The organism is Streptomyces sp. NPDC023527, assembly GCF_055560115.1.
The window spans coordinates 1-57671 of the sequence record NZ_JBVHJJ010000005.1 but is presented as its reverse complement, the minus strand read 5'-3'; the positions used below and the strand labels follow the sequence as shown (position 1 = coordinate 57671).

The following is a 57671-nucleotide window of genomic DNA, read 5'->3' as shown; positions in this document are numbered from 1 at the left end:
GAGCCCGCCCGTCCCGCCGGGCCGGGTGACGACGGCGGCGGCGACGGACCGGTCGTGCGCCGACCCGAAGCGACGGAAACCGGCGGCGGTGCCGCAGCCGGTGGCGCGTGTGGAGTCGGCTCGGCCGATCCGGTACCGCCTGTTGGGGCGACGTGTGTGCCGGTGCCGGTGCCGAACGGTGAACCGGAATCCGAGCCGACGCCCGGACCGAGCGCCGCCACGGCGGCCGGCCCGGAACCGGACACCGTTTCCGGGGGCCTTGCCGGGGCCGGTTCCCCGAACCCGCGAACAGCCTCCGGTACGGCCGTCCCGACCATGCCCGGCCCGTACGGGGGTGACTTCGCCGAGCCCGGTGCTGTGGCCGTCACCGGACCGGCGACCGCGGCCGCCTCCGATCCCACGGCCCCCGCGACGGCGCCCCCCGCCTCGGCCCCGACCAAGGCCGGCCCGCACGGGGGTGACTTCGCCGAGCCCGGTGCTGTGGCCGTCACCGGGCCGGCGACCGCGGCCGCCGTTGCAGGCGCAGCCGCCCCCTCCTCCGATCCCGCGCCCCCCGCCGCACCCGGGACCGCCCCGCACAACCCGATGGCCGCCCCCGACCCCTGGCTCGAACCGGAACCAGAGCCGGCACCGGCACCGGACCCCGAGCCCGGTCACGGACCCGGGTCCGTACCCGGTACCGGCGCCCGGCCCGCCACCGGCGTATCCGCCGCCTCCCGTACGCATTCGGAACGGACCCCCGAACACCCATGAGACTCTTCGTCAGCCTCGGCTCACCCGATGCGCCGGGTGCGGTGGCCGCATCCGGTTCCGTCCGGGAAGTCGTCCTGGACGCCCCCGGCGCCACCACCGTCGGGGCGCTCGCCGCACGGCTCGGCGGTACCGCCGCCGCCGACGGCACCGAGCCGCCCGTCCTCTACCTCGGCGACCGGCCCCTTGCCGCCGACAGCCCGCTGTCCGCCGCCGGGATCCGCGACGGTGTCCGCCTCGGGCTCGGCGGCCCCGCCGCTCCCGAATCCGCCGCCTACGGTGCGCGGCGCGGCGAACTCCCGCCGCCCTCCCGCACCCCCGACGGCGAACGCCTGCCGCGCGCCCCGCGCGTGGAGCTGCAGCTCGTCGGCGGGCGTGGCGCCGGGCGCGTATGGCCGCTGGCACCGGGCACGCACGGCATCGGGCCGCAGCCCGGCGGCTCCGTGGCCCTGGACGGGCGGGACGTGCCTGCGGCAGGGGTGCGGGTCACCGTGCGGCCCGACGGCACGGTGCTCCTCCACACCGGTGCGCAGGGCGCGCACGCCGTGCTCTCCCTGCCCGAGCCGCCGCCCGACCGGCCGCGTGCCGACGCCGCGCCGCTGCCTCCGGAACCGCCGGGCGAACTCCCCGACCCGGACGCCGACACCGCCGAGCCGCTCCCGCCGGGATGGCGCGAGTGGCCGCTCGGCGGCGAGCTCGTCCTGGGGGAGTTCCTGCTCCGCGTGGCCGAGCCGACCGAGGCCGACGCCGCCCTCACGGTCTCCGCGGACGGTGCCCACCTGGACTTCAACCGGCCGCCCCGCATCATCCCGCCGCTACTGCCGGAACGTTTCGTCCTGCCCGCGCCGCCCACCCCGCCCACCCACCGGCCGATCCCGCTGCTGATGATGCTGTCGCCGCTGGTCCTCGGCGTCGGCATGGTCTTCTTCCTCAAGTCGTACTACTTCCTGGTGTTCGCGCTGTTCAGCCCGGTGCTCGCGGTCGCCAACCATCTGAGCGGCAAGCGGAACGGCTGGCGCGACTACGTGGACGCCGCCGCCAGCTACCGGGCCCGCCGCGCCTCGCTGGAGGACGACGTCAAGGCCAAGGTCGACCGCGAGCGCGCCCTGCGGACCGAGGGCGGACCCGACCCCGCCACCGCGGGGCTCTGGGCCGTCGGCCCCGGTGCCCGGCTCTGGGAGCGGCAGCGCGCCCACCCCGACCATCTCCACCTGCGCGTCGGCACCGTCCGTCAGCCCTCCCTGCTCACCATCGACGACTCCGCCCGCGAGGACAACCACCGCTCCGTCAACTGGGACATCCCCGACATGCCGATGGGCGTGGACCTGGTCGGCGACGGCGTCCTCGGCATCGCCGGGGAGCGCGGCGCCGCCGCCGCGCTCGCCCGCTGGACCGTCGCCCAGGCGGCGATCCTGCACAGCCCGCGCGACGTCCGGATCACCGTCCTCACCGACGCCGCGGGCGCGGCCGGCTGGGAGTGGGTCCGCTGGCTGCCGCACGCCCGCCCCGGCCGGGGCGGCGTAGCGGCCGCGGCCCCCGGCGGCCCGGCGGTCACCCTCGGCAACGACCCCGAGACGGTCGCCAACCGGGTCACCGAACTCGTCTCGACCGTCCGGTCCCGAATCCGGGCCCGGACCTCCGCCATGAGCGGGGCCCTGCTCGCCGAACCCGACCTCCTCGTGGTCCTCGACGGGGCCCGGCAGCTCCGCGACGTCCCCGGCATGATCCAGGTCCTGAAGGAGGGGCCCGCCGTCCGGGTGTTCCTGATCTGCGTCGACCGCGAGGAGCGGATGCTCCCCGAGGAGTGCGTCACCGTCTGCTCCGTCGGCGCCCGCGAACTCACCCTGCGGCGCACCGGGAAGACCGATGTCACCACGGCCCGCCCGGACCTGGTCGACGTCGAGTGGTGCGAGCGGATCGCCCGTGCCCTCGCCCCCGTGCGCGACGTCACCCCCGACGGCTCCGACGGCCTCCCCGGCAAGGTCGGCCTGCTCCGGCTGCTCGACCTCGAACCGCCGCACGGCGGCGAACTGGTCCGCAGGTGGGAACAGCGGCCCGCGTCCACCGGCATGCCGCTCGGCTCCGGCTACTCCGGTCCCGTCACCTTCGACCTCGTCAAGGACGGTCCGCACGCCCTGGTCGCCGGAACCACCGGCGCGGGCAAGTCCGAACTGCTCCAGACCCTGGTGGCCGGGCTCGCCGCCGCCAACCGGCCCGACGAGATGACCTTCGTCCTGGTCGACTACAAGGGCGGCAGCGCCTTCAAGGACTGCGTACGGCTGCCGCACACCCTCGGCATGGTCACCGACCTCGACAGTCACCTGGTCGAACGCGCCCTCACCTCGCTCGGCGCCGAACTGACCCGGCGCGAACACGTCCTCGCCGCGGTCGGCGCCAAGGACCACCCCGAGTACCGCGCCATGCGGCGGCGGGACCCGTCCCTGGCGCCGCTGCCCCGGCTGCTGCTCATCATCGACGAGTTCGCCACCCTCGCCCGCGATGTGCAGGAGTTCATCCCCGGGCTGGTCTCCATCGCCCAGCGGGGCCGCTCCCTCGGCATCCATCTGGTCCTCGCGACCCAGCGGCCCGCCGGAGTGGTCACCGCCGACATCCGGGCCAACACCAACCTCCGCATCGCCCTGCGCGTCACCGACGCCGCGGACAGCCACGACGTCCTGGAGGTCAACGACGCCGTCACCATCTCCGCCGACACCCCTGGGCGGGCGCTGGCCCGGATCGGGCACCGCTCGGTCCTGCCCTTCCAGACCGCCTTCGCGGGCGCACCGCGCGGCACCGAGCCCGCGGAGGGGACCGCGGGAACCCTCGTGGAGCGGCCGGAGCGTCCCGTCGCCGCCGCCGAGATCTGGACGACGGACGTGACCTGGGCACAGCTCGGCCGCACGGCGCCCGAGCCGGGGCCGGACCACGCGGGCGAGGACGACGACGCCGACCTCCTGGACGATCCCTCGGCCCCGACCGACCTCACCGCGCTCGTGGAAGCCGTCGAGGAGGCGGCCACCACCCTCGGCATTCCGCGGCAGCCCAGCCCCTGGCTGCCGGCGCTGCCGCACCGGCTCACCCTGGACGACCTGCCCGAACGGCCCGACCGGCCGGACGGGCAGCTCGCCTCCGTCCCCTGGGCGCTCGCCGACCTGCCGAGCGCCCAGCGCCAGGAACCCCTGGAACTGGACCTCGACACCTTCGGCCACCTCTACGTCCTGGGGACCCCGCGCTCCGGCCGTTCCCAGGTGCTGCGCACCATCGCCGGTGCGCTCGCCCGCCGCCACTCCACGGCGGACGTGCACCTGTACGGCATCGACGCGGCGGGCGGCGCGCTCGCCGCCCTGAACCCGCTGCCGCACTGCGGGGCCGTCGTGCCGCGCGCCGACCTGGAGCGCCTCAGCCGGCTGCTCACCCGGCTCACCGCCGAAATGGTCCACCGTCAGGAACTGCTGACCACCCACGGCGCCGCCGGCCTCGCCGAACTGCGCTCCCTGCTCCGGCCGGCCGAACGCCCGGCGCACATCGTGGTCCTCATCGACGGCTGGGACTCACTGGTCGCCCTCTTCGGTGACCACGACGGCGGCCGCCTCGTCCAGGAGGTCACCGCCCTCGTCCGCGAGGGCGCGCCCCTGGGCATCCATGTCATCGCCACCTCGGAACGCGCCCTGCTCTCCGGCAAGGTCGCCTCGCTCAACGACGAAAGGCTGCTGCTGCGGCTGAGCGACCGCACCGAGTACACCCTCGCGGGCGTGCCTGCCAAGAAGATCCCGGACGCCGTGCCGCCGGGCCGCGGCTGGCGCACGGGCAGCGGCACCGAGATCCAGGTCGCCCTGCTGGGCCGGCCCGCCGAGGGCGGCCCGGCCACCGGCCGCGACCAGGCGGAGGCCCTCCGGGCCATCGGCGTCAGGGCGGCACAGCGCGACCGTGGCGTACCGGCCGAGCGGCGCCCCGCCAAGGTGCTCACGCTGCCCCGGGAGATCTCCTTCACCGACGCGTACGACAAGGTGCCCGACGCACGGCGGCGGCCGCTGTGGGGCCTGCTGGGCATCAGCGGCGACGACCTCGCACCGGTGGGCGTGGACTTCGCGGGCGACGCCCCGTCCTTCCTGATCAGCGGCCCGCCCGGAACGGGCCGTTCCACCGCGCTGGCCTCCCTCGCGGTCTCCCTGCTGGCCGGGGGCACCCGGGTGGTCGTGCTCACTCCGCGGGAATCACCGCTGCGCGGGCTGCGCAGGCATCCGCAGGTGACCGTGGTGGAGCACCCCGATCCGCTCGACGAGGAGGTGCAGGCCGCGCTCGACGCGGGGACCGGCCCGGCCGTGGTGCTGGTCGACGACGCGGACCTGCTCGCCCAGTTGCCCGCCGCCGACCAGGTCCTGCGCTCCATCGCGGCCACCGGCCGGGACCGGGGCGTCGGGCTGGTGGCCGCCGCCACCCCGGAGACGCTCACCTCCGCCGGCATCGGCTGGCTGGGGCAGGCCCGCAGGCTCCGCAAGGGGATGCTGCTGGCCCCGCAGTCCCCGAGCGAGGGCGACCTGCTGGGCATCCGCCTCCCGTACGACCTGCTGCGTTCGCGTCCCGTACCGGGGCGTGGGCTGACGGTGGATCCGGTGACCGGGTCGTTGGTGTCGATCCTGGTGCCGAACACCGTGCTCCACGGGGAGGACTGACGGTCCGCCACCGGCCGGCCCGTACCCCGTGACCGCGAGGCGCCCCCGGCCGATGGGCCGGGGGCGCCTCGCGGTGCGGTGGGGGTGCGGATCAGCCGCTGGAACCCTTGGCGATCGAGGCGTCCATCTCCTGCACGGCCGTCTTGATCTTCTCGAACTGGTCGGCGAAGGTCGTGATGCCCCGCATCGCCTGGGTCAGCGACGTCGTCAGCTTCTCGTACGACGCCTTCATCGCCGGGCTGCTCTGCTGCATGAACAGACCGTTGTCCAGCAGGCCCTCGACGGACGTCTTGGTGGACGTCAGCATCGGGACGATGTCGTGGACGGCCTGGTTCATCACCTTGTGAACGCGCATGATCTCGTCGTAATCGATATTGATGTTTCCGGCCATGCCTTTTCCTCGCTTTGTATCCGAGTGATGTGTCGCATCCGAGTGATGCGCCGCGTCAGCCGCCGATGTCGCGGCTGGTGTGTGCCGGCCGCCGCGGCCGGACGGGGGATCACGACTCGCGTCGCCAGCCCGTGTCCTTGCCCGCGCTGCCGCTGACCCACTTCTCCTTGCCCCCGCCCGGGGTCTCGACCGTCTTGGTGCCGCTGCCGTCCGCCTTGACCTCGACGGTCGTGGTCGTTTCGTGGCCCTGGTCGTCGACGGTCGAGTCGATGGTGCCCGTGACGGTCCGCACCTTGCCGTCCTTGTCGGGCCCGGTGGTCGTGTAGGTGGTGTGGGAGGTCCGCTGTCCGGTCTGGGTGTTGTAGACCGAGCTGGTGTTGCCGGAGGTGGTGGTCTGCTTGTCGTCCTGCCCCGTGGTGGTGCTGGAGAAGGACGTGGTCGTGGTCTTGGTGTCCTTCGACGAATCCGTCGTGGTGCTGGTGCCGGTGGAGACCGTGACATTGCCCTGCACATCGGTCGACCTCGACTCGTACGAGCCGTCGGGACGGTAGGTCGTCGTCTCCGTGCTGGTCAGACCGCTCTTCGTGGTGATGGTCGTGGTGACCGACGCCGGCTTGCCGTCCGGACCGTAGGTGTACGTGGTGGTCGTGGAGTTGCCGTTGGGGTCGGTGCTGGTCCAGCTGCTCGGGCGTGCCCCGGGGTCCTTCGGGGCGTTCGGGTCGTTCGGGTCGACCTTCCCCTCGGCCACGAGCTTCTGCCACTCGTCGTACAGCGCCTTCTGGCCGTTCCACTGGTCCGCGGCGATGGCGGCGGCCTGCCGGCTCGCGGCGCCCGCGAGCCGGAAGTCCCAGTCCGCCCACTCCTTCGCGACCTTCTCGTACAGCTTCCCGAGCTTCTCCAGCTTCTCCTCGGACCGTTTGAAGGCCCCGCTCCACCGGGTGTAGTAGCCGCGCACGGCCAGCCGGGCCACCGCCGAACCGAGCTGGTCCACCGACTGCTGGGGGGCGTTCTTGCGCGCCTCGCCGACCTGCTCCTTCAGGGAGCGGGCCTTCTTCGCCACCTCGTGGAGCAGCTCGTAGTCCACCGCTATGTCGGGCACAGTCGCTTCCTCGCCGTCGTACGGATCCGCCGCTCGGACCTGTCACACCGACAGATGCTCATCGGCCACGATGCGTTCACTGGTACCGGAAATGTCTTCCGTCCGGGATGTGACGTTCTCCACAGAGTGAACCGATGGGTTCGCGATCCCATCGGACAGGTTGACCGCACGCTGTCCCGGTGGTGGGTGCAGCGCGGTGAACAGCAGGTGGAGGGGTCCGAGTTGGCTACGCGTCCCGGCGACTGGAACGCCCTGGGGCTGGGCGGGGACCCGACCCCCGGCGACCCCGCCGTCATTCTTCAGCTCGCCGACACGATGCGCAGGCTCGCCGACACCGCCGGCACGGTCCACGACGGCCTGCGCGAGTTGCAGACGACCTCGGGCGAGGGGCAGCGCTTCATCGGCAAGACGGCCGACGCGCTGCGCCGGAAGGTGGACGAGCACCTGAACGGCTTCGCCGGTGCGGTGCAGGAGTCCTTCCTCATGGCCGAGTCGGCGATGCGGGCCTACGCAACCGCCGTCACCAGCGCCCAGGGAGAGGCTGATCAGGCGCTGAACGCCGCCCAGGGGCTGGCCCAGGACGACCCGCAGCGACAGGCCCTCGCCGGTCGCGCCACGGCCGCGCAGAGCGAACTGACCGCCGCGGCCGGCCGCCTCAAGACCGGGCTCTCGGAGGCGGGCGACCGGATGAAGCAGCCGTCGAGCGACTGCGAGATGTTCTGGGAGGTCTTCGAGGTCCTCACGATCATCGTCTCCATCCTCGCCATCTTCACCGGCGGCCTCCTCGGCATCCTCGCCTGGGCGATGAACGCCGTGAACCTCATCAAGGTCGCCGTCGACTTCAGCCAGGGCAAGGCCAGCGGTCTGCAACTGGGACTGGCCTTCCTCGGCGTGCTCTTCCCGTCCACCAAGGGCATCGCCGGCACCCTCAAGGCCGTCGGCAAGGGCATCAAGGCAGGGGGTGCCGGCTTCATGGACGAGGTGGGCCGCATCGCCCTCCTCTCCGGTACGAGCCGCTTCCTGGTGGTGCCCTTCCTCCTCGCGTCCAAGACCGGCGCCGGTCTGCGCGCCTTCGGGCCCGCGCTCTGGAGCGGGATGAAGTTCCTCGGCCGTGCGCCCCTCGCCGACTGGGCCAGGATCACCGGCGGCGTGAACGGGGCCTGGGCCAAGGTCGGCGCCTACGGCATGGTCACCCTGAACCGGTTCGGCCGGCTCACGGTGGCGGCCCTGGTGCCCCTGAACTTCGCCGAGATCGGTGTCGTCGGCTTCCGGGGCGCGGCGGCCCTGGCCTTCGCCGACCGGGTCCTCGGCATCCCGCAGCATTCACTCCGTCAGATGATGGCCAGGGCGGGCGACCTGGAATACCTCATGAAGGCCGGCGGCCCGACGGGCAAGGCGGGCTGGGGCGGCGGAGCCCCGGGCCGGGCGGGATCGCACCTCGCGCCGGGCCTCTTCGGACCGGTCCGCTTCGGCCCCTCCTTCGGCTCCGTGTCGAGCGACCTCTTCCACCTCTCCCTGACCAAGACCCCGGTCCTGAACTTCACCGACCTCGGCTTCGCCAAGCTGGGCGACCTGCTGCTGCCGAGCCCCGGCACCGCCATGCACGGCGGTACGGGCGCCGCCCACGGGCCGCACGGCACCCCCGGCCTGGTCACCCCGCCGCTGCCGGACCACCTGGCGCTCACCCCCAGCGGCCTCGCCGTGCCGAAGTCGGCCGCCGGTGACGCGGGCCTCGGCCACCTGACCCTGCTCGACACCTCCCTGGGCCAGGTGCGGCTCGACAACAATCTGCTGCTCCCCGCCGACACCGCCCTCGGGGTGCTGGACGGGGCCCGCAACCCCGCCGGGCTCTCCGTCATCAGGGACGCGCCCGGCCTGGGGCACGGCGTGGAGGCGCCCGGGGGACTGGCGCCGGCCGCTGGTGCCTTCGATGACAGCACCGCCCTGGCGCGGGGCGCCGTCGGCCACGCCGAGGACCTGGCCGACCTGAAGTTCCCCGAGCTGATGGCCCTTCAGGAGGGCGATGTCTCGGTGCGCGCCATCAGCGCGGACGGGATCTCGTTCCGCATCGGCGCCGACACCGATGTGACGGTCAACGCCGAGACGCTGTCGTCGTTCGCGTTCTCGCCCCACGGGCCCGCCCCGCACGCGGCGGCGCCGCACACGGGCGGCCTCCCCGGGACGGCGGGACTGCCGGGCGGCGCGGCACTGAACGCGGCGACGCCGCCCACCGGCCTGCCGGGTGCGGCGGTCCCGCACACGGCCCCGCTCACCCCGCACGCCGCCCCCCACACTCCCGGTACGACGGTATCGGCGACCCCCCTCCCGACCCGCGACGTCGTCCCGCCGCCCTCCGCCACCCCGCTCAACGCAACGGCACCGCAGGCCCCCCACCCGATCCGGGGCGCCGACGCGCCGGCGCCCCCGGTGAACAGCCGCGAGCAGGCCCTCGCCCTCCTCAGGGGCGACGAACCCCGCCCCCGGGCCGGCGCGGGCCTGAGCGCGTCCACGCCCACGGGCGGTGTCTCCTCCCGCTCCGCACTGGACACGGCCGGATTCACCCCCGGCCGCGCGGACGCCGACCAGGCCCTGGACCTGGTGGCCCGCCCCGGCCGCTCCGCCGACGCCCCCGCGACGTCCCGGCTCGCGCAGCCCGCCACGCCTCCGCCCGTACGACCCGACGGCACCGGCGGCGGCCGCCCCGACACTCCCTCGGGCGGTGCGGGAGACGTCCGTACGCCCCGGTCCGCCGACGCGTCGCCCTTCGGCCCGGCCGCGCCCGTGCCGACCGGGATCGAGGGCCACGCCGGGGCCACCGTCAGGAACCAGCTCCGGCTCTCCATCGGCCACGTCATCACCGGCGGCGCCCCCGACCGCGTGCTCGCCGACCTCCGGATGGAACGCTATGTGGCGTACGAGAACGCCCTCGCCGACCTGAACGCCGCACAGCGCCATGCCGGCGGGGGAGCGCCGAGGACCCCCGGCGCCGGACCCTCCGGCGGGCCCTCCCGGGCGGAGCTGGCGGCGAAGGACCGACTGGACACCGCCCTCGCCGAGGTCAAGGACGCCCGCAAGGCGCTCCGGGAGGTCGGCGTCGACCCGGACGGGACGCTGAACGAGGTGCGTTCGCTGAACGTCCGCCACGTCCTGGAGAACGGCGGGGTGCCCGGAGGCGCGGGGAAGCCCGATCTCTCCCGGGTGCTCGCCGACGAGGCGGCCGACCTCTCGCCCGCGGCCGGGCACGCCGCCGACGACGCGCCGACGGGGCCCCTGGACGACCTGGACACCCCGGACGGCCGGCCGGTGGAGTCGGCCCCCGGGGCGTCGGCCACCGACGACCTCGCCGCGGGCCCGGCGGCCGACGAGCTCGTACCGGCACCGTCGGTGCGCCCCGACGTCACCGTGGGCCGGGTCGACAACCCGTTCGCGGCGGCGGAGACCCTGCGGACCAGCACCTTCGCCAGCGACCCCGTGACGTTCCTGAGCCGGCACCCCGTCTACACCGGCTTCGAACTCGGCATGAAGTCACGGATGCCCGGCCTGACCGACGAGCTCGTCAACCAGTTCATCAACACCATGGGCGATGTCGAACAGAACTGGTTCGTCCTCGTCCGGGTGGGCGACCCCGCCGCCCGTGAGGGAACCCTCGTGCTCACCCCCGCGGTGGAGCGGTACGTCCAGGCGTTCGCCGAAGGCGACCTGCTCCGGGCCGGCAAGGTGCCCGAGCGCACCGGTGCACTGTTCGACGCCCTCGGCGCGCACCCCACGCTTCCCCGGCCGATGGCCGCGGACAGCTATCTCGCCTCGGGTTTCATCCCGTTCAAGATCGGCAGCGCCAAGGAGCTCGACGCCATCGGGAGCGCCGTCATCGCACGACACCCCCGCGGAGGGGTCGGTTCGGAGTTCGTGTTCACGCCCGACATGACCGGCTGCGCGCTGACCGTCACCCATGTCACCGAGGACAGCTTCCGGGCGTGGCACTACCAGTCGCCCAACGGGCTGAACCAGAGCGCGTTCGCCACCGAATTCCGGGTCGGCCAGTCCGCCACCGACTGGATCGGTGACGCGGTCTACCTCGGCCCGCGGCGGGAGACCGAACGGTTCGGGGCGACCAACCTCCTCTGGCACCGGGCGGACGGCTCATGGCGTGTCCTGAGCCAGGAGTACCGGGTGCCCTTCTCCCTGGACCTCGCCGCCTTCAGGCTGCCGCGGGCCCCCCTCGACCTGCCGTTGCGCCTCACCCCCGGCCATGAGCTCGCGTACACCAAGAAGATCTACGACGGCATGCGGCAGGAGACCAACCTGAAGATCCAGGGCGACCTGGTGGAAACCCTGATGAAGTCCGGCGTCAGGCCCTCCGAGCTGACCACGCTCCAGGACGACATCCTCGCGCCCGTCACCCGGACCATCCTGGGCGAGGACTCGGCGCTCGCGGGGGTGAAGAGCTTCCAGGACCTCGCCGACGTGGTACGGGTGGCCAAGGAGCAGCGCGGGACCACGGCGGGCGCGGTCGGGCGGGCCATCGGCGAGAGCTCCCTGGACGAGTTCAAGAAGGGCAGACTCACCCGGATCATCGACGACTTCCAGGGCGCCCGGTGGCTCGACGGCTCCCTCCGGGAGGCCGACGCCCGGATCGCGGCCGAAGCCCGCCTGGGCGCGCCCGAAGCCCGCTCGGCCGCGCCCGATGCCGCCATCAAGGGCAAGGGTTCGACCCACTCGCCGGAGCCCGGGAACGCCCCCTCGCACGGTGGGCTCCCCGGCGACCACGAGGTGACCCGCGTCTGGCAGGAGCGGGCCCGGGTCAGGCAGGAGATCATCGAGGGCGGCACGACCGGCCGCGCGGCCGAGGAACGGCTCGCCGCCTGGGAGACGTACGAGATCGCCCGTACCGAACTGGGCGCGCTGCGGGGGCGTGCCGCACTGGAGCTGCCGTCGAACGGCGTCGGTTCGTCCACGGGGCCCACCACCGGCCAGCAGCTCCTCCGGGCCGAACTGGACGCCGCCGAGACCGCGCTGGACCGGGCGGAGGGCGGCCTCCGGGGGCTCGGCATCGACCCGGGGACGACGAGCGACCGGATCGACGACGCCCTGGCGAAGATCTTCACCGGTGAGGGGGCCCTGCTCGGCGGCGGGCGGCGCGGCGAGCTCCACCCGGCCGGTCTGCCGGAGTCCGGGCCGTCGGGGACGGCCCCGGCGCGGCTCGCGGACGAGGCGACGGACGCCGCTCCGCCGGCGAGCGGGTCCGACGAGGCGGTACCGGACGAGGCGGTACCTGATGAGGCCGTACCGGACGGGGCCGTATCGGACGGGGCGGTCACCGGTCCCGGGCACGTGCCCGGGACGGTCGTGGCCCCCGCCCCGCACCCGCTCCCGGCCGTGGGGCACGTCGACAACCCGTTCGCCGCGCTGGAGGGCGCCCGGACCCAGACGTTCGTCACCGATCCCGTGAAGTTCCTCGACGCGCACCCCGTGTCCACCGAGTTCGCCCGCGGCATCATGGCGCGGATGCCGGGAGTGAGCCTCGAACAGAGCATCACCTTCGTGAAGCAGATGGACCACTGGGACCGGCACTGGTTCGTCCTGCACCGGAATGACAGCCTCCCCTTCAGCCACCGCACCGTCACGCTCACACCTGCGGTGGAACGCTACGTACAGCACTACGCCCACACCGGTGGGATCGCCGCCGAACTCGCCCGGCACCCCGCGCTGCTGAGACCGATGGCGGAGGACCACTACCTGGCCGCGTCCTTCATCCCGTACAAGTCGGGCCTCGCCAAGAAGGCCGACGACCTCGGGAACGCCGTCATCCCCCGCACGCCGCACGGGGGGACCGGATCCGAGTTCGCCTTCACACCGGAGATGAACGGCTGCGCGCTGGCTGTCACCGACGTCACCGAGCACGACTTCAGGGCCTGGCACTACCAGTCCCCCGGGAGCGAGGTCCCCAACGAGTACGCCACGAGGTTCCGCGCAGGGCGCCGCGGGGACGACTTCATGGGCCCCCCGGTGCCCGAACACGCGGTACGGGACTGGGTCGGCGACGCGATGTACCTGACGCCGGGGGAGAATTCCCGGGGCTGGCAAGGGGCCACCAACATCCTCTGGCGCCACTCGGACGGCTCGTGGCACGTCCTGAGCCAGGAGTACCGGGCGACCGCCACCCGGCTCGGCCTCGACGACTTCACCCTGCGCCGGGGGGCCAGGGTCTTCCCGCTCGACCTCACCGGCGACAGCGCGGCGGCGTACACCCGGCGGATCTACGACGGCATGCGGGCGGCGGACAGCCTGGAGATCGAGGGCCGGCTCGTCTCGGCCCTGGCATCGGTCGGCCGCGACCCCCAGCTGGCGACATCGCTGCAGCGGAACGTCTTCGACACGGTCTTCAGGACCCGGCTGGACGAGGAGGCCCGGCTCGCGGCCGCGGGCGACTTCCCCACGCTCGCGGAGACCGCGCGGGAGCTCAAGGAGCAGCGCCTGACCACCGCGGCGACCCTCCGGCAGACCCTGGACAGCAGCCCGCTGGACGCCCCGCTGCGGGGCCGGCTCGACGAGATCGTCGAGCGCTTCGCCAACCCCCGCTGGCCCCGTGAGCTGCACCGCGAGGCCCAGGCCAGGCTCGACACCCTCGCCTCCGGAAGCGGGCCGGCCCCGGCGCAGGGGTCCGGAACGCTCCGGATCTCCGAGCCGGCCGCCGACACCCCCGGCACGGCCGACCTGCCGGTGACCCGGGCCCGGGAGGAGTTCGCGCAGGCGTACGCCGAGCGGGCCCGGGCCGAGTTCGCCGTGAACGAGTGGAACCAGCGGTTCACCGGCGGGGCGGGGCCCTCGAACCCGTCGCCGGGTCCCTCGCATCCCGAGACCGTGCTCGCGGCCGCCGAGGAGCGGCTGAGGCGGGCCGGCGACGCACTGAGCGATCTCGGTGCCGACCCGACGGCGGTACGGGCGGAGATCGAGGACACCATCACGCGCAGCGGCCTGGAGGGCAAGGGGCTCCCCGGCGGTATGCGGCAGGCCGACCCCGGTGGGGACCTCCCGCACGGCACCCACGAGGGGGAGACCCAGCCCGCCCAGGACGAGGTGGTCCCGACGGGCGCGGCACCCGAGGAGCCCGTACCCGCGGGGGTCACGACGGACGTCACGCCGACCGCCGGCGCGGCCGGGCCGGTGCCCGCGGTCGTGGCACCGGCGGAGCCGCTGACGCGCCTCGCGTTGCAGGAGGAACTGCTCACCCACGCCTTCGCGGACACCCCCGAGCACTTCTTCGCCACGCACGTGGTCTCCGTGAACTTCAAGGAGAACATCGCGGCGCGCATGCCCTGGATGGACAAGGCCGACATCGCCACGTTCCTGGAGCGCATGAACGACTGGGACGACAACTGGTTCGTGATCTTCCGGCGCGGGCAGTCCGACCGGGGCAGCACGGTGATGCTCACTCCGGCCGTCGAGAAGTACATCCAGGCGGACGCGGACCGGGCCGGCCTGGCCGGGTACGCCGGCGACAGCCGCCTCCCCGCCGCGGCCGACGACAGCGAATACCTGACCTCGGTGCACGTGCCGTACCTGAGCGGACGCGTCGAGGACGTCGGGATCGGGAACGCGCGCGTCCCCCTGGTGCCCGATGACCGGCTCGGCTCGAACTTCGTCGTGACCGGCACCATGAACGGCTGCGCGCTGGCCGTCACGGATGTCGACGGGACCGGATTCACCGTCTGGCACTTCCAGTCGCCCGGCAGCAGCAAGGGCGCCGACGTGGCGTTCCGGCTGAACCAGGAGAGGTCGGTGGTCGACTGGTTCGGTGACGCGGAGTACGAGACGCCGGTGAAGCGAGGGCAGTACGAAGCCGCCAACGTCCTGTGGTACGACCCGCGACGGGGCTGGCGGATCATCAGCCAGGAGAGCGACATGCTCCTGGGGCCCCGGGGCGAATGGCTCGGGCTGTCCAAGACGCAGGACCTGACGCGTGAGCTGCGCCTGGTGCCCGGTGGTGAGTTGACGTACACCAAGAAGATCTACGAGGGCCTGGAAGCCGGTCACCGCAAGAAGGTCGACCTGGTCCTCGGCCGCCTGGACAAGAGGGCGAACTGGACGCCCGAGCAGTACCAGCTCCTCAAGGAGGGCATCATCGATCCCTATATGCAGAGAATGGACGCCTTCCGGGATCGGCTGCTCGCCCAGCAGGACTTCGCCGGACTCGCCGACCTGGCCGAATCCATCGGCAAAACGCACGCGCGGTCCAAGGAGAGGATCTCCGAACAGATCGAGGGCTGGACGGAGATCATGCGATCCCTGGAGAGCCCCAAGGGCAAGCTCCCGCCGCTCGACGACCGCATGTACGAGCTCAGTACGTTCCTGAACGAGTACCACAACGCCCCCTGGGCGGACCGCATGGCGCACGAGGCGAACGCCCGCCTCGACCCGCCCGCGCCCGGAGGCGGCGGGGGAGCCGGGGAATCGGTGCCCCAGCCGGCCGTCGGCTCCCCGTGACCCTCCCGCCGCGTCATGCCCTTCCTCCCCGCCCTCCCTTCACGTCCGTCGGAGCCCCAGTGACCGCCCCCGCCCAGCCTCCCCCCGCCCACCGGGCGGTGGGCACCGGCACACCCGCCGCCCACCCCACCCTCGCCACCGCCCTGGCCGCGGCCGCCGAGGGGGACGTCATCGACATCGCACCCGGGGTCCACCGGGAGGCGGTGCGGATCGTCCGCAGCGTCACCCTCCGCGCCCTCGGCGCGGACGGCCCGGAACGGCCCGGTGCCGTGGTCCTGGCCGCCCCCGGCGACGGGCGGCCCGCCCTCGAAGTGGCCGCGGGCGCACGGGTGGTGATCGAGGGGATCGTGGTCGAGGGAGCGGCCGCCGACCGGCCCGCCGTGGTGCTCGGCGGCGGGCGCACGGAGTGGTCCGGCGGCGGGATCGGCACCGGGCGGCTGGAGGCGCACGGGGACGCCGAACTCGCCATGACGGGAGCCGTCCTGAGCGGTGCCGCCCTCGCCGGGGTGGTGCTGCGCACCAGCGGGCCCGTCACCATGACCGACTGCCGGCTGCGCGGGACCGACGGCACCGGGCTGGTCGCGGGCGGGACGACCCGCGTCGAACTGCTCCGTACCGACGTCCGGGACACCACCGGTTCGGCGATCCGGGTACGGGAGAACGCCAGGGTCACCCTGCACGACTCGCTGATCGACGGCGCGGGACGGAGCGGGCTGCTCGTCGAGGACCAGGGATCCGCCCTGCTCACCGACTGCCGGATCCGGGCGTGCGCCACGGACGCCGTACGGGTCCTCGGCAGCTCCTCCGCACCCGACGCGGAGACGGCGGATCCACGGCAGGCCGACGGCGGGGTACGGCTGCACGGCTGCGAGCTCTCCGGCAGCGGCGCGGACGCCGTGCGGGTCAGCGGCCGCGGCGAGGTGGCCCTCACCTTCTGCACCCTGCGCGACAGCGGCGGTTCCGGCGTCAGCGCCGGGGACGACACCCGGATCCGTATCGCCGGCACCCGGATCGTGCGCACCGCCGCCGCGGCCGTGGCCGTCCACGGCTCCGCCAGGCTCACCGCCCACGAGACCGTGATCCGCGAATCGGCGGCCAACGGCCTGGTCGCCACCGGCAACGCCGTCGTACGCCTGGCCGACAGCGCCGTGGACGAGTGCGCCTTCAGCCCCGTCCACGCGGGCGGCGGCGCCGAGGTACGGCTGAGCGGTCTGCGGATCGCGCGAACCCCCGAACACGGCGCCCACCTCGTCGCGGACGCCCGGGCCGTGGTCGAGGACAGCTGGATCACCGACTGCGGGATGTCCGGAGTGGACCTCGCCGATTCCGTCCGTGCCGAACTGCGCGGAGTCTCCGTGCACCGCGCGCGCAACGGCGTGACCGCCGCCACCCGTGGCCGGGCCCGGCTGTACGACTGCGAGATCGCCGACAGCGAGCGCGCCGCCGCCGTCCTCGGCCCCGGCGACCAGGAGATCACCGGCGGCCGACTGCTGCGGGCGGGCACCGCGGGCCTCGTGGTCGAAGCCGGCGCCGCACCTCACATCACCGGCCTGGAGATCCGCGACGCCGCCGGATCCGGGGTGGTGGTCGCCGGCGGCGCCGAGCCGCGGCTGAGCGGGGTGCGGGTGCTGCGCCCGGGGAAGAACGGGCTGATCGTCGACTCGGGCGGCGGCGGGACCTTCGAGGACTGCGAGATCGTCGCGCCCGGCTACCCGGCCGTCCATCTCGCCGCGTCCGCCGCCCCGGTGCTCCGGCGCGTCCGCGTCCAGGACGCCGCCGAGGACCTGAGCGCCGAACCGGACGCCGAACCGGTGGTGGAGGAATGCGTCTCCGTCCGGGTCGAGTCGTCGCGGTGGCCCCGGCCATCCGGCGCGCCGGACCGCAGGAAGCCCCTGCGCGCGGGGGAAGCGCCCGGGTCCGACACCACGGCGGACACCGACGGCGACGAGGAGCCGGAGGAGAGCCTGGAGGACCTCCTCGGCGAACTCGACCAGCTGATCGGGCTCGGCCAGGTCAAACAGGACGTCGCCTCGCTGGTGAAGCTGATGCGGATGGTCCAGCGCCGGGAGGCGGCCGGACTGGTCGCCCCGCCGCTCAGCCGCCATCTGGTCTTCGCCGGGAACCCCGGCACCGGCAAGACCACCGTCGCCCGCCTCTACGGCCGTATCCTCGCCGCCGTCGGACTGCTGGAACGCGGCCACCTCGTCGAGGCCGACCGCTCCTCCCTGGTCGGCGAGTACGTCGGGCACACCGGCCCGAAGACCCAGCGGGTCTTCCAGGAGGCCATGGGCGGGGTGCTCTTCATCGACGAGGCGTACTCACTGGCCCCCGCCGGGGGCGGCGGTGGCAACGACTTCGCGCAGGAGGCCGTCGCCACTCTGGTGAAGCTGATGGAGGACCACCGCGACTCCGTGGTGGTGATCGTGGCGGGCTACCCCGACGAGATGGAGCACTTCATCGACTCCAACCCCGGTCTCGCCTCCCGCTTCAACCGCACCCTGCTCTTCGAGGACTACGACAACGCGGAACTGCTCCGGATCGTCGAGCAGCACGCCGCCTCCCACCAGTACGAGCTCACCGAGGGCGCGCGGGCCGCGCTCGACGTCTACTTCTCCCACGTCCCCCGGGACAGCAGGTTCGGCAACGGCCGCTCCGCCCGGCAGACCTTCCAGGCCATGACGGAACGGCAGGCGTACCGCGTCGCCGAGATCGAGACGCCGTCGCAAGCGGAGCTCATCACCCTCTCCGGCCCGGACGTGCCGGAACCGATCGGGACGCCCGCCGCTGCGGCGGGGGCGGCGCCGGCCGGGGTGGCGTAGCGCGGCGCGGAACACGGCGGGCGGTGGCCCGGGGGTTCGATTCCCCCGGCCACCGCCCGCCCCGTGCGCGACCGGCTCAGCCGATCTGCCACTTCTGCTTCTTGGCACCGTCGCAGCCGTGCAGCTGGAGACCCAGCCCCTTGGAGCCCCGGTCCACGGCCTCGACGCACTTGCCGGACTTGGCGTTCACCAGCGACCCGTCCCGCTGGATCGAGAAGCGCTGGGCGGCGTTGTCGTTGCATTTGGCTATCTGGACGGCCGTCCCGTCCGACGTCCCGCCCCGCTGCGGGTTCAGGCACAGCCTCTCCTGATAGAGCGTCCACACTTCGCCGTCCGGCCGGAACTCGAACCGCTGGCGCGGCGACCCGGAGCAGTCGTCGAGCCGCAGCGCCGCCCCGTCCGTGACCTTGCCGCCGACGATGTCCACGCAGCGGTTCGCGGCGAAGCCCATGACCGGGCCCTTGATCTTGCCGTCGTCGCGCTTCGGGGGGCGCGGGATCTCCGGCTCGGCCGGCTTGGCGATGGACTTCTTCGGGGGAGTCTGCTCCTTCGGCTTCTCCGCACCGCCACCGCCGCCACCACCGGAGGTCGACGACCCGGACGGCTTCTGACCGCCGCCGGAACTCCCGGAACTCCCGGAACCGCCGGATCCGGAACCCGATCCGGATCCGGATCCGCTGGAACCTGATCCGCCGGAGTCCGATCCCGACCCGCCGGAGCCGTGGGAACCGCCGGAACCCGAGCCGGACCCGGACCCGGACGAGCCGGACGGCTGTCCCGAGCCACCCCCGGCCCCACCCGCGCCGCCGCTCCCGGTCCCCGCCGGCTTCGTCCCCTCGGTGTTCTTCTCCCCGCCCTTCGGCTTGCCGGCCGCCGTGGGGCCGGCGGACCCGGGCTTCCCCGGCGCCTCGGCGGCCGCGGCCTTCTTCGTGGAGTCCGAGTCGAAGGCGAGCCGGCTCATCAGCGGAGGGGTCACCAGGACCAGACCCGTCACCGCCGCGGCGGAGGCGAGGGTGGTCCACACCCGCCGGCCCGGAAGCATGCCGCGCCGGGGCTTGGACGGGTGTCTGGCGAAGGCTGTCGAGAATCCGTCCCGAAGACCCGAGTCCTCGGCCGGCTCGGCCGGTCCGGACGGCCGGTTCGTGCGCTTGGGGGGCACATCATCTCCCGTGTGGGTGCGAAAGCGGTGGCGGCGGCGTGATGGCCGGCCCGTCCGCGCGGCACCGCGCCCCGGGACCGTGCATCACCCGGTCCGTAGGAGGCGATTTCGCCGCCGGGGGATCCATTTCCCTCGAAGCGGTCCGAAAGATGTGCTGTTGTCGGGATCCGGAACGGGCGCCCTCCGCACCGGCCATGACGTGGCGTCACGGGCGGCCGCCGCCTCGGGTGGTCCTCAGAGCCAGCCGCGTCGTGCCGCCTGGACCCCGGCCTGGAAACGGGTGGTGGCGCCCAGTCCGGTCAGGAGGGTGGAGACGCGGCGCACGACGGTGCGGCGGCCCAGCCCCAGGTGTCTGGCGATCGCGTCGTCGGTGGCGCCGCTGGCCATGAGCGTGAGGATCTGCCGGTCCCGGGCGTCGATCTGCGTGCCGATGCCCGCCGCCGATACCGGGACGGCGAGCCGCCACAGCGACTCGAAGACGTTGGACAGCGCCCGGAACAGGCTGGACGGGCGTATCAGCAGGGAGACGACACCGGGGTGGTCGTCCGCGGCGAGGGTGACCACCGCCAGGTCGTCGTCGGCGATGGCGAGCTTCAGGGGCGGATCGTCCAGGGTCCGCGCCTGTTCCCCGGCCTCGATCATGCGCGCCATATTGGGCCACGCGATGGGGTCGTCGAACGCGGAGCCGTGATAGATGGCGCGGTAGACGACCCCGGCGGCCATGCGCTCCCGTTGCAGCGCTTCCTGTTCGAGGTAGTGGTCGGACGTTCCGGAGTACGGCGGCACGTCGATGACCCGGATCTGATGGCGCGCGCACTGCTGAAGCTGCCGACTGACCGTCAGGATGCGCGCGGCGTCCTCGACGACTTCCAGCGCGCCGTAGTGACCGGCGTCCCTCCTGGCGAAACGGTAGAGCCGTTCCAGTTCCGTCCCGGCCTGACGCAGGGTCGTCCGTACGACGGCATCGCGCTGGAGCAGCGCCTCGACGACCTGTGTGGGCGGCAACGCCTCCCAGGGCGCCTCCTCGGCGTCGGGGTCCGTCGTCACGACGATGTCCTCGGCGGCGAGTTCCTTCAGCACCGCCCGGACGACGGTCTCGCTCAGTCCGGCCCGGGCCGCCAACCGGCCGACGGACTCACGGGGATGCCCGACCAAAGACCGGTAGACCCGTCCGCGGTCGGACTCCGGGTCCAACACGTCGTGCACGACACCCCCCAGCCGAACCTGAGCCGGCCCACCCGGCGACGGCAGCCTACTGCCGGGGTGGCGCACATGCGCCAGTGGCCCAAGTGCGCCACCCGTCCCGTATGGCATCACGCGGAGTGATGCGATGAGATTTTCCGTGACCGGCCGAACCACCCGCCCCATGGCCTCCAGCCCACCCGAGGACACCTGATGAGATCAGTCCTGCCCGCCCGGCTCCTGCGCGCGAAGGCGGCGGTCGCCGCCGTGGCCGCCGCCCTCCTCCTGGGCATACCCGCCGCACACGCCGAGCCGTCGGGCCCGCGCCCGCCGAAGATGGCCGACGGCTTCGGCCTGACCCAGACCGGCGCCACCACCGGCTCCGCCACCGACTTCGTGGTCACCGTGAACACGCCCGAGGTCGCCGGCGAACACCGCATCAGGATCCTGCTGCCCCGCGACTACATGGACAACCCCGGGAAGCGCTACCCGGTCCTGTACTTCCTGCACGGCGCGTCCGACGACCCGGGCAACCCGGGCGTGGCCTACCCCGCCCTCGCCGCGGCCCAGTCGATGATCACGGTCATCCCGGACGGCGGCCGGAGAGGCTGGTACACCAACTGGCTCGACCAGGACACCGCCGCCGGCGCGCAGAACTGGGAGAACTTCCACATCAACCAGGTGATCCCGTTCATCGACGCCAACCTGCGCACCGACGCGACCAAGAAGAAGCGGGCCGTAGCCGGTCTCTCGATGGGCGGCTTCGGCTCCCTGCACTACGCCCAGCGGCACCCCGACCTCTTCAGCCAGGTCGCCACGCTCTCCGGGGCCAACGAGCTCTCGATGAACCACGCCGTCATGCGCGCGGCCGTCGTGGCCACGCTGACCAACGTCGGCGCCCCGCTCTGCGGCAGTTCCAAGCCCACGTGCGGCCTCGACTTCGGGCCCACGGTGTCCAGCGACGCGATCTTCGGCACGCCGTATCCGATCCTCGGCGCCGACTGGCGCTGGAACGAGGCGGACCCGGCCTCGCACATGGACGTCCTGGCCCGCGCCGGCATGGGCGTCACGATCTACACCGGCAACGGCGGCGGCAACCCCGCCGAGCCGGAATTCTGGGTCCAGTCGGCCTCCCGGCACGCCAAGGAGAGCCTGGACGAGCTCGGATACCCGTCCCACTACGTGGACTACGGCGACGGATCCGGCTGGGGCGACAGTTGCGGCGGCGGCCACTCCAGCGGCTGCTGGGCGCAGGACCTCGTGGACTTCGTCCCGCGCCTCGAAGCGGCATTCGCATCCGCCTGACACCGCGCCCCACGACAGACTGGATTCCGCACATGATCAAGCGACTGTGCACGCTCCTGCTGAGCCTGACGGTCATCTGGACCCTGGGGGCCGGTGCCGCCCAGGCCGAGCAGGGCAAGCGTGTCCACAACGGGATGCAGATCATCTTCAGCCCGTCGATGCCCGACGCCTTCTGCACGATCGGCGCGGTGGGAACGGACAAGTACCGCCACAAAATAGCCATTACGGCAGGCCACTGTCTCAACGACCCCGCATACGCGGACCGTGAGATCCCTGACGACGTCGGGCCCGTCTACGACCGGGCGGACACCGGTGCCGGCCCGATCGGACACGTGCGCTACTTCAAGGACCCCGAGGGTTCGCAGACGGGTCACGTGACCAAGGACTACATGGTCATCGAGCTGGTCCCGCAGGTGACGCTCTCCTCACAGGGGCCGTACCTGAAGCAGACGGGCATGGTGAAGGTCCCCGGCGGCACCGCCAGCCCGAACGCCCCCAAGCCCGCGCTCGACAACGAGCGACTGCTCGCCCCCGGCGACAACGAGCTCATCACGTCGGGTCAGACGGGCGTGTGGTACGGGACGATCATGGAGAACACCGACGGCGTCTATCGATCGGCGGCCGTGAACATGCGGGGCGACTCGGGCGGGCCGGCGATCCAGCACGTAACCGGGACCGACCTCCCCTCCCAGGGCAACGGCTTCCAGGCCGAGGGCCCTTGGGCCGGCATCACCAAGGGGATCACCCTGGCACTGCCGCCCTTCCTCTACACCAGCTCGGCGAACATCCTCGCCGACCTGCGCGCCCGGGACGCCGCCGCGCCCGCCGGCGTCTTCGGCGCGGGCTTCGAGGTGACCACCAACCCGTAAGGCCGGGCCGCGAACGCCGACGTTCGACGACCCACCGGATCCGCCTCCACGCATGCCCCCAAGGAGGGGAGAGCTTTGCCCATCGGAATGCTGTCGAGAGCACTGCCGAGAACGCTGACGAGACGCGCGACGACCACCGTGCTCGGCCTGCTCGCGCTGGTGGCCGCCCTGCTCACCGCGGCGCCCCCGGCACGGGCCGATGTCCCCGCGTTCGAGCTCAGCCCGCTGGTCCCGGCCGGTGCCGACCATCAGCAGCGACTCAGGGCCGAGGTGGAGTACTGGACCCTCGCCAAGATGTCCGACGCCGGTCTCAACAACGAGGGCCAGGACGCGACTCCGCCCCCCGGGGGCTGGGACGACCTCAGCAAGCCGTGGCCGCGGAAGCACGGGCTGGTCTCGCGCACCGCCGGCAAGATCTTCATGGAGTACACGGACGTGGAGACCGGCGCCGTCTCCACGTCCTCGTGCTCCGGCAACGTGGTGAACAGCGCCAACCGGAGCGTCGTGCTGACCGCCGCCCACTGCCTGCGCATCCACACCCCGCTCAATGTGGGCTTCGGGAACGTCGTCGCCACCAACATGGTCTTCATACCGGGGTTCAACGGGGCGAACCTGCCCCACAACTCCTCCAGCACGGCCCTTCCCGGCAAGGACATCGCCCCGTACGGGGTCTGGGGAGTGACCCGTCAGTGGATCACCAACACCTGGAGCCAGAGCGCCGACTGGCTGCTGGGGCGTGACATGGCCGCGGTCATGGTGGCCAACCCCGACGACCCGCGCCCGATCGGCGAGGTCACCGGCGGCCAGGAGGTCGGCTTCGGCCGGCCGCAGAACCAGACCAACCACATCTTCGGCTACCCGACCATCAACGAACGCAACTACTACCGCCCCGGCAACGTGCCCGCGAAACTCCAGCGGACCTTCGACGGCCGGAGCCTCATGGTCACCCAGGGCACCACCCGGAACGACCCGGTCTACTACAACGACGTGATGGCCGGCGCGCAGTCGCCCGGTTGCAGCGGCGGTGCCCTGCTGCAGAACTTCGACCCCGCCACCGGTGCGGGCGTCCAGGTCGGGGTCTTCTCCCGCTACGACGACCCCGCCCAGATCATCGGCATCCTCGGCTGGGTGCAGGGCCCCAACATGAGCTCCACCCACTTCGGCGAGGAGGAACAGGCCGTCTACAACGCCGCCCAGTCGGCGAGCCTGGCCTAGCCCCACCGGCGCCGTCCCGCCGACACGACCTCTGCGGGACGGCGCACGGCCGGGCCCTGACCGCTGCCCTTGGCGGGAGCGGGAGCGGAAACCGGACGGAGCCGTCACGCGCGCCGCGAGGCTCCGCCGCTCACCTTCCGTATCCGGTGGTTGCCGAAGTCGCCGATGTACAGTCCGCCGGTGTCATCGACCGCGATGCCCAGGGGCTGATCGAGCTGCGCCAGGGCGGCCGGGCCGCCGTCGCCGCCGTAGCCCTTGGCTCCGCCACCGGCCACCGTGACGATGGTCCCGTCCGTACCGACCCTCCGCACCCGCTCATTGCCGTAATCGGAGAGGTAGAGGTTGCCCGCGTCGTCGAGCACCACGCATTGCGGGAGATGGAGGGCGGCCGAGGTGGCGGGTCCACCGTCGCCGCCGAAGCCGATGGTGCCGTCGCCGGCGAACGTGGTGATGATCCCGTCCGCCCCCACCTTCCGCACCCGGTGGTTGTACCGGTCCGCGATGTAGAGGGTGCCGTCGCCGGCGACCACCACGGCGTGCGGAAAGTTCAGCGAGGCAGCGGTGGCGGGACCTCCGTCGCCACGGAAACCGTCGGAGCCGTCGCCGGCGACCGTGGTGATGACGCCGTCCGGACCCACCTTCCGCACCCGGTGGTTGTAGTCGTCGGCGATGTAGAGGGTGCCGCTGCCGTCGACCACCATGGCGTGGGGGAAGTTCAGCGAGGCATCGGTGGCGGGGCCGCCGTCGCCGCCGAAACCGGCGGTGCCGTCGCCGGCGATCGTGGTGATGATGCCGTCCGGACCCACTTTCCGCACCCGCTGGTTGGAGCGGTCGGCGATGTAGAGATTGCCCCGGCCGTCGAGTGCGACACCGGCGGGATCCCTGAGGGCGGCCGCGACGGCGGGGCCGCCGTCACCGCCGTACCCCTTGGTCCCGTCACCGGCCACGGTGGTGATGACGCCGTCCGGGCCCACCCTGCGCACCCGGTGGTTCTGGTAGTCGGCGATGTAGAGGCAGCCGGCGGCGTCGAGCGCTACGCCGTAGGGGCACCGGAGAGCGGCATCGGTGGCGGGACCGCCGTCACCGCCGAAACCGGCGGTCCCGTTCCCCGCCACCGTGGTGACGGTGCCGCCGAACAGCGATGCCGGAGGCTCCGCGAGGCCGGCCCGCGTTGTTGTCACATCCAATTGAGCACCTCTTCGCTCTGGCACGGCGGGCCTCGTCCGGCCGGTGGACCGGACGAGGCCCGCCGTGGACACGGTCAGAGGACGCGGGCGGCCAGCGGCACGGGTGCGAGGCGGCCGATGGCGGCCTGGCCGTCGGAGGGCTGGGTGCCCGGCCTGGCGTCGGCCAGGGCGCGGATACCGATGGTGTGGATGAGGGCCGTCTTGTCGGTGGTCCCGGTGTTGAGGTGCGGGTTGGAGTGGATCACGAGTGTCCTGCCGTCGTCCTCGAGCCGGGTGTCGAGGTTCCCCGTGACGTAGGGCTTGACGTTGTAGTAGCCGTACGAGGCACCGCCGGTGAAGACGAAGCCGGTGGGTGCGGTGAGGCGTTGCTCGATGGTGCCGGGGTTGACGGGCTGGTTGTTGAGCGAGCGGATCTCCAGGTTGAACTTGGTGGTGCCGCCCGGTGCCGCCGCGGGCACCGTCGCCTGGGTCACGCGCAGCGCGGTCTCGTCCTGGGCGGTGCTGGTGATCTTGCCGGAGATCTGGACGGGTGTGTGCCGACCGATGCTGGCCGAGCCGTTGTCGTACCGGCCGGGCAGGGCGTTGATGCGGGCCTGGACGGGGATCGTGTAGATCACCGAGCCGCTGTCGCTGGTGGTGGTGTTGACGTGCGGGTTGGCGGTGACGATCAGGGTCCGGCCCTCGTCCTCGATCCGGTAGTCGAGATTTCCGGTGACGATGCCGTCGATGGCCTCGTAGTACGCGTACGTGGGCTGTCCGGCGAAGACGAAGGCCGTCGGGGCGGTGAAGCGCTGGACGATGGTGCCGGGGTTGACCGGCTGTCCGGCGGGTGAGAGGTAGCGCATGACGAGGGTGCTCCGCTGGCCCGGCGCGACGTCGGGAACGGTGTCCTGATAGATCGTCAGTGCCGTCTCGTCCGCGACGGGTGCGGGCACGACGACCGTGATCGGCAGGGCGTACGTGTTGTCCTTGAGGTTGAGGTCGCCCCCGTACTGGATCTCCAGCGTGGACTCGTACGTGCCCGGAGGCGTGGTGTCCGGGGCGCTCACCCGGAAGACGCCGTCCAGACTTCCCTGGTACGGGACGAGTTGCTGTCCGGTGAAGGTGCGGGTGAGTCGCCGTCCCGTGGTGCCGGGACCGCCGACCAGGCCGTCCGCCAGGGTGAGCACCACGGTCACGTGCTGGCCGTCGGCCGGGTTCGGTCCGCGGCTCCTGACCCGCGCGCCGAGGTCGAACTCCTGGCTGCGCTGGACCCGGTACGGGCTGACGACCTCTCCGTACAGGTCGGCGGCCGGGGGCAGGGGCGGGGTCATCTGGGCCACGCCCGTGACGCCGCGGATCCGGTGGTTGTAGTGGCAGGCGACGTACAGGTTGCCGGCCCGGTCCAGCGCGATCCCATAGGGGTAGTAGAGGCGTGTGCCCGCGGCGGGTCCACCGTCGTCGACGTAGCCCGCGGTTCCGTTGCCCGCGACGGTGGTGATGATGCCGTCCGACGTGACCTTGCGGATGCGGTGGTTGTGACCGTCGCCGATGTAGAGGCTGCCGGCCTCGTCCAGGGCGACGCCCCATGGGTAGTGGAGCTGGGTACCGAGGGCGGGTCCGCCGTCGGAGACGTATCCGGCGGTTCCGTTGCCGGCGACGGTGGTGATGTTGCCCTGGGGGTTGACCTTGCGGATGCGGTGGTTGTGCCGGTCGGCGATGTACAGATTCCCTTCGGCGTCCACGGCCACCCCCAGGGGGTAGTGGAGCCTGGTGGCGATGGCGGGTCCGCCGTCGGAGACGTATCCGGCGGTTCCGTTGCCGGCGACGGTGGTGATGTTGCCCTGGGGGTTGACCTTGCGGATCCGGTGGTTGCCGTGGTCCGAGATGTACAGGTTTCCGCCGCGGTCCACCGCTACCCCCCAGGGGGAGCTGAGCGGGGTGGCGATGGCGGGTCCGCCGTCGGAGACGTATCCGGCGGTTCCGTTGCCCGCGACGGTCGTGATGATGCCTTTCGGCGTCACCTTCCGGACCCGGTGGTTGGAGGTGTCGGCGATGTAGAGGTTGCCCGCGTCGTCGACCGCCACGGCCCCGGGGTAGTGGAGCCGGGTGGCGACGGCGGGACCGCCGTCGGAGACGTATCCGGCCTGTCCGTCACCCGCGACGGTGGTGATGATGCCGTTCGGTGTCACCTTGCGGATGCGGTGGTTGTGCCGGTCGGCGATGTAGACGTTGCCGTTCTTGTCCACGGCCACGTCGGTGGGGTGGTAAATCCTGGTCAGCGCGCCGGGCCCGCCGTCGGAGACGAATCCGGCCACGCCGTTGCCCGCCACGGTGGCGATGGCGCCTTCGTCCAGGCCCGCGGGCTGGGGGCCGGTTCCGGTGCTGGGTGAGGTTGCCATGAGTTGGTGCTCCTGTTCTCTGGTCGGAGGACTGGGGCGTTCGGGGGTGGAGGGGCTTCCTTGTCGGCCGACGCGGCCTGGCCGACGGCGTACGTGCCGGGTGCGGCTCGGTGGTGACCTGCTCACCGGCCGCCGGCGCGCCGGTGCCCGCGCCGCGCGCGGGGCGTCGACCGTCATCACTCCTCCCCACGGATGTCGGCCGGTCTCGGTGCCAGGCCGAGGAGCCAGCCGCAGGCGGCCGCGCAGCGTCGGGCCGCCCTTCCGTCGCCGTAGGGATTGGGCCGCGGGGACGGACGATCGGGCCGGCCCAATAGCGCGCCCTCGCGAGCGAATTCCTTTTCCGCCGCCGCCACGATCTCCGATCCCCGCGTGCCGACGAGCCGCGCGATACCGGAATGGACCCCTTCGGTTCGCTCGGTGTTGTCGCGGGTCACCAGAACCGGTATGCCGAAGGCGGCCGCCTCCTCCTGAATTCCGCCCGAGTCCGTGATGGCGAACGCGGATCGGGCGAGCAGGCGTGCGAAGGCGTCGTACGGAATGGGGCCCGGCAGATGCACATTGGGGCGGCCGTGCAAGGACTCCTCGATCGTGGTACGGACCAAGGGGTTCATATGTGCCGCCACCACGAAAGTGACTTCCGGGTATTGATGGCTGAGACTCGCCACCGCCCGACCGATGCGCCGGATCGGGGCTCCCCAGTTCTCCCTGCGGTGTGCGGTGATCAGAACCAGTGGAGCGGAATCCTGTTCGATTCGATGCAGGGGTGAATTCCCGGCGGCGGGCGGGCGCCGGCTCGCGGTGACGACCGCGTCGATCACGGTGTTGCCGGTCACCACGATCCGCTCGGCCGCCACCCCCTCGGCGACGAGGTTCCGGCGGGCGGCGTGGGTGGGCGCCAGATGGAGATCGCTCAATTCCGCGATCATCCGGCGGTGGGCCTCCTCGGGGAACGGATTGCGCGGATCGCCGGAGCGCAGCCCCGCCTCCACGTGCACCACGGGGATCGAGGAGTAGAACCCGGCCATGGCTCCGGCCAGGGCCGATGACGTGTCGCCCTGGACGACGACCGCGTGGGCCGCGGACGCGCGCAGCCCCTCGCCCAGCCGGCTCAGCAGCCCGGCCGTCAGCTCGATGACCGAGGCCGCGCCGGGCGGTGCGGTCAACTCGACCTGGGCTCGCAGCCCGAAGCAGGCGAGGGTGTCCCGGACGACCTCACCGTGCTGGCCCGTGGTGACAAGAACCGGCTCCGCCCAGTGCCGCCTGCTCAATTCCTGTACGACCGGGGCGAGTTTGATGGCCTCCGGCCGGGTGCCCACGACAATCGCGACGCGCTGCAGACCCTTCAACGTCCCATGTCCCCCGTCCGTCGCGCGAGAAATCAGGGACGCCTGTGGTGACGGCGGCCCGGAATTGATTGGTGGCGCACAGGAACGACCGCCCGTCGCGTGGCAGTGCAATAAGATCGCGCAAGGGAGCGGAAGTCGAAATGGGTATCCGCCGCCCAAGTCGTGGAGAGCGGCAGGCTGATGAAGTTAACGGCCTGTGCGTACACCGTGCAACGGTCCCAATCCGGCATGGTTGGCCGGATCCGGGCCGTGTTCATAATCACGGGGAGAAAAACCCTTGGTGCGCCTGGGTGTCGGCGAAACCGGATGCAATCGCGTCGGCGCGAAACAGCCTCCCGCCGCCCCTTTCGGGTCGCGGCGGGGTCTGGTCACCGGACGTTTCCTGAGCGAGAGTGGTCGGGCTCTCCCTCCCCTGCGCACAGACGCGCTCAATGCTGCCCGGAGGTGCCGCCGCACTATGTACACGGGATTCACCTGGCCGCTGATGAGCGGAATGGCGGCCACCCGTGTCGGGGGAGGCGCGGCGCCCGGTCGGGGTGCCCTGGTGGCGGCGATCGGTGCCGCGGTGCTGCCCGTGGGTTTTGTCCTGGGGCGGGAGATACAGCGGCGCCTCACGGGAAAGGAATGCCCGGCCTCGACTCCGACCTCGACCCCAACTCCCGCCCCCGTAAGCAGCCCCCACCCCTCCGGCGACCCTGCCCGTACGCCGGCATCAGAGCCCCACCCTGCCCGCCTCGACGGGGCGGCGGCCCGCACGCAGACGCCAGAACCAGAAGTGGGAGGCCCACCGGTGAGACGCAGGCTGCTGAAGACCGTGGACACGATCGGCTACGCCGTCATCGGCATGTCCGCGGGCTATCTCGCCCTCGCCATGGGCGCGGGTCTCATCGAACTGCGCCGCCAGAAGGCCGCGTTGCGCGTCCAGGGCGACACCGCGTACGGCACCCCGCACCTCGACCGCCGCGACCACCGTCATCTGTACGCCCTCATCCCCTGCCTCAACGAGGAGTCCGTGATCGGCACGACGGTCACCGGGCTGCTCGGGCCGCGTACCACGGTCGTGGTCGTCGACGACGGTTCGGACGACGCCACCGGCCGGGAGGCCGCGCGGGCGGGCGACGAGGCACGGGCGGCGGGGCGACCCGGTGAGGTGGTCGTGCTGCGCCGGGAACCGCCCGACGCCCGGCAGGGCAAGGGCGAGGCCCTCAACCACGGGATCCGGCGGATCCGGGAGAGCGTCGAGGCGCGCGGCCAGGACCCCGGCGAGGCGATCGTGTGCGTGATGGACGCGGACGGCCGGCTCTCGGACCGGGCGCTGAGCCACGTCCTGCCGCTCTTCGACGATCCCCGTGTCGGCGGTGTGCAGCTCGGCGTGCGCATCCGCAACCGCCGCGGGAACTTCCTGACCTGGTTCCAGGACTACCAGTTCTGGGCGATGGCCGCGGTCACCCAGTTCGGCCGCAATCTCACCTCCACCGTCAGCCTCGGCGGCAACGGGCAGTTCACCCGGCTCCGCGCCCTGGACGGCCTGGGCGAACGCCCCTGGTCGCGCTCGCTGACCGAGGACCTGGACCTGGCCATCAGCCTCGCCGTGCGCGGCTGGCGGCTGCGCACCACCGCCCATGCGTCCGTCGACCAGCAGGGCGTCAGCGATCTGCGGCGGCTCGTACGGCAGCGGACCCGCTGGTACCAGGGCCATATGACGGCGATCCGGCGGATGGGCGAGATATGGCGGGCGCCCCGGATGCGGCACCTGGCCGCCCTGGAGATGTTCTCCTACCTGCTGGTGCCCTGGGTGCTGGACCTGCCCTGGTCGATCCTCTTCCAGTACTGCCTGATCTGGTTCGTCCGCAGCCCCAACGTCCTGGTGCTGCACGGCAGACGCGCCGTCGCCGTCAACGCCTCCTGGCTGAAGTGGCCGGCCAACCTGGTCGCCTGGTACCTGCTCACCTTCGCGCCCGCGCTCGTCACCTCCTGGGCCTATCTCCGCCGGGACCGGGCCGTGGGCGTGGCGCGGGCCCTGATGCTCGGGCACTCCTTCGTCGTCATGAACTACATGTCGTTCCTGTGCGCCTGGAGCGCCCTGTTCCGCATGGTGCGAGGGCAGACGGGCTGGACGAAGACCACCCGCGAGGCGGAGGCGGCTGGCTGATGTCCGTCACCGCTTCGGCAAGGGCACCAGGCCCGGCGACACCAAGGGACAGGGCGTCGGCGGTGCGTGGTTCGGGGTCGCAGAGGCGGCGGCAACGGCGAGTGCGCGGACCAAAGCCGCTGCCGTCAGCCGCACGGCATCGGGCGCCGCGCGCCGGGTGTCAGGCGTGCTTCCGCAGGTGCGCGGTGACCTGCGCGCCGGTCTCCGGGGACAGCCGCCCCTCCGGCACCTCGAAGCCCAGCTCCCGCGCGAGGGCCGCGGCCCGCAGGTCGAAGGCGGCTTCGGTGAGATGCGCCAGCGTGTCCACCGCGGCCCGCGTCCGCCGCAGGCCCAGGGCGAAGGCGCCCGCCGCGAGGAGCAGCGACGGCCACCACCACAGCGCGGGCAGCGCGCCCAGGACGCCCCAGCCCGCCAGCGTGACGGCGGCGTCGAGCTCCGCGCGCGCGGCGCGCAGCGTGTTCTGCTCGGACTCGCCCAGGACCAGCCACAACCGCGGCCAGGCGAAGACGACGTCGAGCCGGTACCAGGCCCAGACCCGGGCGTCGACCGCGCCCAGCCGGTCGCCCGTCCAGGTGGGGTGGGCCGGCGGCCACAGGGCGACGGCGTTGCGCCGGGCCGCCAGCGCGTCGATCCGGGCCCGGGCCCCGGCCGGCGGCCGCGCCCCCGAGCCGTCCAGCTCGGTCCGGTACGCCCGGTCGGCCGCCTTCCACCGCTCGGCGCGGGCGGCGGTCCGCCGTCGCGCGAGGCGCCGCAGACCGTACGGCCAGGGCTCGAACCACAGGCGGCCGAGGGCCGCCGCGGCGCCCCGGGCGGCCAGCCCGGCGGCGGCCGAGAGCAGGGGCAGCGCCACGATCACCAGGACCCATACGGAGGTGCGGTGGCCGTCGAGCGGGCCGCCGGGGTCCAGCAGGCCGCTCAGGCGGCCGAGGTCCGCCCAGTGCGTCTGGCCCAGCCGGTGGGCCGCCGTCGCGCCCGCCACGTAGAGCAGCCCGGGCAGGACCAGCATGGCCACCCAGCGCTCCACGTACCGGCGGCCCAGCTCGGCCAGCACCGTGTTCATCCCGTCCCGTCCCTCCCCGGCACCGGCCGCGCGCGGTCAGCCGAACCGGAGCGGCCGGCCGTGGAGGGCGCAGACCGGCAGGTCCTCACCCGGCCCCGGCCGCTCGGCACGGCGGCAGGCACCGGCCGGGCAGCGGTAGCGGCCGAGCGCCACGTGCCCGCCGCCGTCGCCACCGGGCAGGGTGACCAGGCCGGCCTGGTCACCGGGTGCCGGCACGCCGCGAGCCGTCCAGGACTCCAGCAGCCGCAGCAGCCCCAGTTCCCGCAGCCGGTCGGAGACCGGCTCCCCGCGCCGCGCCGCCGCCAGGGCGTCCTCCAGGCCCCCGCCGTCACCGCTCTCCTCGGCGACCGCCCGCAGCTCGGGCAGCTCCCGGCACAGCACACCCAGTAGGTCCGAGGTCTCCATAAAAGGCATCCTCCACCGTGAAGTTGATGGAGCATCATGGCATGAGGGGTGACGGAACAGGGCCGACGGGGTGGACGATGCCGGACGACACCGACTGGGCGGAGGTCGTACGGCTCACCGCCCGCCTGGAGGAACGGCTGGACTCCTTCCGGAACGAGGGGAACCGGGCGGTGGTGATGGAACCGGCCGCCCTGGCCGAATCGGCCTCCTTGCGTGCGACCGTTCTCCGCGTCCCGGACGCGACGGCCGAGCCGGACCGGCCGCTGTACATCCTCGACCTGTCCGCCCTCTACGCGACCGCCTGCCTGCACTACTCACGGTGCCTGGTCCTGGGGGGCACCGAAGAGGCCCGGACGGACACGCATCTGACGGTGATGCTGTTCGCCCTGGTCGGCCGGTACGTGCCGGAGGAGGTGCCCGAGCACCTGCGGGAGGCCGTCGCCGCGATGGAACTGCCCGCCACGGAGGACCTGCACACCACATGGACGCGCGCCCTGGAGCTGTTCGGACGCTGGCAGACCACGGGCGCCGGCGAGGCGCTGGAGGAGGCGATCGCCCTGTGGCGAGGCGTCCGGGACGTCCTGCCCGCGTCGCACCCCTTGCGTCCGATGCTGCTGGCGAACCTGTGCGGCGCGCTGCGCAACCGCTGCGCGGTGCTCGGGGACGCCACGGATCTGGAGGAGGCCGTCGACTCGGGCCGGCAGGCCGTACGGCTGGCCCCCGCCGACGATCCCGACCGGGGGCTGTATCTGTCCAACCTCTCCGCCGCGCTGTACCTGCGGTCCGCCGTCCGCCAGGAGCCGGCGGACCTGGACGAGGCCGTCGCCGCCGGCACGGAATCCGTACGGCTCGCGCGGGAGCCCCAGGCGCTGTTCCACTCCAACGCGGGCATGGCGCTCCTGGCCCGGTACGAGCGGGACGCCTCGGCGGCGGACCTGGAGGCCGCCGCCGACGCCCTGCGGCTCGCCGTGGACCGGGCCGCGCCGGACGATCCGGTGCGGGCGATGTACCTGACGAACCTGGGACTCGCTCTGGACCAGCGGTTCCTCCGCCTCGGGGACCCGGCGGACCTCGACGCCGCCGTGGACGCGGCGACGCGGGCGGTGGCGGCCTGCCCGCCCGGCCACCCGGAACACCCCCGATGCCTGGCGAACCTCAGTGGCGTCCTCCGCTCGAAGGCCGAACGGTCCGGCGCGGCGGCCGAGCTGGACGCGGCCGTGGACGCCGGGCGGCAGGGCCTGGCGGCGGCCCCCGCCACGGGTCCGCAGCACGCCCTGCTCCTCGGAGTCCTGGGCGGCGCCCTGCAGAAGAGGTTCAAACACCTGGGGAGGCCGGCGGACATCGACGAGGCCGTGGACCTCCTCCGGCGGGCCGTGCGGCACACGGACGACGACGGGCCCTTGGCGGCCGTGCGCCGGTACGACCTGGGCGCGGCACTGCTGGCCCGGTTCCGGAGCACCGGCGATCCCGCCGACGCCGACGCCGCGATCGAGGCGGCCCGGCGCGGCGTGCGCGGCGTGCCCGGCGGGCGCGCCGACCGGGGGGTGCCGCTCTGCCTGCTGGGCGAGGCCCTGCTGGCGCGGGCCCGGCGGACCCGCTCGTCGTCCGACGAGGAGGAGGCGGCCGCGGTCCTGGAGGAGGCCCGCGCGCTGCTCGTCGACTTCCACCCGGTCGCCGTGCGCAAGTGCCTGTCCGAGCTGGGGCACGCCCGCACCCGGCGCTTCGACCGCACCGAATCGCTCGCCGACCTGGACGCGGCGCTCGACGTCTTCCGGGAGGCGGTCCGGCTGGGCCCCGACGATCCGGAGCGGGCCATCGACGAGTCGCACATCGGCGGCCTGCTGATGAAACGATTCGCCCTCACCACCGACCCCGACGACCTCACCGAGGCCCTGGACCGGCACCGCCGCGCCGCCCGGTCGCTCGGCCGCGGCGACGACCCGAAAGCGCCTCAGGTGCTGTTCAACCTCGGCCGGACGCTCCAGGCGGCCTACGAACGGAACGGCGACCTCACCCTGCTGGACGAGGCCGTGCGACGGCTGGAGGAGGCCGGGAGAGCCGCGCACCGCTCCGCCCGGGACCGCGCGATGCAATTGTCCAACCTCGGCGCGGCCCTGCGGGTGCGGGCCGAGCGCCTCGGCACCGACCACGACCTGGACCGGGCGGTCGAGCTCAGCCGGCAGGCGGTGGCGGCCCTGCCCGCGGACCATCCGGAGCGGGCGACCTACCTCTCCAACCTCAGCACCACCCTGATATCCCGCTACGGCCGCTCGGGGGCGCCTCAGGACCTGGAGGACTCGGTACGGGCGAGCCGACAGGCGGTCGACGCCACTCCCGTCACCGACGCCCCCGAACGCGTCGTCCACCTGGCCAATCTGGGCATCGCCCTGCGCCGGCGGTTCGAGTGGTCGGGCGCGCTCGCCGATCTGGACGAAGCGGTCGAGGTGTGCCGTGCCGCCGTCCGGGGGCTGCCCGCCGGCCATGTGAGCGGCGCCCAGCACCTGACCAATCTCTCCACGGCCCTCACCTCCCGCTACGAGAGATCGGGCGCGCTCGCCGACCTGGACGAGGCGATCGAGGTGTCCCGCGCGGCGGTGCGAGCCGTACCCGACGGCCATCCCGCCCTCGCCACCTACCTGTCCAACCTGGGCAACGGGCTGCGCCAGCGGTACGGGAGCACCCGGCGGCAGGCCGACGCCGACGAGGCGGTCGAGCACCTCCGGCAGGCCGTACGCGTCTGCCCGGACGGCCACCCCGTCCGCGCCATATGCCTGTCCAACCTCTCCGGGGCGCTCCTCGCCCGCTTCGACAGCGCCGCTCTGCCCGCCGACGTGGAGGAGGCGGCCGGTGCCGCCCGGGCAGCCCTGCGGGCCGCGCCCGGCGACCATCCGCAGCGCGCGAGGTATCTGTCGAACCTCGGTGCGGCGCTCCTGGCCCGCGCGGGCCTGAGCGGCGGGCCGGGCGACCTCCACGTCGCGTTCGACCTGTTCCGCCAGGCCACGGGCATCGCCACCGCGCCGGCGCTGGTGAGGTTCCGCGCCGCGCGCGGCTGGGCCACCGCGTCCGCGGCCCTGGGGGACTGGGGGCAGGCGCTGGACGCCCACCGGGCCGCCATCACCGAACTGCCCCTGCTGGCCTGGCACGGGCTGGACCGACAGGACCGGCTCGACGCCCTCGGCCGCGCGGCGGGCCTGGCGGGCGACGCCGCCGCCGTGGCCCTGAACGCCGGACGCCCGCAGGAGGCCCTGCAGTTGCTGGAGCAGGGGCGCGGCGTACTCCTGGCACAGGCCCTGGACGCCCGCGACGACATGACGGCGCTGCGGGAACAGGCGCCCCAACTGGCAGACCGCATCAGGGAGGTGCGGGCGATGCTGGAGATCCACACCTCCCCGTCGGACCCGGCGGCGGGCGGGGCCGACCCCGCGCGGCTCCTGCGGGAACAGCGGGCGGCGGCGGAGCGGCGCCGCGAACTGGCCCGGGAGATGGACGAGTTGGTACGCCGGGCGCGTGAGCTGCCCGGACTGGAGGACTTCCTGCGGCTGCCCTCCGCCGAACGGTTGCGGGCCGCCGCCGGGCACGGCCCGGTGGTGGTCGTCAACACCAGCGCCCTGCGCTGTGACGCGCTCGTCGTCACCCGTGACCGGCTGCGCACCGTGCCGCTGCCGGAGCTCGATCTGGAGGGCCCCGGCGGCCTGGTCGAGCGGGCCGGAGCCCTGCTCGACGCGCTCGCCCTGGTCGGCCGGTCACCGGCGGACGCCTGGCGGGCCCAGCGGATCCTGGTCCGCACGCTGGGATGGCTGTGGGACGTCGTCGCCGCCCCCGTACTGGCCGAGCTGGGCTCCACGGGCGCCCCCGGCGAGCCGCCGTCCCGCCTGTGGTGGTGCCCCACCGGCCTGCTGTCCCTGCTGCCGCTGCACGCGGCCGGACACTACGGTCCGCCGGGCGCCGGCGCGGACAGCGGGCCGCGGGCGCTGCCGGACCGGTACGTGTGCTCGTACACCACGACGTTGCGCGCCCTCGCCGCACAGACCGTGCCCGGCGCCGGAAGCCGCGCCGGCGGCAGGATGCTCGCCGTCGACCAGTCCGGCACCCCCGGCCTGCCCCCGCTGCCGCACGCCCGGGCCGAAGCGCGCCTGCTGGCCGACCGGGTGCCCCGGACCACCCTGCTGGCCGGGCGCCGCGCGTCGCGCGCGGCACTGCTGGACGAGCTGCCGGCCCACTCCTTCCTGCACTTCTCGGGCCACGCCAGCCAGGACCCGGGCGACGCGAGCGGCGGCGCCCTGTACTGCCACGACCACGAGCGGTCCGGCCCGCTGACGGTCGCGGACATCTCACGACTGCGGCTGGACCACGCCCGGCTGGCGTTCCTGTCGGCGTGCGAGACCGCGCGGGGCGCCGCCGTGCTGCCCGACGAGGCGGTCCACCTGGCCGGGGCCCTGCAACTGGCGGGGTTCAGCCATGTGGTGGCCGCCCAGTGGGCGGTCGACGACGCGAGCGCGCTGCGGGCGGCGGAGCACTTCTACGCCGGCCTGACGGCACCGGACGCCCCCGGCGGGCCCGACGGCCTCGATCCGAGCCGCGCCGCGACCGCCCTGCACAGCGCCGTACAGCGGTTGCGCGAACGGGACGACGACCCGCTGTGGTGGGCCGCCTACGTCCACACCGGGCCGTGAGGCGGTTCGCCTACGCGGCGAGCGGGCGGCTCATCGCCACGCGGGGAGCGATCACGATCCCGGCCTCGACCTCGGCCCGCCACAGGCGCCGCAGCTCCGGGCCCCAGTCCGGCTCGGGGAGGACGGCGAAGCCGTGCCCGCGATACCAGGGGCCGTTCCAGGGCACGTCACGAAACGTCGTCAAGGTGACCGCGGGCGCCCCCAGCGAGACGGCGTGGCGGACGACCGCGTCCAGCAGCAGGGTGCCGAGGCCCTTTCCGCCGTGCTCGGGGTGGACGGCGATCTGCGCGAGATGGAGGTTGCCGTCGACGGTCTCCACCGCGGCGTAACCGACCGCCGGTTCTCCGGGTTCCGCCAGGACGAAGACGTCCTCGGCCCCGTGGATCGCCGCCGCCTGGTCGTCGGGCGGAAGGCGCAGCCCGCGGTCGGTGAACAGCTCGTCGGCGGCCTCGCCGACCTCGACGAGGACGTCCAGGTCGGCTGCCCGGAACGGCCGGATCTCATAGGTCACGGTTGTCTCCTCGAACGGGTGGTGGCCCCGTCGGACGGGGCCACCACCCATTCGCTCGGTCAGGTGAGCGCGGCGGCCAGGAGCGCGGCGGTCTCCGCGACGAGCGGGTCGTCCGCCGGCGCGTCGACGGTGCGCTTGGTCGTCAGGACGGCCAGCACGATGGGGGAGCGGTGCGGGGGCCAGGCGACGCCCACGTTGTTGTTGGTGCCGTACTTCCCGCCGCCGGTCTTGTCCGCCACCGACCAGCCCGAGGGAAGGCCGGCGCGGAAGCGCGCGTCGCTGGTGGTGTTGGCCAGCAGCCAACCGGTCAGCCGCCGCCGGTCCTCGCGCGCCAGCGCGTCCCCGAGGACGAGGCGCCCGTAGGTCTGCCCGATGGCGCGCGGGCTGGTGGTGTCCGTCAGGCGGGAGGGCTCCGCCGAGTTCAGCTCCGGCTCCCACCGGTCGAGCCGGGTCGTCCCGTCACCGATCGAGCGGGCGAAGCGGGTGACGGCCGTCGGCCCGCCCAGCTCCCGCAGCAGCAGGTTCGCGGCGGCGTTGTCGCTGTAGGAGATGGTGGCGGCGCACAGTTCCCCGACGGTCATGCCGTGCGCGAGATTCTCGCGCTTGCCGGTGATCGGGGCGTAGCCCGAGTCCACGGTGTCCTTCTCGCTGTACCGGACGCGCTTCGCCAGGAACTCGCCGTCGTGGTCGAGGTCCCGCAGGACGGCCGAGGCGGCGAGCGTCTTGAACACCGAGCACATGGGGAAGCGTTCGTCCGCGCGGTACGCCACCGTTCTGCCCGTGGCCGTGTCGCGGGCGTACACGCCCAGTCGGGCGGAATGCCTCCGCTCCAGCTCCTTCAGCTGCCGGGAGATCCCGTGGCCGCCGGATGGGGCGGCGTGCGCGCTCGGGCCCGTGGACAGGGCGGCGGCCAGCGCCACCCCCGTGCCGAGGGAAAGTATCGCGCGGCGGGTCGGACGTGCTCCTGTGGTGTCCAAGATCTGTTCTCCGTCTCTCCTGCGGTCGGTACGTCGGACAGGACGCCTTTCATGATCGACCGGTTGCGGTTTCGTCCCTGTCTTCTCCCATTTGCGGCTGTCGGCCTTCCGCGGGCCGGGCGCTCGTCAGTGTCCGGCGGGGGTCGGATCCAGGACGAAGACGGGGATCTCGCGGTCCGTCTTCTCCTGGTAGGCGGCGTAGTCGGGGTAGGCGGCGACCGCGCGCTCCCACCACAGGGCCTTCTCCTCGCCGGTGACCTCGCGCGCCGTCATGTCCTGGCGCACGGGGCCGTCCTGGAGCTCGACCCGGGGGTCGGCGACGATGTTGTGGTACCAGACCGGGTGCTTGGGGGCGCCGCCGAGCGACGCGACCACGGCGTACGCACCGCCGTGCTCGACCCGCATCAGCGGGCTCTTGCGGATCTTGCCGCTCTTCGCGCCCCGGGTCGTGAGGACGATCACGGGCATGCCCCGCATCGTCGTCCCCTCCGTGCCGCCCGAGCTCTCGTACAGCTCGACCTGATCGCGCACCCACTGCTCGGGGCTCGGCTCGTACTCACCCTCAAGAGGCATGGTGACCGTCCTCGTCCTCGTCGCGTCGACCGTGGCCCCGGCGGGTCCACGGCTTGTTCCCCGCTCAACGATCATCCCTGTCCGCTTCATCCCGCCCGGGCAGCGACAGGGGCGGGATTCGGCCGTTCCCCGCCCACCGGGCCGCATGGGCGGCCCTCCTGCTCGCATGCCACGTGAACAGGGGCGAATCCCTTGCCCCGTCGGGCTGTTCGCGGCGTGCGGGGAGGACTACGCTGTGCCATGAAGCCCCAGTCCCCGGCAGCGTCGAGTTCCGCTCCGCTCCCAGGAGGCGCGTGGTGCGCACAGTCCGCGGAATCCTTCTCACCGCCGAGACCCGAGGCGCGGAAGCGCACACCTGTGAGCGGGCGCCGCGCCGCCGTACCCGGCTCTCTTCCGGGATCCCGGCCAGGGGAGCGCGGAAGGGGCGTACGGTCGTCGCCGCCGTGGCCGGAAGACTGGACCTCGCCACTGTTCCGCGGCTGCGCGAGCGCCTGCGGGGCGTGTCCGGCGAACCCGGGGGCCGGCTGGTCCTCGACCTGTCCGGAGTCACCTCCTGTGACGCCCTCGGCCTGGGGCTCCTCGTCGCCGTCGGCCGCCGGGCCCGCTCGTGCGGCGGCGAGCTGCGTCTCGTCGCGGGCTCCGCTGTCGTCGAGGCACTGGGGGCCAGCGGATTGAGCAGGCTCCTCCCGGTCTTTCCCGACGTCGACGCCGCGGCACGGTCCGTGGGGGTCGTGACGCCGGGTCCGCGGGCCGGGGAAGCCGCCTAGGGCACATTCGGCCAGGCCGTGGGGGCCATCATGCCGTTCCTCTTCATCATCGTCTTCCTGGCACTGGTCGGCTTCGGGTTCCTCCAGTCCCTTCTGTGGGTGGCCGCGGTCGTGCTGATCTTCGGTGTCGCACGGTTCGGCCGCGGCGGCACCGGCGGCCCGGGCGCGCGGTACGACCAGGATTACCAGGAGTACCGGGACCGCAGGGATCGCCTGGACCGCTGGGACCGCCGATACCGGCGGCAGCGTCGAGGCCGCTGGGACCGCAGGGACCGGCGGGACCGCCGACAGGACCAGGAACGCCGGTGACCGAGGGGCACGGGGCGACCCCTGTCGAGACCGGGGCGGCCACGAGATATCTTGATGTCGAGCAATGTTGCAGACGTGGAGCGGAGCACCGGTGACTGACTCGACCATCATCTACACCCACACTGACGAGGCCCCGGCCCTGGCGACGTATTCGTTCTTGCCTGTGGTCGAGGCCTACGCCTCCACGGCCGGTGTCACTGTGGAGAGCCGTGACATCTCCCTGGCGGGCCGGATCATCGCCAGCTTCCCCGAGCACCTCGAGGAGGGCCAGCGCATCGACGACGCGCTCGCCGAGCTCGGCGAGCTGGCCAAGACGCCCGGCGCCAACATCATCAAGCTGCCCAACATCTCGGCCTCGATCCCGCAGCTGAAGGCGGCCGTCGCCGAGCTCCAGCAGCAGGGCTACGCGCTGCCGGACTACCCGGACGACCCGAAGACCGACGAGGAGCGGGAGATCCGCGCCCGTTACGACAAGGTCAAGGGCAGCGCCGTCAACCCGGTCCTGCGCGAGGGCAACTCCGACCGCCGCGCCCCCGCGTCGGTGAAGAACTACGCCAAGGCGCACCCGCACCGCATGGGCGCCTGGACGGCCGAGTCGAAGACGAACGTCGCGACCATGGGCGCCGACGACTTCCGCTCCACCGAGAAGTCCGCCGTCGTCGCCGAGGCCGGCTCGCTGCGGATCGAGCTGGTGGCCGAGGACGGCACCACCACCGTCCTGCGCGACGCGGTACCCGTGCTCGCCGGTGAGGTCGTCGACGCGTCCGTCATGCGCGTCGCCGCCCTGCGCGAGTTCCTCTCGGCGCAGATCGCCCGCGCCAAGGCCGAGGGCGTGCTGTTCTCGGTCCACCTGAAGGCCACGATGATGAAGGTCTCCGACCCGATCGTCTTCGGCCACGTGGTGCGCGCCTTCTTCCCGAAGACGTTCGCGAAGTACGGCGAGGCGCTGATCGCCGCCGGCCTGTCCCCGAACGACGGTCTCGGCACCATCCTCAAGGGCCTGGAGTCGGTTCCGCACCTGGGCGAGGAGATCAAGGCGTCCTTCGAGGCCGAGATCGCCGAGGGCCCGGCCCTGGCGATGGTCGACTCCGACAAGGGCATCACCAACCTGCACGTCCCGAGCGACGTCATCGTCGACGCCTCGATGCCGGCCATGATCCGCACCTCCGGCCACATGTGGGGCCCGGACGGCCAGGAGGCCGACACCCTCGCGGTGCTGCCGGACAGCAGCTACGCCGGCGTCTACCAGGTCGTCATCGACGACTGCCGCGCGAACGGCGCCTTCGACCCGTCGACCATGGGCTCGGTCCCGAACGTCGGTCTGATGGCGCAGAAGGCCGAGGAGTACGGCAGCCACGACAAGACCTTCGAGATCGCCACCGCGGGCACCGTGCGCGTCGTCGACGCCGCGGGCGAGGCCGTGCTGGAGCAGCCGGTCGCCGCCGGTGACATCTTCCGCATGTGCCAGACCAAGGACCTGCCGATCCAGGACTGGGTCAAGCTGGCCGTCACCCGCGCCCGCGCCACCGGCGTCCCGGCCGTGTTCTGGCTCGACGAGGGCCGCGCGCACGACGCGCAGCTCATCGCCAAGGTCAAGACCTACCTGGCCGAGCACGACACCGAGGGCCTGCGGATCGAGATCATGCCGCCGGCCGAGGCGACCGCGTTCTCCCTGGAGCGCATCCGCCGCGGCGAGGACACCATCTCGGTCACCGGCAACGTGCTGCGTGACTACCTCACCGACCTCTTCCCGATCCTCGAGCTCGGCACGAGCGCGAAGATGCTCTCGGTCGTCCCGCTCATGAACGGCGGCGGCCTGTTCGAGACCGGTGCCGGTGGCTCCGCGCCCAAGCACGTCCAGCAGCTCGTCAAGGAGAACTACCTGCGCTGGGACAGCCTGGGCGAGTTCCTCGCGCTGGCGGTCAGCTTCGAGCACCTCGCGCAGACCACGGGCAACGCGCGCGCCCAGGTCCTCGCCGACACGCTCGACCGCGCGACGGGCACCTTCCTCAACGAGGACAAGTCGCCCAGCCGTCGTCTCGGTGGCATCGACAACCGCGGCAGCCACTTCTACCTGGCGCTCTTCTGGGCCCAGGAGCTGGCGAAGCAGACCGAGGACGCGCAGCTCGCCGAGTCCTTCGCGGCCCTCGCCGAGGCGCTGGCCGAGCAGGAGCGGACGATCATCGACGAGCTGATCGCGGTCCAGGGCTCGCCGGCCGACATCGGCGGCTACTACCAGCCCGACCCGGCCAAGGCCGCGGCCGTCATGCGCCCGTCGACGACCTTCAACCAGGCCCTGTCGATCCTGGGCTGACGCGACGGGGTGGGCGACCCCCTTCCGCCCGCACCTGTTCCGCCCCGGCCGGATGCCTCCGGCCGGGGCGGTCCCGTTTTCCGCGGTCTCCGTCGACGAGAAGTCGATGCGGCCCGGTGCCGCGCGGGTCAGATGCCCATGCGCGCGGCGATGCCGTCGAGGACGCAGTCCAGCCCCGACGCGAACTGCCACTGGGCGTCGTCCTTGCGGGTGGCCTCGTGGAGGTAGCGCTCGAACGTGGGGTAGCGGCCGCTGTTCATCAGCCATGACATCTGGGGTGCCAGTCCCGTGCGCGTCTCGTGCCCGTCGGACCAGCCCCGCTGCTCCATCAGCCGGAGCAGGCCGAGCTCGGCGTCGACGGCGCCGCGCACGTACGCGGTGACCGTGCGGAAGACGGTCATCATCGTGTCGGCGTCCAGCCCCAGGCCGGTCAGCGTGGCCAGGGCGCGCTCGGGCACGGCCAGCTGGTTGGGGGTCAGCGTGAAGACGGCCGTCCGGGCCATCCAGGGGTGGCGCAGCATCACGTCCCGGGTGCGGAGGGCCATGGTCCGCATGGCGTCGCGCCAGCCCATGGCGTCCGGGAGCGTCAGCTCGCCGTAGACGAAGTCGGCCATCAGCTCCAGCAGCTCGTCCTTGCCGGACACATAGCGGTACGCGGCCATCGGGGCGACGCCCAGCTCGGTGGCCAGACGGCGCATGGTGACGGCGTCGAGCCCCTCCGCGTCGGCGATCCCGACGGCGACCGTGGCGATCCGATGGGGAGTCAGGGTCGAGCGCGGCGCGGGCGCCGGGCGCTCCAGCCGCTCCCACAGGGAGACCTCGCTCTCGGCCCCCTTTTCCGGCCTTTCCGGCTTCTCCTGAGCGGGCATGGGGCGGGCTCCTTCCGGCGGCCGATTCTGTGTACACCGTATCAGCGGTAGACGTTGTACACCCCGTTGTGTACGTTGTACATCAAGGGATACGCCGTACACATCCGGCGTGACATCAGCCTTGGGGGCAGCGGCAATGAGCGAACACACCGGGAACGCACCCGAACCCGACCGGCAGCGCCTTCCCCACCTGGGGATCTTCGGGCTCATGCTCGGCATCTTCCTGGCGACGCTCGACGGGATGATCGTCAGCACCGCCCTCCCCACGGTCGTGGGCGACCTCGGCGGCCTCGACCACCTGTCATGGGTGGTGACCGCCTACCTGCTCACCGCCGCCGCGGCCACCCCGATCTGGGGCAAACTCGGCGACCTCCACAGCCGCAAGGGCGCCTACCTCTCCGCCGTGGCGCTCTTCCTCGTCGGCTCGGTCCTCTCCGGCCTCGCGCGGGACATGGGGCAGCTCATCGCCTTCCGCGCCCTCCAGGGGCTGGGCGCGGGCGGGCTGATGGTCGGCGCGCTGTCGGTCATGGGGGTGCTGGTGCCCGCGCGGGACCGGGGACGCACCCAGTCGATGATCGGTGTGATGCTGCCGGTCGCCTTCGTCGGCGGGCCCCTGCTCGGCGGCTTCCTCACCGACCACCTGAGCTGGCGCTGGGCGTTCTACGTGAACCTCCCCGTGGGCCTCGTCGCGCTGCTGGCCGTGGGTCTGGGCGTCCGGATGCCCGCCGCGGCGGAGCCCCGGCCGTCCGGGGCGCGCGTCGACTACCTCGGCGCGGCCCTGCTGACCACCGGCATCCTGTCGCTCACCCTGCTGAGCAGCTGGGGCGGTCACGACCACGCCTGGTCGTCCCCGCGGATCCTCGCCCTCGGCGTGCTCGCCGCCGGGGCCCTCGCCTGGTTCGTCCGCGTGGAACGGCGCGCGGCGGAGCCGGTCATCCCGCCCCGGCTGTTCCGCAACCGCGACTTCACCGTGGCCCAGATCCTCAGCTTCCTGGTCGGCGCGGTCATGCTCGCCGTGGTGAACTTCCTCCCGCAGTACATGCAGTTCGTCCAGGGCGCCTCCTCCACGGCCAGTGGCATGCTGCTGCTGCCCCTGATGTTCGGCATGCTCGCGACGCAGCTGACCGCCGGCCGCCTCATGAGCCGGGGCGGCGGCCGCGACCGCCTCTTCCCCCTCATCGGCGGCGCCGTCACGGTCGCGGGCGCACTCCTGCTGCTCCTGCTCGGCACGGACACCACGACCGCCGTCGCCTCGGCGCTCACCCTCGTCATCGGCGTCGGCCTCGGCCTCCTCATGCAGAGCACCATGCTCACCACGATGAACAGCGCCGACCCCCGCGACATGGGCGCCGCCACCGGAACCGTCACCCTGCTGCGCACCATCGGTGGCTCGCTGGGCGTCGCGGTGCTCGGCGCCGTCTACACCGACCGCCTGGGCGACGCCCTCGCCGAACGCCTCGGCGGGCCGGCCGCGGAGCGGCTGACCAGCGGCGGCGGACTGACCCCGGCGCTGCTCGGCGACATGTCCGCCACCGCCCACGATGCCGTACGGGCCGCGGTCACCAGCGGACTGCACGGCGTCCTCGTCGGCGCCGCCGCCCTGTCGGCGCTCACCTTCGGCGTCGCCTGGCTCGTACGGAACACCCCGTCGCGCCCGGCACCGTCGTCCACGGGGGACGGCTCGACGGCCGCCGGGGCCCCGGCCGGTACGCGTTCGGCGGCGTGAAGGACCTCACCGGCCGCTCCCGACCTCCGCCCCGGCCCTGACGGTGCCGGGGCGGGACGGGCGGTCGAAGGTTCCGGCGCGCGGCAGGAACAGGGCCAGTACGGCCAGGAGTCCGCCGAAGACCAGGAAGACGGCGGCGTCGGGCAGCACGTCCAGGAGCAGCCCGGCGAGCGCCGAGCCGAGTGGTGGCGTGGCCATGAACAGCAGCCCGATGGCGCTGTTCACCCGGCCCTGGAGCCGGGGCGGGGTGTGCAGCAGCCGGGCGACCGTCATGACCGAGCCGGAGACGGACACGGCCAGCGCGCAACCGGCCAGCAGCACGGCGAGCAGGTCCGCGTGGCCGCCGAGGGCCATCGCGGTGACGAGCAGGGCGCACAGGACCCCGGTGGTGAGCAGGACGTCGGCGGGGGAGAGGCGCCGGCTCACGCGGGGCGCCAGGAGCACGCCCGTCATCGCCCCCACCGCCGACGTCGCCGTGAGCATGCCGATGAAGGCCCCGGAGGTGCCGTGCCGCGCGCAGACCACCACGATCGCCAGATACACCCCGTCGAAGACGAAGTTCTGCGCCGAGGCGACCAGGGCCAGGTTCCGCAGGATCCGCTCTCCCCAAAGGAAGCGCAGCCCCGTGGTGAACGACGCCCACCAGCCCTCGCCTTCCCGTTCCGTCTCCGGTACGCGCAGCGCCGTGCCGAGGGCGCGGACGCACCCGGCGGAGACCGCGAAGGACGCGCTGTCCAGCCAGAAGGGAAGGCTGGGCGACAGCTGGAACAGGGAGCCGCCGAGCACCGGCCCCACGAGGAACGCGAGCTGCCCGCGCACCTGGTTGACGGCCAGCGCCGTGCTCAGCTTGGACTCCGGCACGACCTGGCGCACCGAGGCGAGCCCCGCGGCGTTGAACGGCGCGGTGAGGAACCCCAACACCACCCCGGCGACCAGCAGGACCGGCAGCGACGACCGGCCCGTCAGGACCGCGGCCGCCAGGGCCGTCGTGGCGACCGCGCGGCCGACCTCGCACACCAGCAGGACCCTGCGGCGGTCCAGGCGGTCCACGACCGGGCCGGCCGGCAGGCAGGCGAGCGCCAGCGCGCCGGTCCACACCGCCTCCACCAGGCCCACGCGCAGCGGTGAGCGCGTCGCCTGGAGGACGAGCAGGGGCAGCGCGACGGCGGCCGCCCCCGACCCCAGCATGGACAGGCCCTGACCGGCGCACAGGAGCTGGAAGTCCCGGTTCCGGCGCAGGCTGTCGGGGTCCGCCGGGCGCCTCATGCCGTCGTGCTCAGCAGGGGCAGCGACGCGGGGGCCGCGCCGGCCGTCGCGGCGTGGACGGCGAGCAGCACCCCCGCCGTGCCGGTGGCCAGGTCCATCGACAGCCTCAGCAGTCCGTCCGTCGCGAAGGCCCGCCCACCCCGGAACCGCACCGCGTGGAGGCCCAGACTCCGCAGGTGCGTGGTCACCGCGGAGCCGGGGCCGTCGAGATGCGCGAGGCCGTAGAGCAGGCCCGCCTGCCCGTCGAGGAGGCCGGGGGACAGCAGGAGTTCGGTGCCGAGGCTGTCCCGGATCCGGTCGCGCAGCAGGGCGTAGTGCGGGTCCTCGTGATGGCGCAGATACGCGTGCAGGGCGATCCCCACGCCGGCGCTGCCGCGGTCGAGGGTGGAGCGCCACAGCTGCCCGTCCTTGACGTGCACGTGGTCGGCCCGCGGTACGCCGCAGCGGGCGACGTCGCGGGCCAGAGCGGTCTCGGCGGCCCGCGGCCACCGGGCCTCGCCGGTCGCGGCCGCGAGCCGGGTGAACAGCAGCGCCGGGCCCGACCAGCCGTGCATCAGGCCCACCGGGCCGTCGCCGGGGCCGGGCGGCTCCGGGCCCGAGAGCGCGCGCGTGAGCCGGTCACCGATGCGGGCCGCGGCCTCGACGTCGCCGAACCGCAGGTGCGCCAGGGCGATTCCGGCGAGGCCGCCGAACAGCCCCACGCCACAGCCCCGGAGGTCGAAGGCCGTGAGCCGGGCGAGCGTCTCGCGTGCCTCCTCGGGCCGGCCGAGCTCGTCCAGGACGTACGCGACGCCGGCCAGCCCGTCGTACAGCCCGGGCCGTGGCCAGCGGGTGCGCTCGTTCGCCGCGACCAGCCAGTCGACGTGCGCGCCGAGGTCGCGGTGGCCGTCCCGCCCGGTGACGTGCAGGGCGTGCAGCACCCCGGCGGCACCGTACGCCACACAGGCGCCCTGGTGGTCGAACTGCCGCACGTCGCCCGGGAACAGCCGGTCCGGCCGCTCCGGTGTCGCGCTGAGCAGGATCGCGTCGCGCATCGAGTCCAGCGCGGCCCCCGCGCCGGCGGGCTCGTACAGGGCCGGTTCGGCCGCGGGGACCGGCTCGTACGCCGTGGGCGGCGTCAGCTCCTCGCGCAGCCGTGCGCCGAAGCCCGGCGGGACCGGGAAGCGGCGCTCGGTCCAGTCGACGAGCTGCCCGGACTTGGTCGCGTCGAACCGCAGCAGCGGGGTGAGCGGACAGAAGAGGGCGAGGGCCAGGCAGGCGAGCGCGTACGCGTCGATCGCGTGTCCCGAACGGGCCCAGGACGCCGTGAAGCCCGGTGTGCCCAGAGCGGGGGAGAAGTCCTCGTCCGCGCCGAAGGCGGTCTCGAAGTCGACCAGGCAGACGGTGTCGTCGGGGCGGACGAGGATGTTGCCGGGCTGGAGGTCCCCGAAGACGACACCCCGTCCGCGCAGCTCGGACACCGCCCCCTCGATCCGGTCGAGGATTCCGCACGCCCACCGGGTGTACGCGGCGACCTCGGCCTCCTCGGGACCGTGGCGGAAGAGGGGGTGACGGCGGCCGACCGCCTCGTGCAGGGTCTCGCCCTCGACGAGCTCCTCCACCAGGAAGTGGTGCTCCCAGTGCCGTACCCGGGCGAACACCTCCGGCACGCAGCGCAGGCCCCGGAGCCGTTGGAGCATCGTGTGCTCGCGCGTCAGCCGGGCCACGGCGTCCATGCCGTTGTCGTCGAGGCCGGCGTGCGGCCGCGCCTCCCGCAGCAGCACCCGCCGCCCGGAGTCGCGCTCGGTGGCGCGGTACACGCCGCCGCTGTTGGAGAAGTGCAGCGCCTTCTCCACGCGATAGGGGAAGCCGCCCCCGCCGTTCGCCCCGGCCGCCCGCATCCGGGCCCGGAGGAAGCCGGGCACCTCCACCCACGGCGGGACCTTGAAGCCGGTGCCGCGCACATCGGGGACCAACGCCCCGCCGGGCCCCTCCATCGCGGGCACATAGCCGCCGTCGGGGGCGAAGCAGTACGCCACGCCGAAGCCGCCGTAGCGCACGTACAAGGGGCCCTCGTCGAAGCGCAGGTCGCTGAGGACGTACGGGCCCTCGACGCCGTCCAGCAGCTCCGACAGCTCGGTCAGCGTCCGCTCCAGCGCCTCCTCGTCGCACGGGTAGACGGTGACCAGCTTGCCGCTGGCGGAGCGGGGCGCCTGCTTGCTGTTGACCTGCTTGAGGATGGCGGCGCTGCGCAGGAACTTGAAGCAGATCCCGCGCGGTACGCAGTACTCCCAGACCACGTCGACGACCCGGTCGGCGGCGTCCGCCGTGGCCGAGGCGTGGATCTTCCAGCCGCACCGGGGGAGCGGGGCGTCGGGACGGTGGAGGTTCACCCAGCCGCCGCGCTCGGCCCTGAGCCAGCCGGGCGGCGCCGGCAGGCGCGTACGGGCGAAGCGGGTGCCGCTGTCCTCGACGCGGTCGAGCGTGTCCGCGAAGAAGGGGTCCGCGACGAGGTGACCTTGATCGAGCATCTTCCTTCTCCTCGGTGGGGGCGGCGGCCTCGCGACGGGCCCGTCGGCCACCGGCGGCCGCCGGCGGTCGACGGGCCCTGCGGGCGCCGTTGACTGACGAGGCGTCAGACAACGCCGCGGGTGCTCTCATAGCTGTTGGCGCAGGGCCACAGGGAGGGGGTCTCCTCCTCCATCTCCTGCAGTTCAAGGATCTCCGACATGTGTTTCACCTCCCCTCGGCGCTCGACGGGGGCCGGTTCGTCAGGCCATCCCGAGGGAGCTGTGGGAGCTGTTGGCGCAGGGCCACAGGGAAGAGGTCTCCTCCTCCATCTCCTGAAGGTCCAGGATCTCCGACACGTCGATCACCTCCTTCCACTCGCCGTGCGACGGTCACCGGCCGCGGGTTGAGGTAGGGCAGGACCGGATCGGTCCCCTCGAACGCGGAGTGCAGGGCGAGCAGGACGCCCGCCGAACCGGTCGCCAGGTCCGCCGAGAGCCGCAGCGACCGGAAGCCGGGAAAGGCCAGATGGCCGCGGTAGGACCGGGCGTGCCAGGCCAGGCGGCGGATCTGGGTGCGCACGGCCGCGGCCTCCCGCGGGCCGCCGAGCGCCGCGAGCGTGGCGATCCCCCCGGCGCGGCCCCGCAGCAGACCGGCGTTGCGCACGTACAGGGCGCGGCAGGTGCGCAGGATCGCGGCGAGGGTCGCGGCCCCGCCCTCGTCCGGGCGGTGCCGGAGGCAGCCGTGCAGGACGAAGGCCAGACCGCCGCTGCCGCCGTGCAGATACGGCAGGTGGTGGGTGCCGTCGAACAGCGTGAGGGCGCCGTCCGGGAGCACGCCGCACCGGTCGAGGTCGTGCCGCAGGGCGATATGGGCGAGGTCGAGGTGGCGCGGCTCCCCGCTCTCCTCGTACAGGTGCAGGAAGAGCAGCGCGACGCCGGTCGGCCCGTGGAGGAGCCCGTACGGCGGTGGCGCGCCCGGCCGCGTGGCGAGCGGCCCGGCCGTCACCGGCCCCGCCGCCGACTCCGCCAGGCGCAGGGCCCGTTCGCGGTACGAGCCGTCGCCGGTGGCCCGGGCGAACCGCAGCAGGTTCAGGGCGATGCCCGCCGTGCCCGCGGCCAGGTCCGGGCCGTCCACCGCCGGTTCGAGGGCGCGGCAGCGGTCGAGGAGCTCCAGCGCGGCGTCCCGGTGGCCGAGCAGGTCCAGGGTCAACGCCACCCCGTGCAGCCCGTCGTACAGGCCCGGGCGCGGCTCGGGGTCCCGGCCGGCCGCCGCGATCAGCCAGGCGGCGTACTCCTCGGGGACCGCCGCGCCCACCCGGTGCAGGGCGAAGAGCACCCCGGCGGCGCCGTAGCCGAAGGCGTGACCGCCGATGCTCCGCGGCCCGGTCGGGGTGGCGGGGAAGAGCCGGTCGGCGCGGCCGGGCGTGGCCATGCTGTGCAGACCGCGCACCAGCGAGTCGCGCAGGGCCGGCCAGTCCAGGCGCTCCGCCGCCGGCAGCGCCCCGGGGCCGTCGCCCAAGGGGAACCCGCCCGTGGGGCACAGGCCCGACAGCAGGCCCGCGCCGAACCCCGGCGGCAGCGGGTACAGGCGGTCGACGGCCGCCGTCAGCGCGCGGATCTCCGCCGGGCGCCGACAGGGCAGCGGCAGGAACAGCCACAGGCGCAGGCGGTTCAGCAGGTACGCGGTGGCGTCCGCGCCGCGCAGACCGCTCGGTGCGGTGAAGCCGGGCTCGCCCAGGGCCGGCGCGCGGTCGTCGGCCAGGTCGGTGGCCGTCTCCAGGTCGACGAGGGCGACCCGGCCGTCGGGCCGCACGAGCACGTTCTTCGGGTGGAGTTCGCCCAGGCGCACGCCCTGGGCGTGCAGGCCGGCCAGGGCCCGCTCGACCGCGTCCAGGACCGCCAGGGCCCAGTCGGCGTACCCGGCCGCCTCTTTCGCGGCCCGTTCCTCGGAGGTCAGCGGGAAGGCGAGGGCCGCGGCCTCGGCCAGGGACTTCCCCTCGACGTACTCGACGGCGAGGAAGTGGTGCTCGGAGAAGACCCGCTCCTCCAGCAGGCGCGGGACGCAGTCCAGTCCGGTCAGCCGTTCCAGCGTCGCCCGCTCGCGGCCGAGGCGGGTGACGGCGTCCTCACCGCGCCGGTCGAGGCCGGCGTACGGGCGTGCCTCGCGCAGGATCACACGGTCGCCACTCCGCTGGTCGGTCGCCAGGTAGGTGCCGCCGCCATTGCTGAACTTCAGCGCCCGCCGCACCCGGTACGGGAACGCGCCGACGGGCTCCGCGCGCAGCGCGTCGAGGTCGGGGCGCAGCACCGCGGGCAGCGGCACCCACTCCGGGCAGGCGAACACCGGGCGGCGGTTCTCGGGGACCAGGGTGCCGTCCGGCCGCTCCAGGGCCGGCACCGGCTCTCCCGTCGCCCCTCGGCAATCGCGGGTCGGGCCGGCGCCGTAGCGTACGTAGAGGGGGCCGGCGCGATGCCGCAGCGCGCCCAGGACGTACGGGCCCGGCAGCCCTTCGAGCAGGACGCCCAACTCGTCGAGGGCGCGGGTCAGCTCCTCCTCGCCCGCCGGGTGGAGGGTGATCGGCTCGCCGCCGCGCAGGCGGTCGGCGTGTTCGTCGTTGAGGGCGCGGGCCGTGGTGAGGCTGCGGATGAGGTCGACCGGCAGGAACCGCTCCAGCGCGTATCCCCGGACGATCTCCGCGGCCCTCGCCACCTGGGGCCAGGCGACGGAGACATGGATCTTCCAGCCCTGTGCGGGCGGTGCGGCGCCGGTCGGCCTCAGCCGCACCCACCAGCCCGATTCGGCGCGGTCCCAGCCCTTCGGGGGCTTCCGGTCGGCCGCGGGGAGCCGGTCCTCGTCGTCCGGAAGACGGTCCGGATGCTCGTAGAAGACCGGGTCCGCGAGCGAGAAGCGGTCGTAGTCCTCGATATTCATCATGGCCGGTCCCCCTCCGCCGTCGCGGTGTTCACATCGCGGAGCTGTTCGCGGTGTTGTGCCCGGCGGTGCGATCGGTGGCGCGATCGGTGGAATCCGTGGCGGCGGCCGGCCCGGTGAGGAATTCCGGGGGATTCACGCGCACCGAACGCCGGCCGATCCTCGCCCGGTCCTCCGCCGACGCGAAGTGATAATCCATGCGCCGTACGGCTTCCGCCCAATCCCCTATGCCGTGGACCGTCGACAGGGTCTTCACGACGAACGGATCGCTCAACCGGTCGACCGACCGTTCCCACACGTCAGCGGCGGGTTCGTCGAGCAGGCTTCCCACCGTGCCCTCGTAGACCGGGATTCCCCGTACCGCGCCGTCGGGTTCGACCTGCATCACCAGGGTGTCGATCCGGCGGGCGACCCGCTCGGGGCTCATGACGAGATTGAAATTGTCCGTGGTGAAGACATCGACGGAATCCGGAGCGAGTTCGCGGAGTCGTGCGAGCAGTTCCGCCCCGGTCAGCAGGGCGATATGGGCGTCGTCGAGGAGCTCGTACCGGAAGAATTCCGGCCGGCTGGCGAGCCCTTCCGGTACGGCGGCGTTGAACGCCAGGGTGCGCAGCCGCGGGAAACGCGGCGCGATGTCGGAGGCGAACCGCTCCAGCTGCCCGTAGTTGCTGCGCAGCACCACGCAGTCGATACCGAACCGCAGCGGCCTCCCGCCCCCTTCGATACGCTCCCGGGCCACCTCGTCGAGCAGCCGCAGGGCGGTCAGGACCCGTTCGAAGGAGCCGGCCCGGCCCCGGATGCGGTCGTGCACGTCGGCCGTCGCGCCGTCCAGACTGACGATGACCTCGTCGAACGTGTCCGCGAGCCGCTCGGCCAGCGTCCGGCTCATCACCCACCCGCTGGTGTTCACGGACGTCCGCACCCCGGCTTCCCGCAACCGCTCCGCGACCTCGAAGATCCCCTTCACGATGAGGGGTTCGCCGCCCGACAGGGCGACCACGCGCGGCTTCAGGGAGATCAGGGCGTCGGCCACCCGGAGCATGTCCGGCGGGCTCAATTGCCGGGACGGCCGCCGACCGGATTCCGAATAGCAGTGCGAGCATCGAAGGGGGCAGGCATAGGTGGTGTCCCAGACGACCACCTCAGGACGCGATGCAGGACTCATGAAACCCATCCGTTCTCATAGGACCGGACCGGGGCCCGCCGAAAACACCGGCCGGCGGCCGCGATCGGGCGCGGTATGTCACCGGACATGTGATGACCTACCGCACCCGATCTCCCCCCGTCGCCGCGATTCCCCCGAGACGCGGCACGTCGAGTGTGCGGCACCGCGCTATTCCCGGGGACCCGGGGCGCCCCCAAAGTCGCATGGAGGTTTTCCTCCATGCGCGACGGGGGCTGTCTGCCTGGACGCCCGCCGCGATCGCCCCGGATAATGTCACGAGTGACAGGCAGAGGCAGGGGGATGCGGGTCGTCGCCGTTTGCGGCGGACTGTGCCTGCTCTGGGCGACAATCATCGGCACGAGTCAGTTGCAGAACCGCTTTACGCTGCCGTGGATTCTCGGCTCCGTACTGCCCTGTTACTTCGCCGGTTTGTTCACTTGGTGGCACGCTCCGTCAAGTCCGGTCGCCCGGCGTCTGTTGCTGATCGGTACGTGGCTCTCGATGTCCATTGCCCTTCGGTACACCGCGACGTTCCTGACCGCCGAATACGGCTGGAATCTCCGCCCCCAGGGCACGGCCACTCCCTCGGCCCCCGGGCTCGCCTGCCAGGTCACCACCCGCACGTGCGACCTCGTGGTGAGCGTCCTCGTCGTCAGGCTCCTCGCGCTGCTGCCGGACGGCACGGTCCGGTTCACCTACGAACGGGCCGTCCTGCGCGCCTTCTGGGTCCCCCTGGCCCTGCCCGCCGTCCTGCAACTGGCCGGAGCCGACCCGGAGCTCACCCACTACGTGGTCTTCTACTACCCCGAGGCGTGGCTGCCCGGGGTGGGCGCCCTCCTGCTCGTCGTCCGCTGCCTGCGCGCCCGGGCGGCCGGGCGGCACGACATCGCCCGCCTGCTGCCCTTCGCCACCCTCGGCGCGGTGGTCCTCCTGGCCAGGGCGTCGTCCCGGCTGTTCCGCGCCTGGCAGGGCGAGCGCGGCGTGCTCTACCTCGTCGGCGCCGTCCTCGGGGCCCTGCCGTATGTGTCGATCTCCCTGGTCGTGGTCTACGCGGCGTTCCGGCACCGGCTCCTCGGCGTCGACATCGTCATCCGGCGCTCGGCCGTCTACGGCTCCCTGTGGCTCATCATCAACAGCTGGTACCTCGGCATGGCGCTGACCCTCGGCCTCACCGCCGGCCAGTACCTCCCCATCGGGCTGTCCGTCATGGTCGCGGTCACCGCCACCGCCCTGTTCCAGCCCGTGCGCGCCCGCCTGAACGCCCTCGCCCAGCGCTACGTCTTCGGCAAACGCCTCAGCAGCTTCGAACTGCTCGTCCAGTTCGGAACCACCCTGGAGCACGCCTACGACCTCGACCGGCTCGCCCCCCGGCTGGCGACCGTCCTGAAGGAGGGGCTCAACCTGCGCTGGGCGCGCGTACGCCTGGGCGGGGACGGCCTGCCCGTCGCGCACGGCGAGGCCGGCGAGCACACGGACGGCTCCCGGGGCGAATTCCCCCTCTGGTACGGCGAGGACATACTCGGTCTCATCGAGTACGGGCCCAAGCGCGAGGGCCGGTTCACCCCCGAGGACCACCACCTCGTGGAGACCCTCGCCAGGCCGGCCGCGCTCGCCGTCCACAACGTGCGCCTCACCGCCGAGCTGTCCGCGAAGGTGCGGGAGGTGCAGCACCAGGCCGGCGAACTCGACGCCTCCCGCGCCCGCATCGTGCACGCCCAGGACAGCGAGCGGCGCCGCATCGAACGCCGGCTCCACGACGGCATCCAGCAGGAACTCGTGGCGCTCGTCGCCAAGCTGGCGCTCGCCCGCAGCAGGCTGCACCGCGGCGCCGACGTCGACGCCGCCCTGACCGAGGTGCAGGACGACGCCTACCGCGTCATCGACGAACTCCGCGAATTCGCCCACGGCATCCACCCACCGGTCCTCAGCGACCAGGGCCTGGTGGCGGCGGTGACGTCCTGCGCCCGCCGGATGCCGATCCCCGTCACCGTGGACAGCGACGCGTCCCTCGACGGCGTCCGCTTCGACGAGAACGTCGAGGAGTCCGCGTTCTACCTGGTCTCCGAGGCCCTCACCAACGTCCTCAAGCACGCCCGGGCCGACCGGGTCACGATCCGGATGGCGCGCGGCGGCGGCCGGCTGCTCGTGGACGTCAGCGACGACGGCGTCGGATTCCCCACCGCCTCCACGCGGGGCTCGGGCCTGACCGGGATGCGGGACCGCATCGAAGCGGCCGGAGGCACGCTCGACATCGTCAGCGGCACCGGCCGGGGCACCACCATCCATGCCCGGCTGCGGGAGAAAGCGAGGGAGGAGTCCCGTGCCTGAACCGCTGCGCGTCGTCATCGCCGAGGACCACTACCTGGTACGGGAAGGCACCCGCCGACTGCTGGAGGACACCGGGGACGTCGAGGTCGTCGCGGCCGTGGGCACCGCGGCGGAACTCCTCGACGCCGTCGGACGGCTGGGCCCGGACGTCGTCATCGCGGACATCCGCATGCCGCCCGGCCACCACACCGAGGGCATCACCGCCGCCCACACCATCCGCGCCGGCCACCCCGGCATCGGCGTCGTGGTGCTCTCCCAGCACGCCAACGAGAACTACGCCTTCGACCTGTTCCGGCGCGGCACCGACGGCCTGGCCTATCTGCTCAAGGAACGCATCGGCCAGGTCGACGAACTGCTGCGCGCGCTACGGGAAGTGGCGGCCGGCCGCTCGGTCGTCGACCCGCGCATCGTCGAGGTCCTGATGGGCAGCCACGCCCGCGCCGCTGACGCGCCACTGGCCAGCCTCACCCGCCGCGAACTCGACGTCCTGCGGAACATGGCGGAGGGCAAGACCAACCGGGCGATCGCCGAGTCGCTCGTCCTGTCCGAGTCGACCATCGAGAAGCACGTCAACTCCACCTTCGCCAAGCTCGGTCTGGCGGAGGTGCCGCAACTGCACCGGCGGGTCAGCGCGGTGCTGGCCTATCTCCGGCACACACCCTCCGGGCGGCCCGGCCCACCCGGTGAGCGCTGACGGCCGGCGCCAAACACATCGGGCCCCTTCTTCACCGTTTCGTGCGTACCGGGCCGGACGGACGGCGTAAGGGACGCGCGCGCCGTGTCGAATAGCGGCGGGGCACGCTCATTTGGCTGCCCGTCGGACCGGCGCGCGAGGGAGTCCACGGTGGGCGACAAGAAGTCCGTTCCCTTCTCTCTGTCCTCCCTGTCCCGCGTGACGGCGAGAGCCGCCGTCACCGTCCTGACGGTGCTCGCGCTCGCCGCCGCCCCCGCCGTGACGCCGTCCGCGTCACCCGCCACGGCTCCGGCCGCGGACACGGTCGGCGAGTGGAGTGCCACCGCGGCCGCCACGATCGAGGACGACGCCCAGCGCCCCGTGCCGGAGACCTTCATCTGGCACGCGTTCGTCACCACCGCCATGTACAACGCCGTGGTCGGCATCGAGGGGCACTACGCCCCCTACCGCTGGCACGCGCGCGGGCCGCGCGGCGCGTCGCCCGCCGCGGCCGCCGCCACGGCCGCGCACCGGGTGCTGCGGGAGTACTTCCCGGCCTCCAAGGACCGGCTGGACACCGCGTACGCCGCCTCCCTCGGGAGAATCCCCGGCGGGTGGGCGAAGGAGGCGGGGGTGGCCTTCGGGGAGCGCTCCGCCGAGCACACGATCAGGTCGCGGGAGGGCGACGGCCGCTTCGCGCCCACTCCCTTCACCACGCCGCCCGCCCCCGGCGTCTGGCGGCCCACCCCACCCGCGTACCAGCCCTTCGGCACCGCCTGGCTGGCCCGGCTGCGGCCGATGACGCTCACTTCTCCGGCCCAGTTCCGCCCCGGGCCGCCGCCCCCGCTCGCCTCCGCCCGTTACGCGCGGGACATCGCCGAGGTGAGGGCGTACGGCGCCCGGAACGGGTCGGCCAGGAGCCCGGAGCAGACCGCGACCGCGCTGTTCCTCTCCGGCAACCTGCACTTCCAGGAGGCCCTGAGCGACCGCGCCGCCCGGTCCGGCCTCTCCATGGCCGCGACGGCGCGGCTGCTGGCCGCCGCGAACTGCGCGATGGCCGACGCGATCGTCACCGCCTGGGACGCCAAGCTGCGCTACGGACGGTGGCGCCCGGTCACCGCCATCCACCTGGCCGACACCGACGACAACCCCGTGACCGAGCCCGATACGGCGTGGGAACCCCTGATCCCCACCCCGGCGCACCCCGACTACCTCAGCGGGCACGCCACGGTCGCCGGCGCACTGATGCGGACGCTGACCATCCTGTTCGGCACCTCCCGCGTGGATCTCCACCTCCGGTCGCACGCCACCGGCACCACGCGGCATTACGAGTACGCGGACGACTACAACCGCGACGTGATCGACGCCCGGGTCTGGGAGGGCATCCATACCCGCACCGCCGACGAGGTCGGCAACAGGGCGGGTCAGAAGGTCGCGGCCTGGAGCCTCGACCACTACTTCGGCCCGGCCCGGGGGCGGCCGTAGGCCGTGACGCCATGTGCACGTGATCTTGCGGAGAGATAGGGCGAATGGCCTCCGGTGTGAGGCCGGGCATAGGGCCCAGATCACGTACGAAGGGGCGTAGTGGGCGGGGTGGGGGACCGCTCGCCGGGGGGTGGGGG

The 57671-nt window shown here is 73.2% G+C and carries 33 protein-coding genes (1 of these 33 running past the window's edge); 16 read left to right on the top strand and 17 right to left on the bottom strand.

Going from position 1 to position 57671, the window contains the following annotated elements:
* Both ACZ303_RS11370 and ACZ303_RS11365 read left to right on the top strand, forming a co-directional pair.
* Positions 1-753, top strand: partial view of a hypothetical protein gene (locus ACZ303_RS11370; RefSeq protein WP_467337550.1) — the end only. The gene continues 1074 nt to the left of window position 1, outside the view; the window shows 753 of its 1827 coding nt (coding positions 1075-1827); its start codon lies off the left edge, out of view; the stop codon is at positions 751-753.
* Positions 750-5423: an FtsK/SpoIIIE domain-containing protein gene (locus tag ACZ303_RS11365; protein WP_467337548.1), complete on the top strand. Its 4674-nt coding sequence runs from the start codon at positions 750-752 to the stop codon at positions 5421-5423. The genes ACZ303_RS11370 and ACZ303_RS11365 overlap by 4 nt, the downstream gene beginning before the upstream one ends.
* Positions 5424-5514: 91 nt before the next feature.
* Here ACZ303_RS11365 and ACZ303_RS11360 read toward each other — a convergent pair whose 3' ends face one another.
* Positions 5515-5814 carry a hypothetical protein gene (locus tag ACZ303_RS11360; protein WP_467337546.1) on the bottom strand — a complete coding sequence of 100 codons (300 nt, stop codon included), beginning with the start codon at positions 5812-5814 and terminating at the stop codon, positions 5515-5517.
* 109 nt (positions 5815-5923) lie between these two features.
* Entirely contained in the window at positions 5924-6913 is a 990-nt protein-coding gene (locus tag ACZ303_RS11355) for a WXG100 family type VII secretion target (protein WP_467337544.1), read from the bottom strand.
* Between the two features lie 222 nt (positions 6914-7135).
* Between ACZ303_RS11355 and ACZ303_RS11350 the strand changes: the two genes are divergently transcribed.
* Entirely contained in the window at positions 7136-15397 is an 8262-nt protein-coding gene (locus ACZ303_RS11350) for a putative T7SS-secreted protein (RefSeq protein ID WP_467337542.1), read from the top strand.
* Positions 15398-15456: 59 nt separating this feature from the next.
* Complete coding sequence (locus ACZ303_RS11345) at positions 15457-18216, top strand: right-handed parallel beta-helix repeat-containing protein (protein ID WP_467337540.1); 2760 nt, start codon at positions 15457-15459, stop codon at positions 18214-18216.
* A gap of 76 nt (positions 18217-18292) precedes the next feature.
* Here ACZ303_RS11345 and ACZ303_RS11340 read toward each other — a convergent pair whose 3' ends face one another.
* Positions 18293-19375: a ricin-type beta-trefoil lectin domain protein gene (locus tag ACZ303_RS11340; RefSeq protein WP_467337538.1), complete on the bottom strand. Its 1083-nt coding sequence runs from the start codon at positions 19373-19375 to the stop codon at positions 18293-18295.
* A gap of 234 nt (positions 19376-19609) precedes the next feature.
* Positions 19610-20581 carry a hypothetical protein gene (locus tag ACZ303_RS11335; protein ID WP_467337536.1) on the bottom strand — a complete coding sequence of 324 codons (972 nt, stop codon included), beginning with the start codon at positions 20579-20581 and terminating at the stop codon, positions 19610-19612.
* A 189-nt stretch (positions 20582-20770) separates the two neighbouring features.
* Between ACZ303_RS11335 and ACZ303_RS11330 the strand changes: the two genes are divergently transcribed.
* The 3 genes from ACZ303_RS11330 to ACZ303_RS11320 all read left to right on the top strand — a co-directional run bounded on the left by ACZ303_RS11330 (position 20771) and on the right by ACZ303_RS11320 (position 23946).
* On the top strand, positions 20771-21862 hold the full coding sequence (locus ACZ303_RS11330) for an alpha/beta hydrolase (protein ID WP_467337534.1): 1092 nt from the start codon (positions 20771-20773) through the stop codon (positions 21860-21862).
* Between the two features lie 32 nt (positions 21863-21894).
* Complete coding sequence (locus ACZ303_RS11325) at positions 21895-22731, top strand: hypothetical protein (RefSeq protein WP_467337532.1); 837 nt, start codon at positions 21895-21897, stop codon at positions 22729-22731.
* Between the two features lie 75 nt (positions 22732-22806).
* Complete coding sequence (locus ACZ303_RS11320) at positions 22807-23946, top strand: trypsin-like serine peptidase (RefSeq protein ID WP_467337530.1); 1140 nt, start codon at positions 22807-22809, stop codon at positions 23944-23946.
* Positions 23947-24050: 104 nt separating this feature from the next.
* Here ACZ303_RS11320 and ACZ303_RS11315 read toward each other — a convergent pair whose 3' ends face one another.
* From ACZ303_RS11315 to wecB, 3 genes are all read right to left on the bottom strand, one after another.
* Positions 24051-25127, bottom strand: coding sequence for an NHL domain-containing protein (locus tag ACZ303_RS11315; RefSeq protein ID WP_467337528.1), 1077 nt, complete (start codon positions 25125-25127; stop codon positions 24051-24053).
* A gap of 80 nt (positions 25128-25207) precedes the next feature.
* On the bottom strand, positions 25208-27514 hold the full coding sequence (locus tag ACZ303_RS11310) for an NHL repeat-containing protein (protein ID WP_467337525.1): 2307 nt from the start codon (positions 27512-27514) through the stop codon (positions 25208-25210).
* 176 nt (positions 27515-27690) lie between these two features.
* Positions 27691-28860 carry a non-hydrolyzing UDP-N-acetylglucosamine 2-epimerase gene (gene wecB / locus ACZ303_RS11305; protein ID WP_467337523.1) on the bottom strand — a complete coding sequence of 390 codons (1170 nt, stop codon included), beginning with the start codon at positions 28858-28860 and terminating at the stop codon, positions 27691-27693.
* A 790-nt stretch (positions 28861-29650) separates the two neighbouring features.
* On the opposite strand from wecB, the gene ACZ303_RS11300 reads away from it, so the two are divergent.
* The gene (locus tag ACZ303_RS11300) at positions 29651-31012 is read left to right on the top strand and encodes a glycosyltransferase (RefSeq protein ID WP_467337521.1); all 1362 of its coding nucleotides are present in this window, start codon (positions 29651-29653) and stop codon (positions 31010-31012) included.
* A gap of 160 nt (positions 31013-31172) precedes the next feature.
* On the opposite strand, the gene ACZ303_RS11295 is transcribed toward ACZ303_RS11300, so the two are convergent.
* Positions 31173-32072 carry a hypothetical protein gene (locus ACZ303_RS11295; RefSeq protein ID WP_467337519.1) on the bottom strand — a complete coding sequence of 300 codons (900 nt, stop codon included), beginning with the start codon at positions 32070-32072 and terminating at the stop codon, positions 31173-31175.
* Positions 32073-32108: 36 nt separating this feature from the next.
* The gene (locus tag ACZ303_RS11290; protein WP_467337517.1) at positions 32109-32477 is read right to left on the bottom strand and encodes a hypothetical protein; all 369 of its coding nucleotides are present in this window, start codon (positions 32475-32477) and stop codon (positions 32109-32111) included.
* Between the two features lie 77 nt (positions 32478-32554).
* Between ACZ303_RS11290 and ACZ303_RS11285 the strand changes: the two genes are divergently transcribed.
* Positions 32555-37150 carry a CHAT domain-containing protein gene (locus ACZ303_RS11285; protein WP_467337515.1) on the top strand — a complete coding sequence of 1532 codons (4596 nt, stop codon included), beginning with the start codon at positions 32555-32557 and terminating at the stop codon, positions 37148-37150.
* Between the two features lie 10 nt (positions 37151-37160).
* Here the strand turns inward: ACZ303_RS11285 and ACZ303_RS11280 are convergent, their stop codons facing one another.
* From ACZ303_RS11280 to ACZ303_RS11270, 3 genes are all read right to left on the bottom strand, one after another.
* Positions 37161-37661, bottom strand: a complete 501-nt coding sequence (locus tag ACZ303_RS11280) for a GNAT family N-acetyltransferase (protein WP_467337513.1) — start codon at positions 37659-37661, stop codon at positions 37161-37163.
* Between the two features lie 59 nt (positions 37662-37720).
* Positions 37721-38638: a class A beta-lactamase gene (gene bla, locus ACZ303_RS11275; RefSeq protein ID WP_467337511.1), complete on the bottom strand. Its 918-nt coding sequence runs from the start codon at positions 38636-38638 to the stop codon at positions 37721-37723.
* A gap of 126 nt (positions 38639-38764) precedes the next feature.
* Positions 38765-39211 (bottom strand): nitroreductase family deazaflavin-dependent oxidoreductase, encoded by a 447-nt coding sequence (locus tag ACZ303_RS11270; RefSeq protein WP_467337509.1) that lies wholly within the window; start codon positions 39209-39211, stop codon positions 38765-38767.
* 398 nt (positions 39212-39609) lie between these two features.
* On the opposite strand from ACZ303_RS11270, the gene ACZ303_RS11265 reads away from it, so the two are divergent.
* From ACZ303_RS11265 to ACZ303_RS11255, 3 genes are all read left to right on the top strand, one after another.
* Positions 39610-39978, top strand: a complete 369-nt coding sequence (locus ACZ303_RS11265) for an STAS domain-containing protein (RefSeq protein WP_467338190.1) — start codon at positions 39610-39612, stop codon at positions 39976-39978.
* Between the two features lie 30 nt (positions 39979-40008).
* Entirely contained in the window at positions 40009-40287 is a 279-nt protein-coding gene (locus ACZ303_RS11260) for a hypothetical protein (RefSeq protein ID WP_467337508.1), read from the top strand.
* A 91-nt stretch (positions 40288-40378) separates the two neighbouring features.
* Positions 40379-42601, top strand: coding sequence for an NADP-dependent isocitrate dehydrogenase (locus ACZ303_RS11255; RefSeq protein WP_467337506.1), 2223 nt, complete (start codon positions 40379-40381; stop codon positions 42599-42601).
* Positions 42602-42729: 128 nt separating this feature from the next.
* Here ACZ303_RS11255 and ACZ303_RS11250 read toward each other — a convergent pair whose 3' ends face one another.
* Positions 42730-43470, bottom strand: coding sequence for a TetR/AcrR family transcriptional regulator (locus ACZ303_RS11250; RefSeq protein WP_467337504.1), 741 nt, complete (start codon positions 43468-43470; stop codon positions 42730-42732).
* Between the two features lie 136 nt (positions 43471-43606).
* On the opposite strand from ACZ303_RS11250, the gene ACZ303_RS11245 reads away from it, so the two are divergent.
* On the top strand, positions 43607-45196 hold the full coding sequence (locus tag ACZ303_RS11245) for an MDR family MFS transporter (RefSeq protein WP_467337502.1): 1590 nt from the start codon (positions 43607-43609) through the stop codon (positions 45194-45196).
* A gap of 6 nt (positions 45197-45202) precedes the next feature.
* Here the strand turns inward: ACZ303_RS11245 and ACZ303_RS11240 are convergent, their stop codons facing one another.
* The 4 genes from ACZ303_RS11240 to ACZ303_RS11225 form a co-directional block, all read right to left on the bottom strand.
* Positions 45203-46462: an MFS transporter gene (locus ACZ303_RS11240; RefSeq protein WP_467337501.1), complete on the bottom strand. Its 1260-nt coding sequence runs from the start codon at positions 46460-46462 to the stop codon at positions 45203-45205.
* Positions 46459-48972, bottom strand: coding sequence for a class III lanthionine synthetase LanKC (lanKC, locus tag ACZ303_RS11235; RefSeq protein ID WP_467337499.1), 2514 nt, complete (start codon positions 48970-48972; stop codon positions 46459-46461). The genes ACZ303_RS11240 and lanKC (ACZ303_RS11235) overlap by 4 nt, the downstream gene beginning before the upstream one ends.
* 205 nt (positions 48973-49177) lie before the next feature.
* On the bottom strand, positions 49178-51886 hold the full coding sequence (gene lanKC, locus ACZ303_RS11230) for a class III lanthionine synthetase LanKC (protein ID WP_467337497.1): 2709 nt from the start codon (positions 51884-51886) through the stop codon (positions 49178-49180).
* Positions 51887-51914: 28 nt separating this feature from the next.
* The gene (locus ACZ303_RS11225) at positions 51915-53048 is read right to left on the bottom strand and encodes a radical SAM protein (protein WP_467337496.1); all 1134 of its coding nucleotides are present in this window, start codon (positions 53046-53048) and stop codon (positions 51915-51917) included.
* 501 nt (positions 53049-53549) lie between these two features.
* Between ACZ303_RS11225 and ACZ303_RS11220 the strand changes: the two genes are divergently transcribed.
* From ACZ303_RS11220 to ACZ303_RS11210, 3 genes are all read left to right on the top strand, one after another.
* Positions 53550-55376 (top strand): sensor histidine kinase, encoded by a 1827-nt coding sequence (locus tag ACZ303_RS11220; RefSeq protein WP_467337494.1) that lies wholly within the window; start codon positions 53550-53552, stop codon positions 55374-55376.
* 4 nt (positions 55377-55380) lie between these two features.
* On the top strand, positions 55381-56070 hold the full coding sequence (locus ACZ303_RS11215; RefSeq protein WP_467338188.1) for a response regulator transcription factor: 690 nt from the start codon (positions 55381-55383) through the stop codon (positions 56068-56070).
* A gap of 150 nt (positions 56071-56220) precedes the next feature.
* Positions 56221-57534, top strand: a complete 1314-nt coding sequence (locus ACZ303_RS11210) for a vanadium-dependent haloperoxidase (RefSeq protein ID WP_467337492.1) — start codon at positions 56221-56223, stop codon at positions 57532-57534.
* Positions 57535-57671: the final 137 nt, after the last annotated feature.

Bases quoted from the DNA above. Each gene is read 5' to 3' on its own strand.
- ACZ303_RS11250 (WP_467337504.1), bottom strand. From the start codon at position 43,470: ATGCCCGCTCAGGAGAAGCCGGAAAGGCCGGAAAAGGGGGCCGAGAGC.
- ACZ303_RS11365 (WP_467337548.1), top strand. From the start codon at position 750: ATGAGACTCTTCGTCAGCCTCGGCTCACCCGATGCGCCGGGTGCGGTG.
- ACZ303_RS11225 (WP_467337496.1), bottom strand. From the start codon at position 53,048: ATGAGTCCTGCATCGCGTCCTGAGGTGGTCGTCTGGGACACCACCTAT.
- ACZ303_RS11295 (WP_467337519.1), bottom strand. From the start codon at position 32,072: ATGAACACGGTGCTGGCCGAGCTGGGCCGCCGGTACGTGGAGCGCTGG.
- ACZ303_RS11360 (WP_467337546.1), bottom strand. From the start codon at position 5,814: ATGGCCGGAAACATCAATATCGATTACGACGAGATCATGCGCGTTCAC.
- ACZ303_RS11270 (WP_467337509.1), bottom strand. From the start codon at position 39,211: ATGCCTCTTGAGGGTGAGTACGAGCCGAGCCCCGAGCAGTGGGTGCGC.
- ACZ303_RS11285 (WP_467337515.1), top strand. From the start codon at position 32,555: ATGCCGGACGACACCGACTGGGCGGAGGTCGTACGGCTCACCGCCCGC.
- ACZ303_RS11310 (WP_467337525.1), bottom strand. From the start codon at position 27,514: ATGGCAACCTCACCCAGCACCGGAACCGGCCCCCAGCCCGCGGGCCTG.
- ACZ303_RS11325 (WP_467337532.1), top strand. From the start codon at position 21,895: ATGATCAAGCGACTGTGCACGCTCCTGCTGAGCCTGACGGTCATCTGG.
- ACZ303_RS11260 (WP_467337508.1), top strand. From the start codon at position 40,009: ATGCCGTTCCTCTTCATCATCGTCTTCCTGGCACTGGTCGGCTTCGGG.
- lanKC (WP_467337497.1), bottom strand. From the start codon at position 51,886: ATGATGAATATCGAGGACTACGACCGCTTCTCGCTCGCGGACCCGGTC.
- ACZ303_RS11245 (WP_467337502.1), top strand. From the start codon at position 43,607: ATGAGCGAACACACCGGGAACGCACCCGAACCCGACCGGCAGCGCCTT.
- lanKC (WP_467337499.1), bottom strand. From the start codon at position 48,972: ATGCTCGATCAAGGTCACCTCGTCGCGGACCCCTTCTTCGCGGACACG.
- ACZ303_RS11290 (WP_467337517.1), bottom strand. From the start codon at position 32,477: ATGGAGACCTCGGACCTACTGGGTGTGCTGTGCCGGGAGCTGCCCGAG.
- ACZ303_RS11330 (WP_467337534.1), top strand. From the start codon at position 20,771: ATGAGATCAGTCCTGCCCGCCCGGCTCCTGCGCGCGAAGGCGGCGGTC.
- ACZ303_RS11220 (WP_467337494.1), top strand. From the start codon at position 53,550: ATGTCCATTGCCCTTCGGTACACCGCGACGTTCCTGACCGCCGAATAC.
- ACZ303_RS11240 (WP_467337501.1), bottom strand. From the start codon at position 46,462: ATGAGGCGCCCGGCGGACCCCGACAGCCTGCGCCGGAACCGGGACTTC.